The following is a 43,574-nucleotide window of genomic DNA, read 5'->3' as shown; positions in this document are numbered from 1 at the left end:
GAAATAGAATTTTAATTTATAGCAATTTAACAAAAATAAAAATTCCTTCAGCATAAAGCTGAAGGAACAAAAACATTATTTATTTTTTTATTTTTCTCCACCAACACCAGTTGACAAAGAACCTATATTATATCTTCTATCTTAATTTCTTTTATCTCTCCAAATTTTAAATCTCCCAGTTCCAACTTACTAACTTTTATTCTTTTTAAATAATTAACTTTATTATCCATTGCTTTAATCATTTTTTTTACTTGATGATATTTACCCTCTGTAATAGTTAAGTTTATAGATTTAGAAGTTATTTTCTCAACTTTTGCAGCTTTACAAATATAATCATCAATTTTTACATTATTTTGAAGATTTATTATATCTTCATCAGTTATTTCCCTATCCAATTCAACATAATATACTTTACTACAATTATTATCTGGGGAAGCTATCATTTTAGATAAATTTCCATCGTTAGTAAAAATTAATAGTCCTTCTGTATCTTTATCCAATCGCCCTATAGGGGACAAACCTCTAGTATCTAAAAAAGATGGCAGTAAATCTTTAACTGTTTTTTTACCATTTGTATCCTTCATCGCAGTAATATAACCTGATACTTTATTCAACATATAATATCTTAATATCTTTTTTTCTAATTTTCTATCATTAAAGGTAACCTTATGAAATTTTTCATCTATATGAATCCTTTCATCTAAAGTTATTTCCCCATTTACTTTTATTCTTCCCTCATGAACATATTTTTTTATTTCTCTTCTACTACCTATCCCACATTCTACCAAATATTTCTCTAATCTTTTTGTTTCTTTTATTAATTCCAATTTAATACCTTTCCTTCATTTCTCTTTCCATTGCTCTTTTTTGATCTTTTTTAGCCAAACTTTCCCTTTTATCATAGTTTTTCTTTCCTCTAGCAAGAGCTATGTCTAATTTAACACGACCTCTTGATAAATGAATATTCAAGGCTACAATTGTATAACCCTTTTGACTTACTTTTTCATTAAATTTTCTTATTTCTTTTTTATGAAGTAATAATTTTCTTACTCTTCTTTCTTCAGGGTTATAAACACTTCCAAACTCCCATGGAACTATGGACATACCCATAATAAATAATTCCCCATTTATAAGTCTTACAAAGGATTCTTTTATACTAACCTTCCCAGCCTTAACAGATTTCACTTCACTTCCAACAAGTTCTATCCCAACTTCTAATCTGTCTTCTATAAAATAATCAAAAAAAGCTTTTTTATTATTTGCTAATATCATTACTCCCCTCCATTCTAACATATGGAGATACCTCGATTTCTAAATTTACCATATCAACTCTAGCTATTATTACCTCAATTTTATCTCCTAAATTGTAAATATCTCCATTATCCCTATCTAACATATGATACTCTTTTTCATTAAATTCAAAATAATGTGATGAATTAGTTACATCCCACATACATTCAACTAATTCTTCAGTTTCTATAAATACTTTTCTATTACTAAAGCCAACTATTGTACCTTTAAAAACATCTCCTATTTTCCCTAACATAAATTCTATAATTTTTATTTTTGTACTTTCTTCTTCTACTTTCATTGCACTTCTTTCTGATTTTGATATTGAAGCACAAATATTTGGTAATTCCTTTTCCATTTTTTCTGTATATTTTTTATTAGGATAACCTGTTAAAACATTTTCTAATATTCTATGAATCATCAAATCAGCATATCTTCTTATTGGAGATGTGAAATGAGTATAATAACTTGAAGCTAATCCAAAATGCCCTATATTATTTTCAGTATATCTTGCTTGTTTTAAAGATCTAAGAATCATTTTATGAACTATCATACTAATTCCTTTTGCTTGAGAATCTTCAATTATAGATTGGAATTTCTTAGGATGAATCCCTTCTGAACTTAACCAAATTTTATATCCAAATTTCCCTAAAACCTCATTTAGATTTTCTATTCTTTCTGGATCTGGTTTTTCATGAGTTCTATAAATACTTGGAATTTCCAACCAAAATAATTTTTCTGCAACAGATTCATTTGCAGTAATCATAAAGTCTTCTATAACTCTTTCAGCTTCTCCCCTATCTCTTCTTTCTAAATGATCTACTTTTTTATTTTCATCTAATACTACTTTTACTTCAGGTAAGTCAAAATCAATACTTCCTCTTTTATACTTAACCTGTCTAATTATTTTAGATAATTCTAGCATATCAAATATCATATTTTTTATATCTTTATATTTTTCTGTTTCTTCAATTTCCCCAGCAAATATTTTATTCACACTTGAATAAGTCATACGATGAACTGAATTCATAACTCCCTTATAAGTTTTAACATCTTTAACTTTACCTAGTGAATCAATTATCATGTCACATGTGAAAACTAATTTATCTTCATTTGGATTTAAAGAACATATTCCATTGGAAAGTTCTCTTGGTAGCATTGGTAAAACCCTATCCACTAAATAAACTGAATTTCCTCTCTTAAAAGCTTCCTTATCCATTTGAGAATCTTCTTTAACATAATAACTTACATCTGCTATACTTACTATTAATCTATAGTCTCCATTGGATTTTTTTTCAACATACACTGCATCGTCTAAATCCTTAGCGTCAGATCCATCAATTGTAATTAAAGATAAATCTCTAATATCAACCCTATTTTCTAAATCTTTTTTAGAAATTTTATTAGGTATTCCCCTTGCTTCTCTTAAAACTTCTTTTGGAAAGTTTTCTTCTAGTCCCTCTCTTTTTAAAAGACCTTCTATCATAACACCACTATCTAGAGGATCCCCAAGAGCTTCTATTATTTGTCCTTCTGGTTTTCTTTCATTATCTCCAAAAAAATCTATTTTAACTAAAACTAATTCTCCATCTTTGGCTTTTTGTAAAAATCTTTTAGGTATATAAATATCTTTTCCAAAAGAATGAGTTGGTGTAACAAAACCAAAAGTTTTTTGTTTAGATAATATCCCAATTACTTTATCAGTTGACCTTTTTATAACTTTATATATTTCTCCCTCTTTTTTGCCTTTTTCTCTTGTGGATTCAGCAACAATTACTAAAACTACATCTCCATCCAACGCTCCATTAAATTTAGATCCTGGTATGAATATTCCTTCTGTTTCTGTATCTACAAATCCAAATTTGTTTTTTACAACAGAAAGCTCTCCTTTAACCATTCCTATATTTTCTGGAATATTATATTTTCCTCTTTTAGATCTTGTTAATTCTCCTAATTCTACCCATGAGTCTAAAATATCTCTATTTTTCTTCTTTAATTTTGAAGACCAATTTAAAACATTATAAATTTCATCTATTCCAACAGATTTTTTATTTTTTTCTAAATATGTTTTTAATTTTTTTAAAGCTATCTCTACATCCATAATTATCTCCTTTTTTCTAAAACCTTTAACATCTTTAAAGTGTTTTCGTGAATAATTCCATTTTTTGCACTTAGATAATTTATTTTTCTTTTAACTTCTTCAATTATCCCCTCATCTATATTTTCATAAGTTTTTTTTCTAATAATATCTACTCCTGGATACTCTCTTCCCTCTTCTATTGCATCTGAAATATAAATTATTTTATCTAAAATTGACATGTTTTCTTTTCCTATTGTATGATATTTAATTGCCTCTTCTATTTCAATATCTTCTATTTGAAATTCTTTAGAAAGAATTATTCCTGCTGCAAATCCATGTAGTATTTCTATTAATTTTTCATATCCTTTTACTTCTTTTACATCTTTACAAATTTCTTTTAATTTATCTATCTTCTCTTCTTTCATATAATCATGTAAAAGAGCTGCTATTCTTGCTTTTTTTTCATCATAGTTATTTTTTTTTGCTAAAATAACTGCAATTTTTTCCACTCCAAGTGTATGATTATATCTTTTTAATGATAGTTTATTTTTAACTTTTTCTCTAATTTCTTTTATATCCATTTAGTTCTCCTTAAATAAATAAGGGTGCTTTCATACACCCTTATTATACACTAAATATTCCTCTTATAAGTATAATTTTTAATTAAATTTGAATATTTTATTTTTTCAACATCAACATTATCTATTAAAAATCTTACACTGTTTATTCCCTTTATATTAGTCAATGAATTTATAAAGGAATATATAAGTAACAGCTCATCCCTTGGAGAATTAACTTTTCCAAACATTACCTCAGGAACATCTATGTATATTTGATCTTTTAAAATAAAATAATCTACTTTGTTCCCAAATTCTAATTGAGGTATCTTGTTTAACTTTTCAAGTTTTAAAACAACATTTTTTATAGTATCTCTCACAATGAAATCTGTCCCAAATTTTTCGTTAACAGTAATCTCCTCATTTAATAACTCACCTTTTTCAGGATAATAAATATAAAGTTTACTTTCTTTATTTTCCTTAATAGAAATATTCTTTATAAGTATTTTTTTAGGAGTATAATCTCTATTAAAATAAAAATAGCCTGTAATTAAGGTAATCAAAAGTATAAATCCAAAATAATTATTTAGACTTCTCCATTTTATTTCTCTATTTTTTTTTGTTATTTCTTCTTTCATTTCTTCTTTCATTATTTTCTCCTAATAAAAATATTCCCTAACATATTTTGATATTTCTTTAGCTATAAATTTTTGATTTGTTTTATTTTTCAACTTTCTACTATCAGACTTATTTCTAATAAATCCTGTTTCTATAAGTATTCCCGGACAATTTATTCCTCTAAGCACTGCAAAATTTGCCCCATGAATTTTTCTGTTTTTCATTTTCATTTTTTTTGATAAATCATCATTTAATTTTTCTGCCAACTTCATAGACTCTGCTTGATTGTTGTCATAAGAAATATCAGTTACTATCTGAACTATTTTCTTTGTATCCTCTCCATATTTCTCTGCAAAACTATTTTCAAATTTTGCTATTTTCCTAGCATAGGAAGATGATTTTTTTGAAAAATAAAATATTTCCATCCCGTTCATTTTAGTTGATTCAGAGGAATTTATATGTAAACTTATAAAAAGATTTGCCTCTAATCCATTTGCTACCTTACTTCTATTTTGCAAAGTTATAAACTCGTCTGTATCCCTTGTCATAACAACATTAAAATCTTTATCTAGTTCTTTTTTTAAATATTTCCCAATTGAAAGAACCAAATCCTTTTCTTTTAATCCATTACCCATTGCTCCAGGATCTTTTCCCCCATGTCCTGGATCTATAACAATAGTATACTGCTTATTATGACGACTTTTAGATAAATCAACTACCACCCTATATGGATTTTTTCTCATACTAACTTTGTAAAATATGTTCTTTTTTAAATTAACAAAAAATCCTGTGGAATTATTATAATTTACTTGTTTAATATTTTCTATATACTTAGATAATGGATTGTTCAAATTAAATTTGCTATTCCCATTATTTTTTATTTCTAAAAATAATAATCTATTATACTCATCATAGTCACTATTGTATTTAGGGGATTGCTCATCCATATCAAAAACAATTTGAGATGGGTATTTATTAAATCTTATATTTTTTATTGTACTTGAAAAACTAAAACTAAAAAATATAAAAAATATTATAAAACTTAAATATTTTTTTTTCATATTTTATCTTATCCTTTATTACATAATGATTTGTAAAAAAAAACGACAATTATTACTAATTGTCGTTTTATATTATAATCAATTAGTCTAGCACAACTGCAACAGCTGACTTTCTAATAGTCATATGTGTACCTTTGTCTATTTTTATAACAACAAAAGATTCTTCCACTCTAGCAATAGTTCCCTTTACTCCACCTATTGTTACAATTTCATCTCCATCTTTTAAAGATTCCATCATTGCTTTTTGTTTCTTTTGTTTTTTCTTATTTGGCATAACCATAAAGAAATATATAATCGCTATCCATACTACAATCATTATAACAGTTCCGTATTTTGCAAAAATTTGATTCATTAATAGTCCCTCCTAATTTTAGTTTTACGCCTTTAGTATATCATAGAGATATCCTTTTTTCAATTATTCTTTATTACTTAAATAAATCTTTCAATTTATTTAAGAACCCTTTATTCATCTTATAATTCTTATCTTTTAAACTATTATCAAACTCTTTAAGTAATTTTTCTTGTTCTACATTTAAGTTAGTTGGGATTTCAATAAGTATTTTTACTAAAAGATCACCTGGAGCATAGGCTCTAGGGTTATGAATACCTTCTCCTCTTAACCTTAATACCTTTCCATTTTGAGTACCCTTAGCTATTTTTATTGTTTTCTTTCCTGTTAATGTAGGTATAACTACTTCTCCACCTAAAGTTGCTTTAATAAATGTAATTGGAACCTCACAAATTATATCCTCTTCATCTCTCACGAAAAAATTATGCTCTTTTACATGGAAAAAAATGTACAAATCTCCATTTTCTCCACCTTCAGAACTTGCATCTCCCATTCCTGACATTCTCAATCTTTGCCCATCATGAATTCCTATAGGAATTTTTATTTTCTTTTTAACTTGTTCTCTCTCTACTCCAGTACCCCTACATTTTGAACATTTTGTTTCTGGAATTTTTCCCTTACCATTACATTCATCACATTCCACAACACTTTTAAAGTTTCCTAACATTGTTCTTTGAATTTTTTCTATTCTACCTGATCCATGACACTTTGGACATTTATTCATTTTGCTACCTGGTTCTGCTCCACTTCCATGACATTTAGAACATTTTCCCATTCTTGTGTATTTTATTTCTTTTTCTCCACCCTTAGCAACTTCTTCTAAAGTTATTATAACGTCTACTCTTAAATCATTACCTGGCTCAGGACCTCTTTGTCCTTGAGAACCACCAAATCCACCGCCAAAAAATGAAGAAAAAATATCTTCTCCACTGAATCCACTTCCGAATCCACCGCCAAATCCACCTGGATTCCCTCCACCATTTTCAAAGGCTGCATGACCAAATCTATCATATTTACTTTTTTTATCTGAATCAGATAAAACTTGATACGCTTCATTTATCTCTTTAAATTTATTTTCAGCTTCCTTTTTTTCTTTTTCACTTGCATTACTAAATTTATCAGGGTGATATTTCATTGCAAGTTTTCTATAAGCTTTCTTTATTTCTGAATCAGAAGCTGTTTTTTCAATTCCCAAAAGATCATAATAATCTTTTTTTTCCATTTTATTTCCTCCATTAAATTTTAGACCACTATTATTACATTAGATTTTTTATTGATTCTTTTGAAGAATTTATTTTCTCAAAATTAAAGGATTATTCATAAAAATATCTTTTTTTAAGTCTAGGCTATTTCCTTTAAATATTTTCTTTGTTAGAAACTATAAATCCCTCTTTTAAAACCTTAAAATTATTACTATATTGAGTAATTTCTAAACTTAAAAGAATATATCTCTAAAAAAATTATATATAAAATATATTCTTTTTTATTAATATTTTCATTAAAAATATATAGAATAAATTGGGAATAGAGTTAGACTCTATTCCCAATAAATAATTATTAGATATTAATTAGTCTACTACTTCAGCATCCTCAACATCATCATCTGCTTTTTTAGCTTCTTGTTGTTGACCAGGTTGATCTTCTGATGCACCTGATTGTTTTGCTTGAGCATCTTTATATATTTCTTCAGCTAATTTTTGAGATACCTTTGCTAATTTTTCCATAGTTTCTTCAATTATTTTTTTATCTTCTGAATCCTTTGATTTTTTAAGTTCTTCTATTGCTTCTTCTATTGATTTTTTTTCTTCTTCTGTTACTTTATCAGGATGTTCTTTTAGTGTTTTTTCAGTAGATGCTATTAACATATCTGCTTTATTTCTTACTTCAATTAATTCCATGAATTTTTTATCTTCATCTTCATTAGATTCTGCTTCTTTTTTCATTCTATCAATTTCTTCACTTGATAAATTTGTTGAACCAGAAATTGTTATAGTATTTTCTTTTCCAGTTCCTAAGTCTTTAGCTGATACATGCACTATACCATTTGCATCAATATCAAATGTTACTTCTATTTGAGGTACTCCTCTTGGTGCTGTAGGAATTCCTTCTAAATTGAATTCTCCTAATTTATGATTATCCACAGCTTTTGCTCTCTCACCTTGTAAAACGTTAATTGTAACTGCTGGTTGATTATCTGCTGCTGTAGAGAATACTTGAGATTTTTTAACTGGAATAGTTGTATTTTTTTCAATAATTTTTGTACAAACTCCACCTAAAGTTTCAATTCCTAGTGATAAAGGTGTAACGTCAAGAAGTAATACATCCTTAACATCTCCCATTAATACTCCACCTTGAATAGCTGCACCTGCTGCTACAACTTCATCTGGATTAATTCCTTTGTTAGGTTTTTTTCCAAAGTAAGATTCTACCCATTCTTGAACAGCTATCATTCTTGTTGATCCTCCAACTAATAGAACTTCATTTACTTCAGAAGGAGAAAGTCCTGCATCTGATAATGCTGCTCTTGTTGGACCTTGAGTAGCCTCTACTAAATCTTTTGTTAAATCATTAAATTTTGCTCTTGTTAATTTCATTTCTAAATGTTTAGGTCCTGTTGCATCCATTGTTATAAATGGTAAAGATATTTGAGCTTCCATCATTGAAGATAACTCTTTTTTAGCTTTTTCAGCAGCATCTTTAAGTCTTTGATAAGCCATTTTATCATTTAATAAATCAATTCCTTGTTCTTTTTTAAATTCTTCTGCTAACCAATTGATTACTCTTTCATCAAAATTGTCTCCACCTAAATGATTGTTTCCTCCAGTAGATAAAACTTCTATAACACCATCTGAAATTTCAAGAACTGATACGTCAAATGTTCCTCCACCTAAGTCAAATACTAAAACTTTTTCTTCACCTTTTTTATCTAATCCATAAGCAAGTGCTGCAGCTGTTGGTTCATTTATAATTCTTTTAACTTCTAATCCTGCAATTGAACCAGCATCTTTAGTTGCTTGTCTTTGAGAATCTGTAAAATAAGCTGGTACAGTTATTACTGCTTCTTTTACGTCTTCTCCTAAGTAAGCTTCTGCATCTTTCTTTAATTTTCTTAAAATCATTGCTGATATTTCTTGAGGAGTGTAATCTTTTGAATTTATATTTACTTTATAATCTTCACCCATGTGAGTTTTTATAGAAGCAATTGTTGAATTTGTATTTGTTATAGCTTGTCTTTTTGCTATTTCCCCTACTACTATTTCTCCATTATCTTTTATATTTACCACTGATGGTGTTGTTCTTACTCCTTCTGCATTTGTTATTATACTTGCAGAACCACCCTCCATTATTGATACACAAGAGTTTGTTGTTCCTAAATCAATTCCAATTATTTTTGACATTTGTTTCCTCCTTGTTTTATATTCTTGAAGAATATTACTATTTTAATATTTTATTTCTTACAAACTTTAACCATTGATGGTCTTACTACTTTTCCTTTTAATGAATATCCCTTTTGAAGCTCCATTATAATATGATTATTTTTAACTTCTTCACTTTCTTCAACCATTACTGCCATATGTTTTTGTGGATCAAATTCTTTATTATCTGTTTCTATTGCTTCAACACCTTCTGTTTTTAAAATTTGTTTAAACTGATTTAATGTCATTTCAACACCTTTAGAAAGACTTTCAAAGTCAGAAGTTTGTTTTGAAGTTTCCACTGCCCTAGATAAATTATCTATTCCATCTAAAAGCTTAACTATTATTTTTTCAGATGCAAACTTTCTTAATTCTTCCATTTCTTTTTCTTTTCTTTTGGTAAAGTTTTGAAAATCAGCTTGCTTTCTCATATAAGAATTTTTCCAATCCTCTACTTCTAATTTTAATTTTTCTATTATTTCTTCAGAGGATTCAACATCTTTAGCTTTATCCTCAGATTTTTTTTCTTTAGTTTCTTTTTCTTTAGTTTCTTTTTTGTTATTTTCCTTTTGTGGTTTTTCAGTTATTATCTCTTCTTTTAATTCTTCTTGCTTTTTATTTTTTGACATTATCCAGCTCCTTTTTCTTATGTAAATCTAATGATTTTTTTTCATTATTAATTACTTTTTCAACTTCGTTACTTATGTATTCTATAATTCCCATAGTCTTTGAATAAGGCATCCTTTTAGGACCTAAAACTCCTATAATCCCTTCAGATCCATTTTTTTTATAGGTTGAATACACAAAGCTAAAATCTTCTAACCCTTTTATTGGCAACTCATCTCCAAGTATAACACTAACTTTCCCTTCATTATTTTTCCTTGTTGATAAAACCTTTTCAAAAAAATGTTTAACATCTTTTTCTTCATTAAACATTTCCAAAACATCCATAACTTCATTTACATTTTTATCTTTGAATATAATTGAAGAATTATTTAAATATAATTTCCCTTCAATGTCCTTATACACTTTATCTTTCAGACTATCATATCCTTCAAAATTTTTAATTATTACATCTTCCACTTCGTAGCTTTTAATTACCCTTCTCTTTATTTGATCATTTAATTTTTTAGACATAATCTCTAATTTTTCTTTTGAAATAGGATGATCCAATTGAATTTTCTTTGTACTTACATTCCTATCTTCTGTAACTGTTATTGCTAATACTAAGAAATCATCAATATGTACAAGTTCTATTTTAGTTATATTTTCTTTTCTATGAACTGGTTCTATAACAACAGAAGCACAGTTAGTTAATTGAGAAAGAAGAGCTGATGTTTGTTGTAATATTACATCTATAGCATTTACTTTTCTTTCATATTCATTATTTATTTTAACTTTCTCTTCTCTTGACAATTTTTCTATTTTTAAAAGTTCATTTAAATAATATTTATAACCTAAATCTGTAGGTATTCTTCCAGAAGAAGAATGCGTCTTAACTATAAACTTACTATCCTCCAAATCAGACATAACATTTCTAATTGTAGCAGAAGACAATCCTATATTATATTTTTTTACCAAAGTCCTAGATCCTATTGTTTCTCCAAATCTCAAATAAAAATCTATAATAGCATTTAATACTAATTTCTCTCTATCATTAAGCATTTTTCATCCTCCTATTAGCACTCGTCATCAAGGAGTGCTAACCACATAAAATAATAACAAATTTAACCATTTTTGTCAACATTTTATTCTCTATTTTCGCATATAAAATTTACATTTATTTTTCTCTTAATCCCCTCTATTCCCTTGCAAAATAAAGTGTCCAAGTTGATTTTTTTAATAAATAATGGTATAATATAAGATATGCTATGCATATATTTAACTTTTTATTCACAAGGAGGACTATTATGATTGAATTTAAAAATATATCAAAACGTTTTAAAAATGTTGCTGTTCTTAAAGATCTTAATCTTAAAATAGAGGAAGGAGAGCTAGTTACCATAATCGGTGAAAGTGGTTGCGGTAAAACAACTCTTCTAAAAATGGTTAATAGACTTATTGAGCCTACAAGTGGAACAATTCTTATAAAAGACAATAATATAAGAAAACAAAATGTGATAAAATTACGTAGAAATATTGGTTACGTAATACAACAAACTGGACTTTTCCCTCATATGACTGTTAGACAAAATATTGAGCTTATTTCTAAAATTGAAAAGACAGATCCTGAGATTTTAAATGCCAATACCCTTAATTTAATGTCTATGATTGGACTTGAACCAGGAAAATTTTTGGACAGATATCCAACTGAATTAAGTGGTGGTCAACAACAAAGAATAGGAGTTGCTAGAGCCTTTGCTACAGACCCTGAAATTATTTTAATGGATGAGCCTTTTTCTGCCTTAGATCCTCTTACAAGATCAGATTTACAAGATGAATTAATAGAACTACAATCTAAATTAACAAAAACAATTGTTTTTGTTACTCATGATATGGACGAAGCTATTAAAATTTCAGATAGAATTTGCATTATGAAGAATGGTAAAATTTTGCAATATGATACCCCTGAAAATATCTTAAAAAATCCAGCAGATGAATATGTTGAAAATTTTGTAGGAAAAAATAGAATTTGGGCTTCACCTGAATTTATCAAAGTAAAAGATATAATGATTGATCATCCAGTTGTAGCTTCTATTGATTCTAGAATTATTAGTTGTCTTGAAACAATGAGATCTCGTAAAATTGATAGGATTCTTATTATAGATTTACCAACTAGGAAATTAAAAGGAATTGTTAAAGCTAGTCAACTTAGAAAAGAGGAAAATAAATCAAAACGTATTTCTGAAATTCCAGCATTAATGGAAACTGATTATATTACATTATCCCCTGAAGAGAATATCATTAATACTTTAAAAATTGTCAATGATAATCGTATATCAACTATTCCAGTTGTTGATGAAAACTCAATTTTAAAAGGGCTTCTTACAAAAAGTAGTTTAGTTACCACATTAAGTCAACAATATTTAGATATGGAGGTCGAATAATATGAATTTAATTACATATATGATGGAAAATCACTTACAAATTTTATCACTATTAGTTGAGCATTTAAAGCTTACTTTAGTTTCTGTTGGACTTGCTGTTTTAATTGGAGTTCCCCTTGGAATTCTTGTAACCTATGTAAAAAGATTAAGTAAACCTGTACTTGGAGCTTCTAATGTTATGCAAGCAATTCCTAGTATGGCCCTACTTGGTTTTATGATTCCTTTTCTTGGAATTGGTAGTTTACCTGCAATTGTAGCAGTTATTCTATATTCTCTGCTTCCAATTATAAAAAATACCTATATTGGAATTGACAATATAAACCCTCAAACTATTGAAGCTGCAAAGGGAATAGGACTTACTAAATTTCAAATTTTAACAAAAATTCAAATTCCTCTAGCTCTTCCAGTTATAATGGGTGGAGTTAGAATTTCAGCTGTAACTGCAGTTGGTCTTATGACAATTGCTGCTTTTATTGGTGCTGGTGGACTTGGATATTTAGTTTTCTCTGGAATCAGAACTGTTAACAATTTGCAAATTTTATCTGGAGCTATACCTGCATGTTTGCTAGCTTTAACTATTGATGCCCTAGCTGCTCTTGTGGAAAAATTAGTTACTCCTATTAGTTTACAAAAATCTAATGTTTACAAAAAACGTAAAAATAGAATGTTTGCAAAAATCATTTTATTATTCTCACTTTTATTAGTTGTATTTTCTTTTGTCTACACAGGTTTATCAAAGGAAAAAGTTGGAGACAGGAATATAACTATTGGTTCAAAGGATTATACTGAACAAATTATTCTTAGTAATTTAGCTGCTGACATGATTGAAGAAAATACAGATATTACTGTTACACGTAAAACTCATCTTGGTGGTACTCAAGTTTGTTTCTCAGCTTTAAATGAAAAAGAAATTGATATGTATATGGAATATAGTGGTTCTGCATTTGTTGATATTTTAAAACATAAACCAATTAGTGATGTTGAAAAGGTTTATAACATTGTAAAAAAAGAATTAAAATCAGAATATAACATAACAGTATTACCACAAATGAGTTTTAATAATACTTATGTAATGGCAGTAACAAAAGAAACTGCTCAAAAATATAATTTAGCAACAATTAGTGATCTTGCTAAAGTTTCACATAAATTAGTTTTCGGTGCTTCTTTTGAATTTTTAAATAGAGAAGATGGATTACCTGGACTTATGGAAAAATATAATTTTAATGTTAAAGATACTAAAGCTCTAGATGACTCTGCAAAATATATTGCTTTAGGAAATAAAAATACTGATGTTGCTGATGCTTTTGCCACTGATGGTTTACTTAAAAAATATGACTTAATTTCTCTAAAAGATGATAAACATTTCTTCCCACCTTATTATGCTATGCCTATATTAAGGGATGATGTTTATGAACAATATCCTGAAATCAAAGGAGCTTTAACAAATTTATCTAAAGCTTTAACTGATGAAGTTATGACAAGCTTAAACTATCAAGTTGATGAATTACATGAAAAACCAGAAGATGTTGCTAAAAAATTCTTAATAGAAAATAATTATTTTAAAGATTAATTTAACATTTTGTTATCTTATTTTAAAAAAATGTTATATATCCCCATATATTTTTATTAATTTAATATTGATTTTTAAGGTCTTATGAAGTATAATTTTTATGTATTTGTAAAAATATAGATAATCTTATTTCATAATAGTGTTATGATATAATAACGGAGGTTTTTATGGCTCGAACTTTAAAATTTTCAAAAGATAAAATTTTAAATGTTGCCTACAACATTTTAATAACAGAAGGAATGAAAAGTGTTACAGCTAGGAATATAGCTGCAAAACTAAATTCTTCCACTATATCTATTTATTCTAATTTTGGATCTATGACAGTATTAAAAAATCAATTATCTAAAGTTGCGAAAAATAAACTTTTTGATAAAGTGGCTATTAATTATACTGATTTAAGTCTTTTGAATATAGGTATTGGAATTTGCTTGTTTGCAAAGGAAGAAAAGGCACTTTTTAGAGCAATATTCATGAGAGAAAATTTATCTAAGAATTTTTTAGATGAACTAGTTGAAGAGTTAAAGGGCCTAGTTTTTAAAGGCTTTAAAGAAGGAAGCAGCTACAATTTTCTTGAAGATGAAACAATTGAATGGATGTTAAAAAAAGGTTGGTGGTATGTTCATGGCTTTGCCTGTCTCATTTGTTCTGGATTCTATGATCCTACATATGAAATGATTGAACATGAACTAAAGGAAAACGGAAATGTTATTTTAAAAGAGGCGCTTTGTTTTAACAAATCAATAAAAATAAACAAGTAATATATGGGGAGAAATTTATTATGAAAAAATCACTTATACTTTTGTCAATACTGGCATCTGCTACTGCTTATGCTGGAAGTATTGACTACCTTGCAGAACAAGACGCTGAGTATTTCGCGCATCCTTCTATGATTGGTAAAATTGGAACTTCAGCTGCTTTTTATAATCCAGCTGGTACTGTATTTATGGAAGACGGAACTTATTTTAAGATTAATTCACAAACAGTATTTAAAAATTACAAAATGGAAACTAATTATCCAACTATTGCAAATGGAGGTACCCACGAAAGTGATCACCCTTCTGCTTTGGTTCCTTCTGTTCAGTATGTATCTAAGAAAGGGGATAGATCTTACTTCATCCATTCAGGAGTTGCAGCTGGTGGAGGAGCATTAAAATATGAGGGAGGTCTTACTGCATTTGAAGTACTTGGAGAGGCAGTTCAAATCTCTGCCGCTAAAGGAATTGGTTATTTTAAAGATGATGCTCATCCTAGTGCTGCTATAACTTATTTGGACAGTCCTGAAACTGTTGGATCTTCATACTATATTAACACAAATTTTGGTATAGCTCAGAAGTTGACTCCTAAATTCAGTGTTGGAGGAGCTATTAGATTTATTTATGCCACAAGAAATTTAGATTGTACTGCTAACTACAACTTTGCATTAGATGGGAATTCTTCAGATACTCAAAATCTTCAAGTTCAGCTTGATGCTGAAAGAACAGCCTATGGAGTTGGGGGAGTTCTTGGATTTGACTATAAGGCAACTGATAAATTAAATATTGGGTTTAAATATGAATCTGAAGTGGAACTATATTTTAAATCTGAAAAAGGAAGAGATGGATTAACAGCTACTTTAGATCCTGTTGATGAAGGTAACTCTGCTAAAATCGTAGGAACTTTATTAAGCCAAAAAGTAATTAGTGAATGGACTGATAAGGAAAGAAGAAATTTACCAGCTACTATGTCTCTTGGGCTGTCATATGAGTTAAATGATAAAATTACTTTACTTACAAGTGGAAATTATTATTTTATAAAAGAAGCTAACAGAGATGGAGCTTATGATAATTATGATAATGGATATGAAATTTCTTTTGGAATAGATTATAAATTAAATGAAAAAGTTGTTTTAATGGCAGGGTACCAATACACAGATACTGGAGCTAATGAAGACACTTACAAGGATACTGATTTTGCCCTTGATGCTAACTTATATGGAGTTGGTATTCAATATTCCCCTGTGGAAAATAGAACCTACACATTAACATATTCTTATGTTGATTATAAAACTGACCAAGCTAGTACAGATTATTCAAACAGTGGTACTGGAACTATTTTCAGTAAAACTGTACAAGCTGTTGCTATATCTGCTGAGTTTAAATTCTAGTTTTTTATTAAAACTTTAATTCTTACACTTGACAGAAAAATTATATAGATGTATAATCACAACGTATTAAACAAATAAATATAAAATAACTTACTAGGGGAGCCTTAACAGGCTGAGAGGAGATCTAATCTCGACTCTTATTACTTGAACCAGATAATGCTGGCGAAGGGAAGTAAATAAATTAACCTTTTTTAGGAGAACTTTTTTAAACTCCAAAACAATTATTAAGTTATATTAATGGTTAATTTTTTACAGATAATAAAAAAAGCTCTAACTAATAAGTTAGAGCTTTTTTTATTAAATTTTTTAAGGAGGAAACTGTGAATATTATACTTAATGGATCTAATGAAATATTAGAAAAAGAAATTTTTGCTGATAATTTTATAAAAAAAATCTCAAAAGAAAAAAATATAAATTTATCTGGAGCTGTAATTCTAATTAATGACCTTATTATAAAAAAAGAAAATTGGCATAAAACTATAATAAAAGAAAATGATAATATTGAAGTTTTATCTTTCGTTTCTGGAGGATAATAATAAATTATTTTAATATATTGAAAAATAAAACTATATACTTAAGGAGATTAAAATGGATAATTTAATTTTAAAAGGACATGAGTTTCAAAGTAGGCTTTTAACTGGAACAGGTAAGTTTGCTGATAAAAATACTATTGCTCCAATGCTAAATGCAAGTGAATCTAATATTATTACTATGGCTCTTAGAAGAGTTAATTTTTCTGATCCAAAGGAAAATATATTGAACTATATTCCAAAAGAAGTAACATTACTTCCAAATACTTCTGGAGCCAGAAATGCTGAAGAAGCTATTAAAATAGCTAGAATAGCTAGGGAAGCTGGATGTGGAGACTTTATAAAAATAGAAATAATTAATGACATGAAGTACTTAATGCCTGATAATGAAGAAACTATTAAAGCAACTAAAGTATTAGCTAAAGAAGGATTTATTGTTCTTCCTTACATTGTTCCTGATTTAATAGCTGCAAAAAAACTAGAAGAAGCTGGGGCTGCTGCTGTTATGCCTTTAGGTTCTCCAATAGGTTCCAATAGAGGACTATTAACTAAGCCATTACTAGAAATGATTAATGAAAACAAAAAAATACCAGTTATTATTGATGCTGGAATAGGTGCTCCTTCCCAAGCTGCTGAAGCTATGGAGATGGGTGTTGACGCTGTTTTAGTAAATACTGCCATATCAACTGCTGAGGATCCTGTTAAAATGGGAGAGGCCTTTGCTATGGCTGTTAAGGCTGGAAGAATGGCTTATCTTGCTAAACTTGCTAAAACTTCTAAATTTGCAAATGCTTCCTCTCCTTTAACAGATTTCTTATTTAGAGGTGATAAATAATGGGATTTTATTCTGTTTTAGAAAAATGGCAAAATTTTGATTTTGAAAATTATTTTTCCAATGTAACTGATGAGAATGTTATTGAAAGTATTCACAAAGATAATTTAGATGAATTTGATCTTCTTAATCTTTTATCTCCAATTGCTAAAAATCATCTTGAAAAAATGGCTGTTAAGGCTAATCTAATAAAACAACAATATTTTGGAAATGTAATATCTTTATATATACCTATTTATATTTCTAATTTTTGTACTAATAATTGTGCTTATTGTGGTTTTTCTAAAAAAAATCATATAATTAGAAAACATCAAAACATTGAACAAATAGAAGAAGAAGCTAAAGAAATAGCTAAAACTGGTATTGATCATATACTTCTATTAACTGGAGAAGCTAAAGAAATTGATACAATGGATTATTTAAAAGATGCTATTAGGGTTTTAAAAAAATACTTTGACTCTGTTTCTATAGAGGTTATGCCACTTGAAGAAGAAGAGTACAAAGAATTGAAAGAAATCGGACTTGATGGATTAACAGTGTATCAAGAAACTTATAATGAAGAAATTTATGATCAAGTTCATATAAGTGGAAAGAAAAAAGATTATCATTTTCGTTTAGATACTCCAGAAAGAGGTGCTAAAGCTGGACTTAGAACTGTTGGAATGGGCCCATTATTTGGTCTTAGTGAAATAAAAAAAGAAGCCTTCTTAGCTGGGCTACATTTAAAATATTTAACTGATAAATATATAAATACTGCTTTTTCTATTTCTCTACCTAGAATAAATCCTGCTGAAGGAGGATTTCAGCCAAGTTATCCCCTTGATGATGTTACATTTGTACAATTTTTAATGGCATTTAGATTATTCCAAGTAAAAGCTGATATTAATATTTCCACTAGAGAAGTTGCTGACTTTAGAGATCATCTTATGAACCTTGGTATAACTAAACTTTCTGCTGGTTCTAAAACTGATGTTGGAGGGTATACTGAAAAGGATAAATCTACCTGCCAATTTGAAATAAGTGATACTCGTTCTGCAGAGGAAACTATTGAAGCTATTAAAAATTATGGATATCAACCTATTTATAAAGATTGGCAACAAATATTATGATTATAGGAATAGCTGGCTGTGGAGGAATTGGATCTAATGTGGCATCTCATTTAGTTAGAAGTGGTGTGACTTACCTTAAATTTGGAGATTTTGATAGAATTGAATCTTCTAATTTAAATCGTCAATTTTTCTTTGAAAATCAAATTGGACTTTTTAAAAGTGAAACATTAGCTAAAAACTTAAAATCTATAAATTCTAAAGGAAATTTTGATTTTAAAGTTATTAAATTTGATAGAAACAATATTAAAACATTTTTTAATGATTGTGATATTATTGTTGAGGCTTTTGATAAAAAAGAATATAAAGTAATGTTAATGGAAGAATTATTTCCACTAAACAAAATTATTATTTCAGCATCTGGAATAGGTGATTTCCACACTGAAAATATTAAAAGAAAAGAGATTGGAAAAAATCTTTTTATAGTTGGAGATTTTAAAACAGATGTAGATAATCATAAAACTTATTCTCATAAAGTTAGTGTAGTGGCTTCTATTATGGCAGAAATAGTTCTAGAAAAAGGAGGATATTATGAGAAATAGAATTCCCATACCTGAGGGTATTTACGGAATTACAGGGGATAACTTTTCCAATGGTAAATCTAATTTAGAATGTGTTGAAGAAATGATTAAAGGTGGAATTAAAATTATTCAATACCGGGATAAAAATAAATCTATAAATGAAAAGTTAAAAGAAGCTTTGGAAATAAAAAAAATTTGTAAGGAAAATAATGTTTTATTTATTGTAAATGATCATATTGATATAGCTCTTCTTGTTGATGCTGATGGTGTTCATGTTGGTCAAGAGGATCTTGACCCTAAATATGTTAGGCAACTTATTGGAGATGATAAAATAATTGGACTTTCCACTCATTCTCCTGAACAAGGTAGAAAAGCTAATTTAAATCCCTATATAGACTATATTGGAGTTGGTCCTATTTTCCCTACAACTACTAAAGAAACTGCCCCTGTGGGATTAGAATATTTGGATTTTGTAGTTAACAATCTAGATATTCCTTATACTGCCATTGGAGGAATTAAAGAACATAATATTAATATAATTAAAAATCATGGAGCTAAAAGAATTTGTCTTGTTAGTGAAATAGTTGGTGCTAATAGTATTTCTAGTAAAGTTGGTGAGCTTTACAGACTATTAAAATAAATATTTTGTTTTGCCTTTTGTAATATTTCAACAAAAAAAATGGAGATTAATCTCCATTTTTTAATTCTTCTATTGATTTTTCAATTCTTTTTATCCTACCACTTATTTCATTTATCCTTATTTCTATTGTACTTAATATCCAGTATTGAAAATGATTTGCTCTGCTCATTTCATAAAGAAGCCATATAATTTTAACTATACCTATCATCATAGCACAGTACATAGTAACATTTAAAGGTATCTTTCTTAAAACTCCCCCTGCAAATAGTAAAGCTGCTATCATTCCAATTAATAACATATTTACTCTTTTATTTTGAATATTATCTTTTCCACCTATTTTTCCAACTATTTCTTTTACTCTATCTTTTTCTTTTTTAAATTCTTCTAATTCTTCTAAAAGTTTTTCTTGATTATCCATAGAGTACCTCCGTTTAAAATTAAATTTACAACTTTGCTATAGCAGGCATACTACTTTTATAAGCATTTCTTTTTATTCTATTAAATATAGTATCTAATAAAGTTTTACTATATCCCATATCTTCTAATTCTTCCTTTGTTTTTCTTTCAATAGAAATTTGAAATAAGATTTCATCAGCTAAATCATAAGTAAAGCCTAACTCTTCTTCATCAGTTTGACCTTCCCATAAATCTGCACTTGGTTTTTTTTCTATAAGTTCTTTTGGAACCCCTAATCTTTTAGCCAATTCAAAAACTTGAGCTTTAAATAATTCTCCTATAGGATTTATTCCACATGCTGTATCTCCATATTGAGTCCCATATCCTAATAAAATTTCAGTTTTATTTGATGTCCCTATAACTAATGCATCTTCTTTAGATGAATTATCAAATAATACTGCCATTCTAGTTCTTGCCATCATATTTCCTTTTCTCAAACTAGTTGCTCCTTTTTCTGTTTCAAAATAAGCATCTACCATTGGAGTTATTTCTATTTTTTTAGTCTTTACCCCTAGTTTTTCTACAACTAATTTTCCATGGGCTAAACTTTCTGGACTTGATGTTTTATATGGCATCATTAATGTGGAAACATTTTCTTTACCTAAAGCCTTTGTAGCTATAAATGCAACTAATGCAGAGTCTATACCTCCAGAAAGACCTAAAATAACTTTTTTAAAACCTCTATTTGTAACTTCATCCCTTACAAATTTAACTACTTTTTCTTCAATTTCATCCATTGGATTTATCATTTTTTCAAGTATTTCTCTTTTCATCTTTCCTCCTTAAAGTATAAAATCTCTGTCTAAACCAAATCTTCCTAATTTTCCACTTCTATAATCTCTTAGTAAAGTATGAGTTGCTTGGTGTATATTTAATTTATCACCCTTTTGAAGCATTTTCATTCTTAGGGCAATTTTTTCTATTACATTTCCTGGAACACCCTCAAAATCCTCATCTAAAAGTTTATATTTTTTCTTTAAATTATCTTCTAGTCCATAAGATATCATTTTTCCAATAAAAATGCAAGCAACATCTTCAACAGGTAAAATTTCATCCTTTATAGCTCCTGAAATAGCTAAATTATATCCAACTCTATCATCTTCAAATTTAGGCCATAAAATACCTGGAGTATCTAATAATTCTAACCCTTCTTTGATTCTTATCCATTGTTTACCCTTTGTATATCCAGGCTTATTTCCAACACCTGCAGTATTTTTCCCAACAATTTTATTTATTAATTTAGATTTCCCAACATTTGGAATTCCACACACCATTAATCTTGTATTTACTTTTCTAAGACCTTTTTTCATAAGTCTCTCTCTTTTTTCAGAAGCTACCTTATCTATAATAGTAAATAATTTTTTCATATTAAAACCTGTTTCAGCACTTAATTCCAATACTTCATCAGCATCATTATTTTCTAAAAAGTATTTTTTCCAAATAGCTAATTCTTTTTTATCAACTAAATCAGATTTATTTATTACTATTATTCTTTTTTTATTTTTAGAAAAAATCTTAATATCTGGATTTCTACTTGAAATAGGTATTCTTGCATCTACTACCTCTAAAACTATATCTATTAGTGGCATATTTTCCTTCATCATATCCTTGGTTTTTTTCATATGACCTGGATACCAGTTAATCTTTGTCATTGCCATTAATATTCACCCTCTTCTTTCATATTTACGTATTTATTAACTCTTTCTTTCACAGGTTCTTGTTCGTTTCCTCTTATTATTACAACAAACTCACCTTTTAAAGTTCTATCCTTTAAAGATTCCATCAATTCTTGAGCTGTTCCCCTTATTATTTCTTCATAAATTTTAGTTATTTCCCTGATTAATACAATATTTTTATTACCAATATAACTATCTATATCCTTTAGAGTTTTCATAACTCTATGGGGAGATTCAAAAAACATTATAGTTCTTTTCTCATTGGCTAAAGATTTTAGTAATGTTTGTCTTCCCTTTTTTTTAGGAAGAAAACCTTCAAAAAGGAATCTTCTCATAGAAACCCCTGCTACAGATGCTGCTGCAGTCATTGCACTAACTCCTGGAATAGGCGTTACTTTAATTCCTTCCTTTAAAGCCTCATCAACAACCTCATATCCTGGATCTGAAATACAAGGAGTACCTGCATCTGTTACTAAAGCAACAGTTTTACCATCTTTTAATAAATTAACAATATTTTCCACTTGATGTTGTTTTGTATGTTCATCGTATCTATATAAAGTATTTGAAATTTCAAGATGATTTAAAAGTTTTTTTGTCACCCTTGTATCCTCTGCAAAAATATAATCTGCTTCTTTTAAAACTCTTATTGCTCTTAAAGTTATATCTTCTAAGTTTCCAATTGGAGTTGCTACTATATAAAGCATAATTCCACCTTTCTTTTATTTTTATTTCTTATTTTTATAATCCTTTACCATTTTCAACATTTGTTTTTCTGCTGCTTTTAATTGCTTATCTTCCCTTGATATTAAGTCCTTAGCTTCTTTTTCACCAACAGAATTTTTTAATAATTTTTCTTTACTTTTTTCTTGAGATTTTTCATTTATGTTAGTTATTAATCCATCATAGAATAGATAATCATCCTTTTCCTCAACTTTAATATCTGGTTCTATTCCTATTCCATTTATGTTTTCTCCATTAGGTGTATAGTATTTTGCTATAGTTAATTTAATACCATCTCCATCTGGTAAAGGCATTAAAACTTGAACACTTCCCTTTCCATAACTTTTTTCTCCTAGTAATAGCCCTCTTTTATAGTCTCTAACAGCACCTGAAACTATTTCAGAAGCTGAAGCACTTCCTTCATTTATTAATATTATTAATGGGAAATCTCCATAATATTTTCCTTCTCTTTCTGAAAACATCTCTTTACCTTTTTTAGGTCTTTCACTTACAATTACTCCCTCTTTAATAAACATGGAACCTATTTTTATAGCTTGATCTATTTTCCCACCAGGATTATTTCTTAGATCAAATATCAATCCTTCCATTCCTGATTCTTGAAGTTTTTCCAAGCTTTTAGCAACTTGCAAATCCACGTCTGTTCCAAATTGAGTTAATTTTATATAACCTATCTTATTATCTAGCATTTTACTTTTTACATTTTCTAATTTTATATTTGCTCTTTTTAAAATAACTTCTTTTTCTTTTTTTTCTTTTTCCCTATAAATCATAAGTTTTACGCTAGTTCCAACTTTACCTTTTAATTTTTTAGAAGCATCTTCTAATTCCATATTATAAGTGCTTTCTCCATCTATTTTCATTATTTTATCATTAGGTCTTATTCCAGCTTTAAATGCTGGAGTCCCTTCTATTAACAATTCTACAGTTACTGGTTCATTTGAATACTTTCTAATAATCATTCCTACCCCAGTATATTCTCCATTTATTTGGTTTTCCAAATCTTCCATTCCATCCTTTGAAAAATAATTAGAATGTGCATCTTCTAAGGATTCTATCATTCCCCTTAAGGCTCCTTGCATAAGAATTTCTTTATCTATTTCTTTATCTCCAACAAAATTTTCCTGAACAATATCCATAATATCTGATATTTCTTTTAATTGTTTAATATTACTCATAAATCCAGTTTTTTCTTTTGCAGATATATTAACTGTTAATAGAGTCATAAATAACACTATTACTAGCTTTTTAAATTTCTTCATAAAGCTCCCCCTAAATTTTCACAAGAATTAACAATTTCTTCAATATTTATATTGGCCTCTTTTTTTAAAACTCCAAATATTGAAATGTACTCAGAATTTCCCTTACCACCTTTTATAGGAGAATAGTCTAAACTTTCTAAATACAATCCATTTTTTTTTGCCTCTTTAATTACTCTTTCTATGGCAAAAATCTGATAGTCTTTTTCTCTAACTATACCACCTTTAGATAGCATGGATTTTTCAACTTCAAACTGAGGTTTGATTAAAGCCATTAATTTAGTTTCAGATGAAAAAAATGTTTTTAAATGTTCAAATATATTTGTTATTGAAATAAAAGAAACATCCATAACTATATAGTCTGTTTTTAAATTATCAATATCTTCTAATTTTAAATCTCTTATATGGGTATTTTCCAATGAAGTCACTCTTTTATCAGATCTTAGTTTCCAATCTAATTGATTAGTTCCAACATCAACTGCATAAACATGTTTAGCTCCATTCAAAAGAGCGCAATGAGTAAATCCTCCTGTTGATGCCCCAACATCTAAAATTACCTTATCTTGAAAATTTAAATTAAAAACCTTTAAAGCTTTTTCTAACTTTAAACCTCCCCTACTAACATAAGGAAATTTTTTACCTTTTATTCTAATATTTAACTCATCATCAGATATTTTTATCATTGTTCCTGCTTTATCTATTTTCATTTCATTGACTATTACCTGACCTGCCATTATAAATCTCTTTGCTATATTTAAATTCTCACAAAATCCATTTTTTACTAAAAGAACGTCTAATCTCTCTTTCATTTACTTCTCCCGTCTTCTTAAATTAATCCTCAAACACATCTTCATCTCTCAGATACTTTAAAGCTTCATTTTTTAAAATCAATGTTTTAAATCCCTTTGTTTCAACAGATGAAATTAATTCAGAAGTTTCTTTAACTCGTTTTGTAAAAAATTCATCTCCTATTGGAACTTTTTTTAACTTTTTATAATAATTTAATAAATGTTTTGTATTTTTGCAGTTAGTTTCTATCTTAGCTCTTTTTAATCTATCTTTAACTACTCCTAAAGTACAACTAATTTTATGGCTAACTTCCACCATATTATAACCTTTTGTTAATAATTCTAAAATTTCATTAGCTGAAATTGGGTTTATTCTATGATATTTAGCTGAATACATATCTGCCCTGTGAACTATTTTAGCTTCCTTTGTACTTGGATATATTTTTCCCCATTTCCCGTGATGGGAAACAACTATATGAGTTATTTGTTTTTTTATTTTATCTTTTAATATAAAATTTGTTTTCTCTTCTACTTCTTTTAAAATATTTTCAGATTCCTTAACTATATAGTCTGGCTTTTTTAACATCATTTGTGAATGAGAAAAAATTTCTGATTTTGCTCTTATACTTCCCTTACTTAAATCATGAATAATAACTCCTATAATTATTGAAAATAAATCTATTTCTTTTAATGAATTATCTATAGTCCCATACTGTTTTTTTATTTCATCTATTGAAATTTTCAATACATCGTAAGTATGAGCAGCAACTTTAACTCCCTGGTCTTCATATTTTTCTAATTCATTAACTTCCCTAGTATTTATAAGAATTTTTATAAATTTAAATACTTTTTGGTTAATTTGATTCATTAATCTTCCCTTCTATATTTTTAACTAAATTTTTCCCTCTTAATTCACACAATTCTAAAAGTTCCCCTCTTTTTCCATGGGGTATTTTACCACAAACTACTCCTATTTTATGAATTTTTTTATTAATATTATTTTCATTTAAAAAATCTAATATTTCAGTACCAAATCCATTTTTTATATATCCCTCTTCTAAAACAAAAATATGCTCGTACTTGTTAAATTCTTCTTTTATATATTCCTCATCAAATGGTTTTATTGAACCTGCACTAACTATTGTTCCATTAATTTTTTTTGAAATCAATTCATTTTCAACCATTAACAATTCTTCTAACATATTTCCAGTTGCTATATATAAATATTTATCCCCTTTAACAACTTCATTCCATTTTCCAATTTGAAATTTAAAGTCATATTCTTTATCACAAATCAATCCTTTATTGTATCTTATTGCAATTGGATTCTGAACATCTAGGCTAAATTTTATCATTTCCCTCATTTCTTTTTTTGTTGTGGGAGATAGTATTATAAAATTAGGAATACTTAATAAAAATGAAATGTCATACAATCCGTGATGAGTCTTTCCATCTTGTCCTACTATTCCACCTCTATCAATACATAGCCTTATTGGTAAATTTTGTAAGGATACATCATGAATTAGTTGGCCTATACCTCTTTGTAAAAAAGTTGAATAAATTGCAAAATAGGGCTTTTTACCACATTTTGCTAAACCAGCTGCAAATGTGATCCCATGCCCTTCTGCTATTCCTATATCAAAACTTCTTTTAGGATATTTCTCAAAAAAATTCTTCAACCCTGTTCCACTTACCATTCCTGCTGAAATCCCAATAATATCTTCATCTTTTTCTGCATATTTTGATAATTCTTCACCTAAAATTTTTGATGTAGTTAATTCTTCAACATTTCCATTAGAATTATAAGGACTTATTCCATGAAATTTTTCTTTATTCTCCTCAGCTGGTAAATATCCTTTTCCTTTTTTTGTTTTAACATGTATAAAAATAGGTCCTTCCATATCCTTTGCCTCTTGAAATATAGATATTAATTGTCCCATATTATGACCATCTACAACTCCAAAATACTTAAAACCTATATTTTCAGGAATATTTCCAGGTAAAAATATATTTTTCATTTTATGTTCAGTTTTCCCTAATATATCATAAACTTTTTTCCGTACATTTCCTTTATTTGTAATGTTCTTAACATCTTTTCTTAAAGTTAAATAAGTTTTGCTTAAAATCATTTTGCTAAAAAATTTAGAAAGACAACCTACACTTTTTCCAATTGACATGTCATTATCATTTAAAATAACTATCATATTTTTTAAATTTATCATATTATTTAATGCTTCTAATGAATGCCCATTTGCAATTGAAGCGTCTCCAACTATAACTATTACTTTATCCTTTGGATTAGCTACTGCTATGCCACACGCTGCAGATAAGGCGCTTCCTGCATGACCACTTATAAAATTATCATAGCTACTTTCCTCAGGATCTAAAAATGGTCCTATTCCATTTAATTTTCTTAGGGTATCAAAATTTTTATCTCTGTCAGTTAATAATTTATAAACATAGGACTGATGTCCTACATCAAATAAAACTTTGTTTTTTTTAAAATCAAATACCTTATCTAAAGCTACTGTTAATTCCACTACACCTAAATTAGAGGCCAAATGGCCCCCGTTAGTTAAAACAACATCTATTATTTTTTTTCTCAGTTCTTCACATAAACTATTTAATTCATTTATTTTAAAATTTTCTATATTCATAAATCCACCTTAATTTTCTATGGAATTAAATAACTTTTAAATAATAATGCTACACATACTCCTAATATCATTCCTACAAATACTTCAATTGGTGTATGACCTAAAAGTTCCTTTAATTTTTCATCATTAAATTTTTCACCTATTCTAAAGCTAAGTCCGTCAACCATTTTATTAACAACTTTAGCTTGTTTCCCAGCAGCTCTTCTTATTCCTGCTGCATCATACATAGTTATTCCTGCAAATATTAGGGTTATTGAAAACAGTGGACCCCTTGTACCATAAACCATTCCTATACAAGTTGCTAAACAAGAAACTGTTGAAGAATGCGAGCTTGGCATTCCTCCAGTTTCATAAAATCTTTTAAAATTAAAATCCTTATCAATAAAAATGGTTGTAATCACCTTATAAAATTGAGCGATAAACCAAGCTATAAATGTCACATCTAATATTTTATTTCCAAAAATAATTCCATATTCATCCATATTATAACCTCTTATTTATTTTTATTTTATTCTTGATACCTCTTCTGAAATTTTAGGATTTTCTTTGTTTGCTTTATAAAGTATTATTGTTCTACCTATAATCCCTACAACTTCACATTTTGTCTTTCCAGCCAATGTTTCAGCTAATTCTCTTTTATTCATTTCTACACTTTGAAGCATTTTCACTTTTATTAATTCTCTTGATTCTATTGCATCTAAAATACTTTGTCCTAAATTATCTGTATATCCATCTTTCCCTATTCTAACTAAAGCTCCTAATTCATGAGCTCTTTTTCTTAAAAATTCTCTTTGTCTAGTATTCATTTTTTCTCCTCTTTATTTTAATCTTTTTTATTTTCTAAACTTCCATTATTATTGGTAAAATAACTGGATTTCTCTTTGTTTTATTATAAACATATTTACTAACAGCTTCTTTTGTTAAATTCTTGATTGGTTGCCAATCCTTTATCTTTGTTTTTTCTATTTTTTCCAATTTCTTGTTAATGTGTTCTATAGTTCCATTTATTATTTCTTCTGAATCTTTGGAATATGTAAAACCTCTAGTTACAATTTCTGGACCAGACATTATTTTTCCTGTCTTCTTATCAAAAGTAAATACAACAATTATTACTCCATCTTGAGAAAGTTGTTGTCTATCTCTAAGAACTGTTTGTCCTATATCTCCAACTCCTAATCCATCAATGAATGTTGCTCCTGCACTTACTTTTCCCTTTAATTTTACATAGCTTTTTGTTACTTCTACCTTACTACCATTTAAAGCTAAAACTGTATCTGTTTTCTTTATTCCTGTTCTTATAGCTGTCTCTATATGTGCTTTTAACATTTTATATTCACCATGAACTGGCATAAAATGTTTAGGATTAACTAAATTAAACATAAGTTCTTGTTCAAGTCTACTTCCATGTCCAGAGACATGTATTCCTGCTACTTTTTTAAATATTACTTCTGCATCATATTTCAATAAATTATTAATATTTTTAGAAACAGCTTTTTCATTTCCAGGAATTGGAGTAGCTGAAATTATTACAGTATCCCCTTCTTTTACCTTTGTATTTTTATGAATATTTGAAGCTATTCTAGACAAAGAAGCCCTAGGTTCTCCTTGAGTTCCTGTACAAAGTATTACAACTTTATTATCCTTTTGTTTATCCACATCTGATAAAGATATCATTGTATCTTTTTTCATTTTTAAATATCCTAGTTTAGAAGCTACATCAAATGTTCTTATTAAACTTCTTCCATCAATAGCTATCTTTCTACCATAAGCCTCTGATATTTCAATTATTTGTTGCAATCTGTGAATATGCGATGCAAATGCAGCTATAATTATTCTTCCCTTTGCCTTTGGAAATTCTATCTTAAAAGCTTCTCCAACTGTACTTTCAGAAGGTGTAAATCCTTCTGTTTCTGCATTTGTTGAATCAGATAATAATAAATCTAGTCCCTCTTCCCCTATCTCAGCAAATCTAGCTAAATCTGTTTTATTATTATCAACTGGAGTTAGATCTATTTTGAAATCCCCTGTAAATAAAACCTTTCCAGCTGGTGTTTTAACATAAATAGAATAAGAGTCTGCAATTGAATGAGTTATTCTTACAAACTCAACATCAAAATATTTTCCTACTTTTATTTTAGAACGACTTTTTACTTCTCTTAATTTAGGAATATTTTTTATTCTGTGACTTTCAAATTTACCCTCTATAAGAGCTAAAGTAAGTTTTCCTGAAAATATAGAAACATCTTTATCTATTTTTTGATATAAATAAGGAATAGCTCCTATATGATCTTCATGACCATGAGTTACAAATAATCCTTTGATTTTTGATTTGTTGTTCTCAACATAACTGAAATCTGGAATAACAACATCTATTCCCAATAATCCTTCCCCTGGAAATCCTATTCCACAATCTATAATGATTATTTCATCTCTGTACTGAACTAATGTCATATTTTTCCCAACTTCGTCCAATCCACCTAAAGGAATTATATACATTTTCTCTTCTTTATTTTTTACATTTTTTTTCTCTAAAACTTTTTCATTGATTTTTTCTTCTTTATTTTCTATCATTTTCTCCCTCTTTTTTTATTCCATGGTACAAAAATTGATATTCATCTATAAATTTTTTAGTTAAAGCTCCAGCTATTGATCCCCCACCACCTGCTCCTTGTAGTAAAACTGCAAATACAATTTCAGGATTTCCAACTGGAAAATAACCTGCTATCTCTGCATGAGTTTCTTTAAAATGCGTGTTTTGAGCAGAACCACTTTTTGCTGCTATTTTTAAATTTTTAGTTTTCAATCTTTTTCCTGTTCCATGCTTATCTTCAACTACTCCTATCATAGCATTTTCAATAACATCATAAAATCTTCTAGGATAATTAACTTCTAAAGATTTATGAGAAACTGTTTTTTCTTTAACAGAATCTTTTATTATATATTTTACTACTTTTGGAGTATAGGCATATCCTTTGTTTGCTAACACACAATATGCTCTTGCAATTTGAATTGGAGTAACTGTCACATATCCTTGTCCTATTGAATAGTTTATAGTATCTCCTGTATACCAACCTTGTTTAAATCTTTTCTTCTTCCATTCTGGGCTTGGAACAATCCCAGCTCTTTCTCCAGCAATATCTATCCCTGTCTTTTCACCTAAGCCAAAATTTTTAGCTGCTTTAGTTATAACCTTTGATCCATACTTATGTCCATATTTATAATAATAAGTATTTACTGACTCCACTATGGATTTTCTTAAATCAGTTGGACCGTGTCCACCTCTTTTCCAAGATTTCCATGACCATTCCCCAATTGAATAAATAGCGTTTCTACCTTCGTTTACTTCTTTTGGATCTAACCCAGAATTTAGAAATCCAAAGGCTTCTATAGGTTTAAAAACTGAACCTGGAGGATATTCCCCTGCAATTGATTTATTTGTTAATGGTTTTCTTTTATCATATAAAATTTTATTCCAAACATCTGAAGGAATACTTGAAGAAAATACATCCAAAGGATAAGTTGGATAACTTACCATTGTTAATATCTCTCCATTTTTAGGATTCATTGCTATAAAAGAACCTGTTAATTTGCTTTTTTTAAATTCATTTTCTATAAATGTTTGTAATCTCATATCTATAGTTAATTGGATATCTTCACCTTTTTCAGAAGGCTTTTTTTTGATTGTTTTTAATGCTCTTCCCCTGGCGTTAATTTCAAAATATTGATAACCTTTTTTTCCTTTTAGAATAGAATCATATTTTTTTTCCACGCCTTCTTTTCCTATAGTGTCTTTATCTGAATAACCTTTATCCTTTAAGTTTTCATATTCTTTATTAGATATCTTTTTTACATATCCAATTAAATGAGAAGAAGAGTTTGGATATAAATATTTTCTTTTATAATACATTTCAACTTCTAAATATGGATATTCATCTATTTTTTCAAAAATTTTATGAGCTACCTTTTCTTTTAAATCTTCTATCAACATATTTTGTCTAGTATACATTGATATTTCACCATATTTTATTCTTTTTTCTATATATTTTTCTGAATAACCTGTTAGTTCACTTATATTTTTTATAATTTCAGGAGTTGTTTTTCTTTCTTCAAGATAATTTAATCTGTAGCCAATTTTGCTCGTGGCTATAATATCTCCATTTACATCTAATATATTACCTCTTATAGCTGCATTTCTTATAAATCTTACTCTATTATTTGTTGACTTGTCCTTATATTCTTTTCCTTTGTATATTTGAAGATAACTTAACCTAATCAATAAAATTCCAAACAAAACTAGTATAAAAATTTTAGTTAATAAATATCTCTTAGATTTATCTATCCCTAATGCTTTAAATTTAGAATTTTTCATTTAATTACTCCTGCTATTTTTTTGTTATGAATTCTTAAAAATATATAATTAGCAAAACTACATAAAATAAAATTAATTATAAATATAACGTTAATTTTTTTTAAAAAAATAGCATACCACAGGAATATTTGTATTAATGAAAAAATAGGAATATTTAAATATTGATATTTAATATTCTTTTGAACTAATAAAAATATCAAATAAAAACCTAAAAATATAAAAATATTAATAAATATTTTATCTGTCTGTAATGAATAGACTACAGTTAGCAAAGCTATTAAATATAAATTATTAACTTTTTTATAGGTTGATAAATATAATAAGTATGGCATTACTAAAGAACAGCTAGTAACTCTTAAAGATATACTATTTATTATAAAAATTAATATCAATACCAATGCACTTGTCATACTTTCCCCTCTTATTTTTAATTAGCTATAACTACAATTTTATTTTTTAATTCGTCCCTTTGAATCATCTTATTTATTCCTAATTTTTTTGCTATTTTATAAGCTGTATAATAGTCTTCTTTATTATAGTTTATTTGAATATCCGTTCCTGATATTTTAGTCTTTTTTTCTATAACACTATTATATCCATCACTTTTTAATGCTTTTACATATTTTTTTGCTATTTCCCCTTGTCCTAATACTTCAACATCAAATATTTTTTTACTTTCTTTTCCTAAAATTATAACAACATTTGCTAAAGTTGGAATAGTTGCATCTTCTTTTATTTTAAAATATTTTTCATTTACTTGCATTAATATATCTTCTATTTTTTCTCTATGAAGATCGTTTATTACTATATAACTAAACTGACTATTTGTTTCATAATTTGCTGCATTATATTTTAGCCCAAAAAATGATTTTAATTTCTCTCCAGTTCTTCTAGCATGTCCTGGTTTTCCATTAGCGTTTAGAATATCTACCACTATACTTTTATTGTCTATTTTTGAAGTTTTCTTATCCCTATATAAATCTTCAAACATTGGTTCTATACTAGATGTCAGTATATGTCTTTTATCATTTATCATAACCTCTGGAACATTTCTTGCATTTTTTACTTTTAAATCCATTTCCCCATATTTTACTTTCTTATATTTTTCTATCTTTTCAGGGAAAATTAAATTAATTCTCTTTAATATTTCCTCGTAATTTCTAACTTTAACTAATTCTTTAAAAGAAACATCTTTATCTATTTGTATCTCAAAAGGAATTTTTATAGCCAGTCTATCTTCATAAACTAAAAATATATTTTCTTTACCAATTAATGCATATCTATCTAATTTTTCCGTCTCTTTGTTGTCACTTAAAACACTGTAAATTAAAACTAAAACCGCTATTAAAAAAATTACAGCTCCTAATAAAGTATATTTGACTCTCGATGCTTTTTTTCTAATATCCACTTATTAACAACCCCTTTTCTAATCCTTTTATAATTACTTGAACTTCATCATTAACTTTTAAATTATCCCCTAGCAATTTTACTCTTAAATAATTTTCACTGTATCCGTAAAAAAATCCGTCAGATTTTTTTTCTTCTATTAAAACAGTTAATTTTTTTCCTATATATTTATTTCTAATATCTTCCCCTAATCTCTTAGATTCTTTTTCCAAATCTCCAACTCTTAATTTCTTTTCTTTAGAATCCACTTTATCTTTATAAGTTGCTGCTAATGTATTTTCTCTTTCTGAATATGGGAACACATGAAGGGAAGAAAAACCTATTTCTTCTATAATTTCTTTTGTATTTTGATACATTTTATCAGTTTCCCCTGGAAAACCAACAATAACATCTGCTGTATACTCCATATATTTAATATTTTCTTTTAACTTAGTTAATCTTTCTTTTATTAAATTTGATCCGTAATTTCTTTTCATTTTTTTTAAAATTTCATCATCACAAGATTGCAAAGATATGTGTAAATGAGGCATCATTTTTTTATTGTTTTTCATTATCTCTATAAATCTATCTGTTATTCTATCTGGATATACTGATCCTATTCTGATTCTTTCTATTCCATTTATTTTAACTAAAGCTTCTAGTAAATCTTCAAAATCAACATCTTCTTTTAAATCTTTTCCATAATCTCCTAGATTGATTCCTATTAAAATTATTTCTTTATATCCTTCTTCAGATAATTTGTTTGCCTCTAAAATTATATTTTCAAATTCTCTTGATCTGCTTTTCCCTCTTCCAAAAGGAATTTTACAATATGAACAAAAATTGTTACAACCATCTTGTATCTTTATGTAAGCTCTTGACATTTCTCTAAATGTTGAAAATTGTAACTCTCTATATTTTGAATCATCAAAAATGTTTAATACATAATTATGTTGTTCTTCATTTTTGTCAATATTTAGTATTATTTCAGCAACTTCACCTTTATTACTATTTCCAACAACATAATCAACCTCTTCTATTTTTAAGAGATCTTTTTCATTAGTTTGAGCGTAACAACCTGTGACAATTACCTTAGCACTTTTATTAAGTTTTTTTGTTCTTCTTAAAATATTTCTAGTCTTTCTATCTGCAACTGACGTAACAGTACAAGAATTAACTATATAAAAATCAGCTTCTTCATCAAACTGAACTTCTTCATAACCCTCTTTTAAAAGTTTATTTTTTATGCTCTCTGTTTCATAGTGATTTACTTTGCATCCTAAAGTATAAAATGCTACTCTTTTATTTGAATTCATTTATTAATATTCCCCCAACCACAATAGCTGCTGTTTCTGCTCTTAAAATATTTTTCCCTAAAGTTACTACCTTGGAATTTTTCAATTCTTTTAATTGTTTTATTTCTTCATCAGAAAATCCACCCTCTGGACCAATAAGATATAATATTTTTTTTATATCCTTTTCTCTGTTGTTTATTAACTCTCTCAAAGTATAATTTTCTTCATTTTCATATGGTATTACTACTAAATCATAATCTTCATATGAAACTTCAGTTATTTTAGTTATATTATCTATTTCTAAAAATTTAATCCTTTGACATTGTTTTACTGCTTCTCTTGACACAACGTCCCATTTTTCTTTTTTTTCCTTTAATTTAACAATTGTTCTTTTAGTTTCCAAAGGTAAAATCCTATCAATACCTATCTCTGTTAATTTTTGTATTGTTAGTTCCATTTTATCATTTTTTATTACAGAAATCCCTGCTACTATTTCTACATTATTTTTTTCTAGTTCTTTTTCTGATAAAATCTCTAATTGTATTTCTTTCTTATCTAAAGCTGTAACTTGACAGATATACTCTTTTTCACCATCAACAGCTCTTATTTTATCATTTTCCTTTATTCTAAATGAATTTTTCAAGTGATTAATATCTTTTTTATCCTTCACTATAATTTCATTTGAAAAAATATCTTCTTTTTGTATTATAACTGTTATCATTTTTTCTCCTAAATTATGTTTCTATTTTTTATAATATCACTAATTGTATACTCTTCTAATATTTCCTTCATTTTATTATCCAATTTTCTCCAGATACAATTGCAATCTTTTTCCACACATTCTTTAGTTCTTTTATTCTCATAAGCTTCATTACAATTTATAATCATTGGATCTTCATCTAAAATTATATAAATTTCATATAGAGTAACTTCCTCTGGATTAACTAACAACTTATATCCTCCATTAGGTCCTCTTTTACCCTCTATTATTTTTTTATTTTTTAATCTATATAGAATTTGTTCCAAGTATTGAATTGAAATTTCTTCCTTTTCTGAAATTTCTTTTATTCTTACCATTTTATTCTTGGAAGTTTCTGTGGCTATAAAAGCTACAGCTTTAAAACCATATTTAACTTTTTTACTTATTTTCATTTATCACTCCTTAACCTCAAAATGCTTTCTAGCTTTTTCAGTAATCATTCTCCCTCTTGGAGTTCTCTTTATATATCCTTTTTTAACTAAATAAGGTTCGTAAACCTCTTCTATTGTTCTCTTATCTTCTCCTAGCATAAGGGACAAAGTTTCAATTCCCACTGGCCCACCATTATAATTTTTTATAATTGATAAAATTATACCTCTGTCTAATTCATCTAGACCATCTTTGTCTACACCTAATAATTCTAGAGTTTCTAATACTGTTTTTCTAGTAATTATTCCATTTCCCCTTATTTCAGAATAATCCCTCACTCTTTTTAAAAATCTGTTAGCTATTCTAGGGGTCCCTCTACTTCTTTTTGCAATTTCGCTTGCTCCTTCTTTGTCTATTGCAACATCTAATACCTTTGCACCTCTTATAATTATTTCCATTAATTCTAAATTATTATAATAATCCATTCTATGAGTTACTCCAAATCTATCCCTTAGAGGTGAACTAAGTAATCCAACTCTTGTTGTGGCTCCAATAAGAGTAAATCTAGGTAATTCTATTCTAATTGATCTAGCAGCAGGTCCTTTTCCAATTATTATATCTAATTCTCCGTCTTCCATTGCTGGATATAATATTTCTTCAACTGATGTATTCAATCTATGTATCTCATCTATAAATAAAATATCATTTTCTTCTAAAGACGTTAAAATAGCTGCTAAATCTCCAGCTTTATCTAACACTGGCCCTGAAGTTATTTTTAAGCTTACATTCATCTCGTTTGCAATAACTCCAGCAAGAGTTGTCTTTCCAAGACCAGGTGGTCCATATAATAAAATATGATCCATACAACTCTCTCTTCTTTTAGCAGCTTCTATAAAAATTTGCATTTTTTCCTTCAATTTAGATTGACCTATATAATCATGAAATCTCTTAGGTCTAAGATTTTTTTGGATATCCGATTCGATTAATATTTCTTTGTCTGTAACTATTCTATCATCCAAAACTATTCTCCTTAATTATATAAAACTAATTAAAATAAACTGAACAGCACCTATAATTGCGCCTAATATCGCTCCTATAATTTCTATATGCTTTAATTCTTTTTTTGCAAGTTCACAGATTATTTCTTCTATTTTTTCTAAAGAAAATGCATCTACTTTTTTTATAACTATTTCCTTAATATCTACTTTTTCTTGCAAATATTCTATAAATAACTTTATCATTTCGTCTTTATTTCCAATTATACTATTTTTAATAGCTTCTTTAATTTTTTCTAACATACTATCATTTAAAAACAAAGCTGCCATTGGAAATAAACTTAAAATTTCATCTTTTAATTTATTTTTTAAAACTTTATCTATTAAATCTCCAATCCTTTTTTCAATATCTTCACTTGATATTTTAGAAGTTATATCCTCCAAAGAAAGTAATTCTTTATCTACAACTTCTGCTATTCCTTCCCCAATTTCATGTTTTCTTTTAGGAATCAATCCTTGTATTTTAAAAAAACCTAATTTTATCTCTTTGTAAGGTCTAAATAACATTTTTATAGCAATATAATTTGTAGTCCATCCTATTAAAGATCCTATTATAATTAAAATAATCCCCTTTAAAATTAACTCTTGATTCATTTTTACACTTTCTCCTATTATCTTTATTTTTTATAAACTATTATACCATTTAAGTCTTATTTTTTAAAGCTTTTTATATTAATAGTTTCTTTCAAATTCCAATATCTTTTTTTCCAATTCCAACTGCATTTTTAACTTTTTATTCAATAAAATTAGATTTTTGTTTGCAACAATCCCTTTTTCTAACTCTTCTATTGTTTTCATTCCAGAAAATTCTGATCTAAATATTTCACAATTTCTATCAACATATAAACTTTCCCCTTCTAAAAATGAATATTCCAAGGAATTTTTAATTAAACATTTTAATTCACAATAATTAATGTCATATCTTTCTATTGCTTTTAAATATTCTATAACAATATTTCCCCTACTAACTGCTTCATCATCTGTACAAATAACCATTGGCACATTGTATTTTTTATACAAATTAAAAGGATGTTCTTTCCCTGACACTCCCAAAACTATTTCATTGCTTGTTAGACATATCTCCACTGGAATCTTTTTTTCTGACATTATTTCCAATGTTTCCTTAGTTTCCCACTGAACACTTACACCATGACCTATTCTTTTTGCTATAGGAAATTTTCTCTTTAGTTTGTTTCTTGTTAAAAATATTGTGCTCACAATTCTATCTTGCATATTTTCCAGAGTTTCCCTTTCAATAGTTAACTCTCCAGCATGAATTGACAAATTAATTTCTTTCTTAGGAAACATAATATTAAAATATTCATATAAATATCTTAATATTTTAAGCTGTCCTTGAAAATTTCTTCTAGCTCCTAAAGAATCTTCTATTTCAACTACATTTACCCCAACAATCCTAGAATCCCAACAAGATGACAAAATAAATAAATAAGCCTCTATAAAGAAAACTTCCAAATCACAAGTCATTCTTCTTAAATATGGCATATACCCAACTTCCACATCTCTTATTCCATTTTTTTTCAAAAATTCTTCTCTATTGTCTAAAAATAAATTTAATTTAGACATATTTTCTTTTGTTATATTTTTTCCCAAAATTTTACAGTAGCTTTGAATCTTTTTTAAATTAAAAGTCTCGTCAATGTCAAATGATGCTTTAAACTTCTCAATTAAATTTGTAGGTACGCAATCTGATATCATTTCCACATAACTCATATTTTCCAGTTGATTTCTTTTTAAAATTTCTAATATTAATTCTTCTTCTTTTATTTTGGTACTTAAAACATTGGTAAAAGTATTAAAAAAATGACTAGCTCCATCTTTTTTATTTTTTAATCCTCTCATACTATAATTATCAAAATAATCTTCTATATGATTTTTTTCTAATAATTTTATAGATATAATTTTTTCACTTTTATCTGAATTTTTATATTCTTTTTTATTTAAAAATTTATGTGTCCTTAGATCATAAAAATCATTATTTTTAATAGCTTCTTCATAAATTATTTCAGCGTATCCCCCACCTAGAGAATGATTGTGTAAATCTCCACCCTTTGGCATTCCCTTTAAAAACATAATAAGTTCTGGTGTATTTTTTTTCAATTCTTTAAATTTTTCTTCATTCATAAATATCACCCCACATCAATTTATATTTATATTATAACATAAAAAACCTCGCTAAAATTTAGCGAGGTAGTTTTTTTTAACTTTTACAGAGATAAATTATTCCCCTGCAGTACCATATTTCTCGATTAATTCTCTTTGTTCTCTTTTTTCTGATTCTAATTCATAAGCTTTTATTGATATTTTTATTTTTTGTCTTTCTGTGTCAATTTCAATTATTTTCCCTAGTACAGAATCTCCAATATTAAATGTTTCTTTTAAATCTTTTATATAATCTCTAGAAACTAATTGAGTTGGTATAAACCCATCTATTCCTTCTTCAATTTTTACAAATAAACCAAAATCTTGGATATTTTTTATTGGTTTTTCAACAATATCTCCAACTTTATAGTTTTCCATAACTGTTTCCCAAGGACTTTTTTCTAAAACTTTAATGCTTCCTTTGATTTTTTTAGCATCAAGATCTAATTCGATAACTTCACAATTAATTTCTTGACCTTTTTCAAATTTCTTGTTTCCTACCCAACAGAAATCTGCTTGATGTATAAATACATCTATTCCTTCTTCTACTTCTACAAATATTCCATAAGCTTTAACTTCTGCTACTTTTCCAGTTAATTTTGTTCCTATTTTATATTTTTCCCCAGCTGTTTCCCATGGATCAGCTGATAATTGTTTTACACCTAATTTTAATTTTCTTCCTTCTGGTTTAAATTCAAGTATTTGAACTTTTAAAGAATCTCCTAATTTTGCAAATTCTGAAATAGCTACTTTCTTTTTATTCCAAGTGAAGTCAGAAACATGAACTAATCCTTCTACTCCATCCATAATTTCTACTAATACTCCATATTGTAATATTTTAGTAACTTTACCTTCAACAACGTCACCTATTTTATATTGTTCTTTTGCTGTTTCCCATGGATTTACTGTTAGAGCTTTTAATGACAATTTTATGTTTTTCTTTTCTTCTTCCAATTGAATAACTTTTACAGTTAGTGTTTGTCCTAATTCGAATCCTTCTATTTTCTCAGCTTTTTTCCAAGAAATTTCAGAAATATGTATAAATCCTCTTAAATGACCAAGAGTTACTACTATTCCAAATGGTAATATTTCAGAAATTGTTCCTTCAAGAACATCTCCTAAATTTATTTTAGCAAATTCTTCGTTTCTTACAGCTACTGCTACGTCTCTTCTTGAAACTGTTATTTTTTTACCTTTTCTTTCTTCTTTTAATTCTTTTATTAAAACTTCTACGTCTTTTCCTAATATTTTTTGTCCATTTCTTGTTTCAGAAAGAGATTTTGGTAAGAATACTTGATGAGAGAATATTTCTAATATATATCCACCTCTTACTTCTCTTACTACTCTTCCAACTAATTTTTCTTTAGCCTCGTAAGCATCTTTTAATTGTTGCCATCCAGTTTCCATTTCAATTCTTCTTCTAGAACCAATTAAAAATTCTCCTTCTGGTGTTTCCCCGACTAGGATTACTTCTATTTCATCACCAACATTATATTTTTCTAATTCTTCAGTTTTCACTCTAACTGTTGTTACTTGGCTAGGAACATCTAAATAAGTAAAGTTTCTTTCTTTACTTTCTATTGTCCCTACTACTTTCTCCCCGCTTTTCCCTTCTTCTGGTAGGTACTCTGCTAGTAGTGCCTCAAATTCGTTATAATCCATGTTTGTCATCAAAATTCCCCCTTATATCTTTTTCTATCTCTAATATTATTTTTTCTGGTGTTGATGCTCCTGCTGTTATTCCTATTGTTTCAATGTTTTTTAACCATTCTTTTTTTAATTCATTTTTATTTTGTATTAAATAACTTCTGCTATTTATACTTTTTGACAAATCATATAATTTTCTAGTATTTGAACTTGCTAAATCTCCAACTATTAAAATTATGTCTACTTCCCTTGCTAATTTTTCAACTGCTATTTGTCTTTCGTGAGTTGCTCCACATATTTTACTAAAAATTTCTATATTTTCATAGTTATTTTCTATTTTTTTTTTGATTTTAAAAAACATTTCTTTATTTAGAGTAGTTTGAGTCAACAAACAATATTTTTTATTTGTTTCTACTTTAAAATTTAAGAATTCTTCATAACCAGCTAACACATTTACATGCATGCCAAAAGAAACTATTCCCTTTACCTCTGGATGATTTTTATCTCCTATAAATATAATTTCTTTTCCATTTTTTTCTTCTTCAATTAATGTTTCTCTTATTTTTTTCACAAAAATACAAGTTGCATCAATAATTTTAATCTCACTTCTCTTTAGTATATCATAAATTTCTTCTGTTGTCCCGTGTGCTCTTATAATTATTAAATCTTTTTTATTAAATTTAACTTTTTTTAAAAGCAAATCTTCCTCAGAAATAGTTATAAATCCCTTTTTTTCCATGTCCTTTACAACATTTTTGTTATGAACTAACATTCCTAAAATATAAGTTTTATCATAAAGTTTTCTATCTTCTGAAATATTTTCACATAAATTAATAGCGCCAGAAACTCCAAAACAAAAACCCATTTTATTAGCTCTAATTATTTTCATTATTCTTCACCAAATTTTTCTACTTCCACTAATTTTTTAAGAGCTTCTAACATTTCATCTTCATCATTTCCATCTGCTTCTAATTCTAATTTTCTACCTTGCTCTGCTGCTAAAAGCATTAATCCCATAATACTTTTCCCATTTATCTCCTCGTCATCATATCTAACCTTTATTTCTGAATCAAAACCAGTGGCCACTTGTACAAATAACGATGATGGTCTTGCATGTAGTCCTGCTTTGTTTTTTATTTCAACCTCAATTTTTTTCATATTTCCCATCCTTATAATTTTTCTATGAAACTCTTCACTGTCTTTTTAACTTCATCTGAATCTCTACAGTTTAATATTTTATGTTTTAATTCTCCCAAATCGTTGAATTTTATTTTTCTAACTATATTTCTTGCTCTAGGTATAAAAGTTTTAGCCATACTTAAATCCTTTATTCCAAAACTTAAAAGTATAACTATTCCTACTAATTCTCCTCCCATTTCTCCACAAACAGAAACATTTTTATTTTTTTCTCTTCCCACTTCAGCTAATATATTTATCCCTCTTAAAACTGCAGGGTGATAGTAATCATAAAGTTCATTTTCTTTTTGAGAAAATCTATCTGCTGCTAAAATATACTGAGCCAAATCGTTAGTTCCTATGGAAAAAAAATCTATTTCTTCAGCTAATTCTCTTGCCATAAATATGACTGAAGGAACTTCTACCATAATACCTGTCTCTATATCTTCTTTAAAATTTAATCCTTCGCTTCTTAATTCTTCTTTTACTTCGTCTAAAATTTGTTTGATTTTTAAAATCTCAGATCTAGAGGATATCATTGGATGCATAATTTTTATTTTTTTCCCGTAAGCGCTTCTCAATATTGCTCTCAGTTGAGTTCTTAATATCCTTTTTCTTCTTAAAGTAAATCTTATTCCTCTTTCTCCAAGGGATGGATTCTCTTCAGCGTCCATTGGACAGTAGGATAATTTTTTATCTGCTCCAATATCTAGAGTTCTTATTATTATAGGCTTTTCATTTCCAATTTCCTGACTTATTTTATTATAAATATCCACTTGTTCTTGTTCTGTTGGTAAATTATTTCTTTCCATGTAAATAAACTCTGTTCTAAGAAGTCCTATCCCACGTGGATTTGTTTTTTTCAAAACATTTAAATCTATATTCTGATCTGCATTAAAATCTAGATTTATTTTAACTCCATCTAGTGTTATTGATGGCATGTCTATGTTTTTTTGAATTTCTTCATCTTCTTTTTTTATAAATTTTTGTAATTTTTTATACTCTCTTATAACTTCTGGAATAGGGTTATTTATAACCCTTGCCTTAAGGTGATAAGTATCTAGTATAATCTTATCACTCCATTTTTCAGAAAATAAATCCTTTCCTCCCATGAAAGTTGGTATCTCTAGTGACTTTGCTAATATTGCCACATGAGAAGTTGTTCCTGAAAATTCCATTATAATACCTTTTATTTCAACATGATTATTAACTAATTCTAATAATTCAGATGGTAATATCTCTTTGGCTATTAATATTTTCCCCTCTACATTATTATAAAGTTCTTTTCTTCTTATTAGAGCAAATAATAATCTATCTCTTATATCCTTTAAATCTGAAGCTCTTTGTTGATAGAGTAAATTTGTTTTTTTAGAAAATAAGTCTATATATTTTCCCAAAACTTTTTTTACTACTTCTTCTACATTGATTTTTTCCTTTCTAATCATATCCTCTATTTCTTTAAGAATAACAGAATCATTTAGAATCTCAAAATGCACAATTAATATCTGTAGATCCTTTTTATCAACTTTACTTTTTAAATCATTTATTAATTTAGATAACTTACTTTGTGCAAACTTTATTCCTTCTTTGTATCTTAAAATTTCCTTTTCAATATCTTCATCTTCTAAAGAATATGATTCTATTTCTATTTTCTTTTCATACTTTAAAAACGGTTTCCCAATTACTACCCCTTCGTATATTCCTTTTCCATATATTTTTTCCATATATTTTCCTTTATAAATAATAGTTTTCCTTTTAAATTATATATTATTTAAAGGTTTTTTTCAATTTATTTAATTTATTTTGCTATATATTTTTATTTTTTTATTTGTATTTGAAAAAAAATTATGCTAAAATTTCCATTAATATATTTTTAAAAGGTATTTTTTTGTTTTGTTTTTGCTTTTAGGAGGTATTTTAATGAATAACATGCTAGAAATTTTTGGAACAAATCACTTTTCTGAAATAGAATTGAAAAGTCGAATTCCTGCTTCTATTTTTAAGGAGTTTAAGGCTGTTCAAA

Annotated in this window: 43 protein-coding genes and 1 riboswitch; of the genes, 9 read left to right on the top strand and 34 right to left on the bottom strand. The window is 27.4% G+C overall.

What is annotated here, in order from left to right:
- Positions 1–122: 122 nt before the first annotated feature.
- From GIL12_RS06485 to hrcA, 11 genes are all read right to left on the bottom strand, one after another.
- Positions 123–827, bottom strand: a complete 705-nt coding sequence (locus GIL12_RS06485; protein WP_239056073.1) for a pseudouridine synthase — start codon at positions 825–827, stop codon at positions 123–125.
- A gap of 1 nt (position 828) precedes the next feature.
- Positions 829–1,272, bottom strand: coding sequence for an SsrA-binding protein SmpB (smpB, locus tag GIL12_RS06480; RefSeq protein ID WP_163469685.1), 444 nt, complete (start codon positions 1,270–1,272; stop codon positions 829–831).
- Positions 1,256–3,391, bottom strand: coding sequence for a ribonuclease R (gene rnr, locus GIL12_RS06475; RefSeq protein WP_203522557.1), 2,136 nt, complete (start codon positions 3,389–3,391; stop codon positions 1,256–1,258). The genes smpB and rnr overlap by 17 nt, the downstream gene beginning before the upstream one ends.
- Before the next feature lie 2 nt (positions 3,392–3,393).
- Positions 3,394–3,951 (bottom strand): bis(5'-nucleosyl)-tetraphosphatase (symmetrical) YqeK, encoded by a 558-nt coding sequence (gene yqeK / locus GIL12_RS06470; protein ID WP_163469683.1) that lies wholly within the window; start codon positions 3,949–3,951, stop codon positions 3,394–3,396.
- Between the two features lie 50 nt (positions 3,952–4,001).
- On the bottom strand, positions 4,002–4,577 hold the full coding sequence (locus tag GIL12_RS06465) for a GerMN domain-containing protein (RefSeq protein ID WP_163469682.1): 576 nt from the start codon (positions 4,575–4,577) through the stop codon (positions 4,002–4,004).
- A 9-nt stretch (positions 4,578–4,586) separates the two neighbouring features.
- Entirely contained in the window at positions 4,587–5,606 is a 1,020-nt protein-coding gene (locus tag GIL12_RS06460; RefSeq protein WP_163469681.1) for an N-acetylmuramoyl-L-alanine amidase, read from the bottom strand.
- 82 nt (positions 5,607–5,688) lie between these two features.
- Positions 5,689–5,958: a preprotein translocase subunit YajC gene (gene yajC / locus GIL12_RS06455; RefSeq protein ID WP_163469680.1), complete on the bottom strand. Its 270-nt coding sequence runs from the start codon at positions 5,956–5,958 to the stop codon at positions 5,689–5,691.
- Positions 5,959–6,031: 73 nt separating this feature from the next.
- A complete protein-coding gene (gene dnaJ / locus GIL12_RS06450) occupies positions 6,032–7,177 on the bottom strand; it encodes a molecular chaperone DnaJ (protein ID WP_163469679.1) in 1,146 nt (381 codons plus the stop codon).
- 346 nt (positions 7,178–7,523) lie between these two features.
- Positions 7,524–9,353, bottom strand: a complete 1,830-nt coding sequence (dnaK, locus tag GIL12_RS06445; protein ID WP_163469678.1) for a molecular chaperone DnaK — start codon at positions 9,351–9,353, stop codon at positions 7,524–7,526.
- Between the two features lie 50 nt (positions 9,354–9,403).
- Positions 9,404–10,000: a nucleotide exchange factor GrpE gene (grpE, locus tag GIL12_RS06440; protein ID WP_203522554.1), complete on the bottom strand. Its 597-nt coding sequence runs from the start codon at positions 9,998–10,000 to the stop codon at positions 9,404–9,406.
- The gene (gene hrcA, locus GIL12_RS06435; RefSeq protein WP_163469677.1) at positions 9,987–11,036 is read right to left on the bottom strand and encodes a heat-inducible transcriptional repressor HrcA; all 1,050 of its coding nucleotides are present in this window, start codon (positions 11,034–11,036) and stop codon (positions 9,987–9,989) included. The genes grpE and hrcA overlap by 14 nt, the downstream gene beginning before the upstream one ends.
- A gap of 245 nt (positions 11,037–11,281) precedes the next feature.
- Here hrcA and GIL12_RS06430 point away from each other — a divergent pair, with 245 nt between their 5' ends.
- The 9 genes from GIL12_RS06430 (at position 11,282) to thiE (ending at position 19,760) form a co-directional block, all read left to right on the top strand.
- Complete coding sequence (locus GIL12_RS06430) at positions 11,282–12,418, top strand: ABC transporter ATP-binding protein (protein WP_163469676.1); 1,137 nt, start codon at positions 11,282–11,284, stop codon at positions 12,416–12,418.
- Between the two features lies 1 nt (position 12,419).
- Entirely contained in the window at positions 12,420–13,988 is a 1,569-nt protein-coding gene (locus tag GIL12_RS06425) for a glycine betaine ABC transporter substrate-binding protein (RefSeq protein ID WP_163469675.1), read from the top strand.
- Positions 13,989–14,155: 167 nt separating this feature from the next.
- Positions 14,156–14,746, top strand: a complete 591-nt coding sequence (locus tag GIL12_RS06420) for a TetR/AcrR family transcriptional regulator (RefSeq protein WP_163469674.1) — start codon at positions 14,156–14,158, stop codon at positions 14,744–14,746.
- Positions 14,747–14,766: 20 nt separating this feature from the next.
- Positions 14,767–16,131 carry an OmpP1/FadL family transporter gene (locus GIL12_RS06415; RefSeq protein ID WP_163469673.1) on the top strand — a complete coding sequence of 455 codons (1,365 nt, stop codon included), beginning with the start codon at positions 14,767–14,769 and terminating at the stop codon, positions 16,129–16,131.
- Positions 16,132–16,216: 85 nt separating this feature from the next.
- Positions 16,217–16,319: riboswitch (TPP riboswitch) on the top strand.
- 132 nt (positions 16,320–16,451) lie between these two features.
- Complete coding sequence (gene thiS, locus GIL12_RS06410; protein WP_163469672.1) at positions 16,452–16,664, top strand: sulfur carrier protein ThiS; 213 nt, start codon at positions 16,452–16,454, stop codon at positions 16,662–16,664.
- 55 nt (positions 16,665–16,719) lie between these two features.
- On the top strand, positions 16,720–17,496 hold the full coding sequence (locus tag GIL12_RS06405) for a thiazole synthase (protein WP_163469671.1): 777 nt from the start codon (positions 16,720–16,722) through the stop codon (positions 17,494–17,496).
- Entirely contained in the window at positions 17,496–18,602 is a 1,107-nt protein-coding gene (thiH, locus tag GIL12_RS06400; protein WP_163469670.1) for a 2-iminoacetate synthase ThiH, read from the top strand. The genes GIL12_RS06405 and thiH overlap by 1 nt, the downstream gene beginning before the upstream one ends.
- A complete protein-coding gene (thiF, locus tag GIL12_RS06395; protein ID WP_163469669.1) occupies positions 18,599–19,141 on the top strand; it encodes a sulfur carrier protein ThiS adenylyltransferase ThiF in 543 nt (180 codons plus the stop codon). Before thiH ends, thiF begins: the two co-directional genes overlap by 4 nt.
- Complete coding sequence (thiE, locus tag GIL12_RS06390) at positions 19,131–19,760, top strand: thiamine phosphate synthase (protein WP_163469668.1); 630 nt, start codon at positions 19,131–19,133, stop codon at positions 19,758–19,760. The genes thiF and thiE overlap by 11 nt, the downstream gene beginning before the upstream one ends.
- Positions 19,761–19,806: 46 nt before the next feature.
- On the opposite strand, the gene GIL12_RS06385 is transcribed toward thiE, so the two are convergent.
- From GIL12_RS06385 to ptsP, 23 genes are all read right to left on the bottom strand, one after another.
- Complete coding sequence (locus GIL12_RS06385; protein WP_163469667.1) at positions 19,807–20,178, bottom strand: hypothetical protein; 372 nt, start codon at positions 20,176–20,178, stop codon at positions 19,807–19,809.
- 25 nt (positions 20,179–20,203) lie between these two features.
- A complete protein-coding gene (locus GIL12_RS06380; RefSeq protein WP_370456701.1) occupies positions 20,204–20,989 on the bottom strand; it encodes an NAD+ synthase in 786 nt (261 codons plus the stop codon).
- Between the two features lie 9 nt (positions 20,990–20,998).
- Positions 20,999–21,874, bottom strand: a complete 876-nt coding sequence (ylqF, locus tag GIL12_RS06375; protein ID WP_163469666.1) for a ribosome biogenesis GTPase YlqF — start codon at positions 21,872–21,874, stop codon at positions 20,999–21,001.
- Positions 21,874–22,596: a 16S rRNA (cytidine(1402)-2'-O)-methyltransferase gene (gene rsmI, locus GIL12_RS06370; protein ID WP_163469665.1), complete on the bottom strand. Its 723-nt coding sequence runs from the start codon at positions 22,594–22,596 to the stop codon at positions 21,874–21,876. Before rsmI ends, ylqF begins: the two co-directional genes overlap by 1 nt.
- A gap of 21 nt (positions 22,597–22,617) precedes the next feature.
- Positions 22,618–23,892, bottom strand: coding sequence for a S41 family peptidase (locus tag GIL12_RS06365; RefSeq protein WP_163469664.1), 1,275 nt, complete (start codon positions 23,890–23,892; stop codon positions 22,618–22,620).
- A complete protein-coding gene (locus GIL12_RS06360) occupies positions 23,889–24,698 on the bottom strand; it encodes a TlyA family RNA methyltransferase (RefSeq protein WP_163469663.1) in 810 nt (269 codons plus the stop codon). Before GIL12_RS06360 ends, GIL12_RS06365 begins: the two co-directional genes overlap by 4 nt.
- A gap of 22 nt (positions 24,699–24,720) precedes the next feature.
- Entirely contained in the window at positions 24,721–25,545 is an 825-nt protein-coding gene (locus GIL12_RS06355; RefSeq protein ID WP_163469662.1) for an HD domain-containing protein, read from the bottom strand.
- Positions 25,532–27,334 carry a 1-deoxy-D-xylulose-5-phosphate synthase gene (gene dxs, locus GIL12_RS06350; protein ID WP_163469661.1) on the bottom strand — a complete coding sequence of 601 codons (1,803 nt, stop codon included), beginning with the start codon at positions 27,332–27,334 and terminating at the stop codon, positions 25,532–25,534. The genes GIL12_RS06355 and dxs overlap by 14 nt, the downstream gene beginning before the upstream one ends.
- 17 nt (positions 27,335–27,351) lie before the next feature.
- The gene (locus tag GIL12_RS06345; RefSeq protein WP_163469660.1) at positions 27,352–27,816 is read right to left on the bottom strand and encodes a divergent PAP2 family protein; all 465 of its coding nucleotides are present in this window, start codon (positions 27,814–27,816) and stop codon (positions 27,352–27,354) included.
- 21 nt (positions 27,817–27,837) lie between these two features.
- A complete protein-coding gene (gene yhbY / locus GIL12_RS06340; RefSeq protein WP_163469659.1) occupies positions 27,838–28,140 on the bottom strand; it encodes a ribosome assembly RNA-binding protein YhbY in 303 nt (100 codons plus the stop codon).
- A 34-nt stretch (positions 28,141–28,174) separates the two neighbouring features.
- A complete protein-coding gene (locus tag GIL12_RS06335; RefSeq protein WP_163469658.1) occupies positions 28,175–29,905 on the bottom strand; it encodes a ribonuclease J in 1,731 nt (576 codons plus the stop codon).
- On the bottom strand, positions 29,892–31,703 hold the full coding sequence (mrdA, locus tag GIL12_RS06330) for a penicillin-binding protein 2 (RefSeq protein WP_163469657.1): 1,812 nt from the start codon (positions 31,701–31,703) through the stop codon (positions 29,892–29,894). Before mrdA ends, GIL12_RS06335 begins: the two co-directional genes overlap by 14 nt.
- Before the next feature lie 427 nt (positions 31,704–32,130).
- Entirely contained in the window at positions 32,131–33,111 is a 981-nt protein-coding gene (locus GIL12_RS06325) for a LytR C-terminal domain-containing protein (protein ID WP_163469656.1), read from the bottom strand.
- A complete protein-coding gene (mtaB, locus tag GIL12_RS06320; RefSeq protein ID WP_163469655.1) occupies positions 33,101–34,405 on the bottom strand; it encodes a tRNA (N(6)-L-threonylcarbamoyladenosine(37)-C(2))-methylthiotransferase MtaB in 1,305 nt (434 codons plus the stop codon). The genes GIL12_RS06325 and mtaB overlap by 11 nt, the downstream gene beginning before the upstream one ends.
- A complete protein-coding gene (locus tag GIL12_RS06315) occupies positions 34,392–35,105 on the bottom strand; it encodes a 16S rRNA (uracil(1498)-N(3))-methyltransferase (protein ID WP_163469654.1) in 714 nt (237 codons plus the stop codon). The genes mtaB and GIL12_RS06315 overlap by 14 nt, the downstream gene beginning before the upstream one ends.
- An 8-nt stretch (positions 35,106–35,113) precedes the next feature.
- Positions 35,114–35,536 carry an Rrf2 family transcriptional regulator gene (locus GIL12_RS06310; RefSeq protein WP_163469653.1) on the bottom strand — a complete coding sequence of 141 codons (423 nt, stop codon included), beginning with the start codon at positions 35,534–35,536 and terminating at the stop codon, positions 35,114–35,116.
- Between the two features lie 3 nt (positions 35,537–35,539).
- Complete coding sequence (gene ruvB / locus GIL12_RS06305; protein ID WP_163469652.1) at positions 35,540–36,532, bottom strand: Holliday junction branch migration DNA helicase RuvB; 993 nt, start codon at positions 36,530–36,532, stop codon at positions 35,540–35,542.
- 15 nt (positions 36,533–36,547) lie between these two features.
- A complete protein-coding gene (locus tag GIL12_RS06300) occupies positions 36,548–37,162 on the bottom strand; it encodes a DUF445 domain-containing protein (protein WP_163469651.1) in 615 nt (204 codons plus the stop codon).
- Positions 37,163–37,240: 78 nt separating this feature from the next.
- Entirely contained in the window at positions 37,241–38,710 is a 1,470-nt protein-coding gene (locus tag GIL12_RS06295) for a hypothetical protein (RefSeq protein WP_163469650.1), read from the bottom strand.
- A gap of 96 nt (positions 38,711–38,806) precedes the next feature.
- Positions 38,807–40,399 carry a S1 RNA-binding domain-containing protein gene (locus GIL12_RS06290; RefSeq protein WP_239056072.1) on the bottom strand — a complete coding sequence of 531 codons (1,593 nt, stop codon included), beginning with the start codon at positions 40,397–40,399 and terminating at the stop codon, positions 38,807–38,809.
- Positions 40,380–41,264 carry a 4-hydroxy-3-methylbut-2-enyl diphosphate reductase gene (gene ispH / locus GIL12_RS06285; protein ID WP_163469649.1) on the bottom strand — a complete coding sequence of 295 codons (885 nt, stop codon included), beginning with the start codon at positions 41,262–41,264 and terminating at the stop codon, positions 40,380–40,382. The genes GIL12_RS06290 and ispH overlap by 20 nt, the downstream gene beginning before the upstream one ends.
- Complete coding sequence (locus GIL12_RS06280; protein WP_163469648.1) at positions 41,264–41,533, bottom strand: HPr family phosphocarrier protein; 270 nt, start codon at positions 41,531–41,533, stop codon at positions 41,264–41,266. The genes ispH and GIL12_RS06280 overlap by 1 nt, the downstream gene beginning before the upstream one ends.
- A gap of 11 nt (positions 41,534–41,544) precedes the next feature.
- The gene (ptsP, locus tag GIL12_RS06275; RefSeq protein ID WP_163469647.1) at positions 41,545–43,275 is read right to left on the bottom strand and encodes a phosphoenolpyruvate--protein phosphotransferase; all 1,731 of its coding nucleotides are present in this window, start codon (positions 43,273–43,275) and stop codon (positions 41,545–41,547) included.
- Positions 43,276–43,574 lie beyond the last annotated feature (299 nt).

The sequence above is a fragment of the Fusobacterium sp. IOR10 genome (assembly GCF_010367435.1).
GTDB lineage: Bacteria > Fusobacteriota > Fusobacteriia > Fusobacteriales > Fusobacteriaceae > Fusobacterium_B.
The sequence above is the reverse complement of the archived record's forward strand: the minus strand, read 5'-3'. Positions and strand labels throughout refer to the sequence as shown.

Bases quoted from the DNA above. Each gene is read 5' to 3' on its own strand.
- smpB (WP_163469685.1), bottom strand. From the start codon at position 1,272: ATGATATTAGCAAATAATAAAAAAGCTTTTTTTGATTATTTTATAGAA.
- rnr (WP_203522557.1), bottom strand. From the start codon at position 3,391: ATGGATGTAGAGATAGCTTTAAAAAAATTAAAAACATATTTAGAAAAA.
- yqeK (WP_163469683.1), bottom strand. From the start codon at position 3,951: ATGGATATAAAAGAAATTAGAGAAAAAGTTAAAAATAAACTATCATTA.
- GIL12_RS06465 (WP_163469682.1), bottom strand. From the start codon at position 4,577: ATGAAAGAAGAAATGAAAGAAGAAATAACAAAAAAAAATAGAGAAATA.
- GIL12_RS06460 (WP_163469681.1), bottom strand. From the start codon at position 5,606: ATGAAAAAAAAATATTTAAGTTTTATAATATTTTTTATATTTTTTAGT.
- yajC (WP_163469680.1), bottom strand. From the start codon at position 5,958: ATGAATCAAATTTTTGCAAAATACGGAACTGTTATAATGATTGTAGTA.
- dnaJ (WP_163469679.1), bottom strand. From the start codon at position 7,177: ATGGAAAAAAAAGATTATTATGATCTTTTGGGAATTGAAAAAACAGCT.
- dnaK (WP_163469678.1), bottom strand. From the start codon at position 9,353: ATGTCAAAAATAATTGGAATTGATTTAGGAACAACAAACTCTTGTGTA.
- grpE (WP_203522554.1), bottom strand. From the start codon at position 10,000: ATGTCAAAAAATAAAAAGCAAGAAGAATTAAAAGAAGAGATAATAACT.
- hrcA (WP_163469677.1), bottom strand. From the start codon at position 11,036: ATGCTTAATGATAGAGAGAAATTAGTATTAAATGCTATTATAGATTTT.
- GIL12_RS06430 (WP_163469676.1), top strand. From the start codon at position 11,282: ATGATTGAATTTAAAAATATATCAAAACGTTTTAAAAATGTTGCTGTT.
- GIL12_RS06425 (WP_163469675.1), top strand. From the start codon at position 12,420: ATGAATTTAATTACATATATGATGGAAAATCACTTACAAATTTTATCA.
- GIL12_RS06420 (WP_163469674.1), top strand. From the start codon at position 14,156: ATGGCTCGAACTTTAAAATTTTCAAAAGATAAAATTTTAAATGTTGCC.
- GIL12_RS06415 (WP_163469673.1), top strand. From the start codon at position 14,767: ATGAAAAAATCACTTATACTTTTGTCAATACTGGCATCTGCTACTGCT.
- GIL12_RS06405 (WP_163469671.1), top strand. From the start codon at position 16,720: ATGGATAATTTAATTTTAAAAGGACATGAGTTTCAAAGTAGGCTTTTA.
- thiH (WP_163469670.1), top strand. From the start codon at position 17,496: ATGGGATTTTATTCTGTTTTAGAAAAATGGCAAAATTTTGATTTTGAA.
- thiF (WP_163469669.1), top strand. From the start codon at position 18,599: ATGATTATAGGAATAGCTGGCTGTGGAGGAATTGGATCTAATGTGGCA.
- thiE (WP_163469668.1), top strand. From the start codon at position 19,131: ATGAGAAATAGAATTCCCATACCTGAGGGTATTTACGGAATTACAGGG.
- GIL12_RS06385 (WP_163469667.1), bottom strand. From the start codon at position 20,178: ATGGATAATCAAGAAAAACTTTTAGAAGAATTAGAAGAATTTAAAAAA.
- GIL12_RS06380 (WP_370456701.1), bottom strand. From the start codon at position 20,989: ATGAAAAGAGAAATACTTGAAAAAATGATAAATCCAATGGATGAAATT.
- ylqF (WP_163469666.1), bottom strand. From the start codon at position 21,874: ATGGCAATGACAAAGATTAACTGGTATCCAGGTCATATGAAAAAAACC.
- rsmI (WP_163469665.1), bottom strand. From the start codon at position 22,596: ATGCTTTATATAGTAGCAACTCCAATTGGAAACTTAGAAGATATAACT.
- GIL12_RS06365 (WP_163469664.1), bottom strand. From the start codon at position 23,892: ATGAAGAAATTTAAAAAGCTAGTAATAGTGTTATTTATGACTCTATTA.
- GIL12_RS06360 (WP_163469663.1), bottom strand. From the start codon at position 24,698: ATGAAAGAGAGATTAGACGTTCTTTTAGTAAAAAATGGATTTTGTGAG.
- GIL12_RS06355 (WP_163469662.1), bottom strand. From the start codon at position 25,545: ATGAATCAAATTAACCAAAAAGTATTTAAATTTATAAAAATTCTTATA.
- dxs (WP_163469661.1), bottom strand. From the start codon at position 27,334: ATGAATATAGAAAATTTTAAAATAAATGAATTAAATAGTTTATGTGAA.
- GIL12_RS06345 (WP_163469660.1), bottom strand. From the start codon at position 27,816: ATGGATGAATATGGAATTATTTTTGGAAATAAAATATTAGATGTGACA.
- yhbY (WP_163469659.1), bottom strand. From the start codon at position 28,140: ATGAATACTAGACAAAGAGAATTTTTAAGAAAAAGAGCTCATGAATTA.
- GIL12_RS06335 (WP_163469658.1), bottom strand. From the start codon at position 29,905: ATGATAGAAAATAAAGAAGAAAAAATCAATGAAAAAGTTTTAGAGAAA.
- mrdA (WP_163469657.1), bottom strand. From the start codon at position 31,703: ATGAAAAATTCTAAATTTAAAGCATTAGGGATAGATAAATCTAAGAGA.
- mtaB (WP_163469655.1), bottom strand. From the start codon at position 34,405: ATGAATTCAAATAAAAGAGTAGCATTTTATACTTTAGGATGCAAAGTA.
- GIL12_RS06315 (WP_163469654.1), bottom strand. From the start codon at position 35,105: ATGATAACAGTTATAATACAAAAAGAAGATATTTTTTCAAATGAAATT.
- GIL12_RS06310 (WP_163469653.1), bottom strand. From the start codon at position 35,536: ATGAAAATAAGTAAAAAAGTTAAATATGGTTTTAAAGCTGTAGCTTTT.
- GIL12_RS06300 (WP_163469651.1), bottom strand. From the start codon at position 37,162: ATGAATCAAGAGTTAATTTTAAAGGGGATTATTTTAATTATAATAGGA.
- GIL12_RS06295 (WP_163469650.1), bottom strand. From the start codon at position 38,710: ATGAATGAAGAAAAATTTAAAGAATTGAAAAAAAATACACCAGAACTT.
- GIL12_RS06290 (WP_239056072.1), bottom strand. From the start codon at position 40,399: ATGACAAACATGGATTATAACGAATTTGAGGCACTACTAGCAGAGTAC.
- ispH (WP_163469649.1), bottom strand. From the start codon at position 41,264: ATGAAAATAATTAGAGCTAATAAAATGGGTTTTTGTTTTGGAGTTTCT.
- GIL12_RS06280 (WP_163469648.1), bottom strand. From the start codon at position 41,533: ATGAAAAAAATTGAGGTTGAAATAAAAAACAAAGCAGGACTACATGCA.
- ptsP (WP_163469647.1), bottom strand. From the start codon at position 43,275: ATGGAAAAAATATATGGAAAAGGAATATACGAAGGGGTAGTAATTGGG.